We start from the raw sequence: 57,145 nt of genomic DNA, 5'->3' as shown, positions 1-57,145 counted from the left end.
TGTCCCGCGGCCCCACCGGGCAGCCCCCGCCAGTCGCTTGCACTGCGGTCTCGGGCGTCCCCTCGCTTGCCGCCGGCATGCCGGCAACGTTGATGCGGTGCACGGGGGGGCTTTGCGTAACTGCACGTCACGCGCTGGAAGCGGTACGGGCAGAGGCGTACGGCGTCGCTCGCCAACACCAGGCTCGGAGCCGGGCCTGAGCCGGCGCGACACAGCGAGCTGCCGGCCTTCCCTGCGGGGCCTGTGGGTGATTTCCAGGGTGTGACCGTCATCGAGGCGAGGTGCCCTGTCAGTGCCGTCTCTTACGCTCCGCTGTTGAACATGCAGTTCGAATGGAGAGGGGACGCGGATGGGTGGCAACGCATGGACGCACACGGGTCCGTATCAGCGTGATCTGGCGGCCGCGTTCCGGCAGGAGCAGGAAGACGAGCTGGCGCGGGACAACCACGGCTTCGAGGGCCGGTCCGTCGAGGAACTGTGGCGCGACCCGGAGTGGCACGAGTACATCTTCACCGGCGGCACGGGCTCCGTGCTGGACTTCCCTCTCATGATCGAGGCCGCGGACACCGAAGACGGTCCGTTCATGCGGCCGCTGACCGACGACGAGGTGCGAGCGTGGGCTCCACACGGCCGGCCCACCTACGAGGAGTGGGACGCCGCGCTCGACTCCGAGCAGCTGGACTTCCCACGCCGCGCCCGGGGCAACTGCAGAGTGCTCTACCGCGACGGCAGGCCCGCGCAGATCGCCTACTGGGGGGTCACCGCCGACTAGGGGGGCCGGTACCGCCCCTGTCCCGGGGTTCGGGCCCACATCGCTTCGCCGGGCTCACCAGGAGTGATGCATCAAAATCCTGTCCACGCCACACCTACAGCCCCGGCATGGGGCCGCTCCGGACGGCACGTGCCTGCACAGACGCGAAGACCCCGGCCTCAGCGTTTCCGCTGGTGACGGGGTCTTTGGGCACCTAATCCAAGGTGCCCCCGGCAGGATTCGAACCTGCGCACACGGCTCCGGAGGGAGCTTGACTACCAGGCATTGTCGCAGGCCACAGCTCTATAGATGGCTGTCTGACGAGTATGGGTCCACGCCTCGTCCACAGCTCGTAGCATGCGCATGAGTTGCTGGCACGGTGGCACAACTGCTTGGTCTCCTGCTCGGAAACGGCGAGGCTGTGCCGGCAGTCAGGACGCGGTCCGGGGCGAACCTGCGGCCAGGAGGCAGTGGATGCCGGAACGCGGTCAGGAAGCCGCGAGCGAGTGGCGTCGCAAGGGATGCGCGAGTGTCAGTGGGGTGTTCTACAGTCGGCTTCGTGGATGACTTCTTTGACGTCTTTGCAGCTCAGGCGCAGCGCAACGGTCTGGAACAAACGGTCCTCAAGTTTCAAAAGCGGTTCGACCAGGACGAAATCGACAATTACGTCCGGGAGTACCAGAAGCGTGCCGAGTCCGTCAGAGTCGGCTATCCTCCCAAGATTCTCGCCGCGCCGGGGATGAAGCCCTGGTACCCAGGTCCTTTGGCCGACGACCCCTACTGGGTGCCGTATGCCGACTTCCTGAACCAGCAGGAGGGATGGCCCAAGGATCGCTTGGGAGTACTTAACGAGGCTTCGTCGAAGATCATCGCCTTCACTAACGATCCGTCCCACGCGACGTTCCTGACGAAGGGTTTGGTCGTCGGGCACGTGCAGTCCGGCAAGACCACCAACTACACAGCGGTGATCGCCAAGGCCGCCGACATCGGGTACCGACTGATCATCGTCCTCTCCGGCATCCACAACGGTCTGCGCCGCCAAACCCAGGAGCGCTTGGCCGAGCAGTTGCTGGCTCGCAAGGACGACGGGTGGTTCACCCTGACGTCCGTGGACTCCGACTTCGAGGAACAGACCACCAAAGCGGCCGCATATCTGCACCAGAGTGGCACCGGGGTGACCCTGTGTGTGGTGAAGAAGAACCACCTGCGGCTGCAGCGGCTGATCGATTGGCTGAGGCCGGCGGGCCAAGCCGGAAGCTTCGTCGATCTGCCGGTGCTCATCATCGACGACGAGGCCGACCAAGCGAGCGTGGACACAGCAACCATCAACCCGCTAATCCGCCAGTTGATCAACCTGTTCGACAAGCGCACCTACCTGGGCTACACCGCCACGCCGTTCGCCAATGTGCTCATCGACCCGTCAGCCGAGGACCTGTATCCCGAGACGTTCATCCTCAGCCTGCCCCAGCCCGACGGTTACTTCGGGGCTGAAAAGATTTTCGGGCGGGAAGCGGTGGAGGGCGAGGCGACCGGCAGCGATCTCGACGGCCACGACATGGTCCGGATCGTCCCTGACAAGACGGTCAACCTGCTGCGTCCCAGTCGCAGGGCCGACACGCCCGACTTTGCACCGACTCTGACGAAGGAGCTGACTGCGGCGGTCCGGTATTTCTGGATGGCGACCGCGGCACGCCGATGCCGCGGCGACTACGAGCATTCCACCATGCTCGTGCACCCCAGCATGCAGACGGTCGTGCACGAGGCTTACCGTGCACCGCTGTTGCAGATGCAGCGATCCATGGTCGACGCTCTGGAGACGTGCGACGAAGAGGTACTGAAGCAGTTGCGGTGGCAGTGGGAGGAAGAGAGCCGCAAAGTCCCTGCCGCACAGTTCGGCAACCGTTTCATTCCCTTCGACGACCTGCTTGAGCACCTTGCGCACATCGTGGCACAGACCGATGTGGTGCTCGACAACCATCGCAGCCGGGACCGGTTGGACTACTCCGGGGACACGGTGGTGGCCATCGCCGTGGGCGGCAACACTCTTTCGCGAGGTCTGACACTCGAGGGGCTGGTGGTCAGCTTCTTCGTCCGATCGGCCCGTACCTACGACACTCTGCTGCAGATGGGCCGCTGGTTCGGGTTCCGCCCGGGCTATGAGGATCTGCCTCGTATCTGGATGACGAAACAGCTCAAGGAATACTTCAGACACTTGGCGACGGTCGAGCACGAAATCCGCCTGGACATCAGGCGTTATGAGGAGGAGAACATTCCGCCCAGCGAAGTGGGGGTGCGTATCCGTACGCACCCAGTGCTCAACGTGACCGCGAAGATGGGACGTGCCAGGACGGCGTACACCTCCTACGGCGGCCGACGCGTGCAGACCCGCTACTTCCGTGAAAACGACCAGGATTGGCTGGCCGACAATCTGGAAGCAGCCCGCAAACTGGTCGCCGATGCCCTGCGTGACGGTGCGAGTCTGCAGGATCGAGGCACCGGCGAGGTGCTGCTGCGCGATGTCGACGTGCGTCACGTTCTGCGCTTCGTCGACAACTACCAGGTGCACGAGGACTCGCCTGATCTGGAGCCCAGGCTGATCCGCGCGTACATCGAGAAGGAGAATCGGCGTTCGCCGCAGAGCCTGCTCAGCTGGACCGTCGCTGTCATGGGCGGACCCATCCCGGACGCCCGGCACCTGGTGGAGTTCGATGACCAGGTGCGGGTCGGCACGATCAACCGGTCCAAGTTGAACGACAGCGGTGGTGAGAAGGCCGACATCAAGACACTGATGACCAAGGAACACCGGGTTGTCGACATGGACGTGCCTGCGGCCGAGGCGCGTCGTAAATCCGAGGAGGGCTTGGTGGCGTTGCGCAACGAACACCCGGACTTCCAGGACCAAGGGCTGCTGCTGCTCTACCCGATCGCCAAGGACTCCCCGCCCGACGACGCCAACCGGGACACGCGTCGTCCGTTGGAAGCGGTCGAGCATGTCATCGGCGCCGCCTTCGTCTTTCCCGGCAACTCCAAGGACAAGGTGGCCAACCGGTACGTGCAGGTGGGCATCGATCACCAGGCGATCGACCCTGCGGAGTACGACGACGTGGCCAACGCCCTCAACGACGAGGCGGACGACGCATGAGCACAGCGGGCACGGACTGGCGGCGCGAGCTGCGCGTGACGTGGTCCATTCTGGCGGCGCAGCGGACGGTCGGCGAGCACATGACCATGGCACCGATCGGTCTTGCCCTAAAGGCAGGCGAGGTGCAGATAGGACTCGACGCGCGCGGAGATCGCCATCTGCTGCTGCCTGTTCGCAACGACAACGTCCGCGAGGACCTGCGGTCGGCACATGTGCGCCTCAAGAAGGGCGCCATTGTCCTTGAGGGTCGAACACAGCACTATGCGGATCTGGTGTGCCACCGTGCCGATCTCGGTGATCTGTTCGACGACGTGGTCAGCGAGATCGTGGAGCGCTTGGCCGAGGACGGCGGAGATCCATCGGAAACCTGTCGACGGGTCCTGGAAGCCTGGCGTGAGATGTTCGCGGGCCGCGGTGGACGGCTTACGGTCTCCGAGCAGCGCGGTCTCTTCGGAGAGCTGACCGTGCTGGAGCATCTCCTTCATGGGAACGCGTTTCTGCGGCCTACTCACATATGGACGGGTCCGGACCGCCGGCCTCACGATTTCTGTCTGGCGGACAGAAGTTGGGAGGTCAAGACGCTGGGCGCGAGCAGATCTATGGTGGAGATACATGGCCTGGACCAGCTGGCACCCCCGCCCGGTGGGTGCCTGACGCTGATCCTGGTCCGTTTGGTTGAGGACACATCGGGCACGTCCCTGCCTGAACTCGCCGAGAGGGTGGTGAACGCCGCCGAAGACTCGCGCGGCGTGATCGAACAGTTGGCCAAGGCCGGATACAGCGCGGCAGACGCGGAGCTGTACGCCACCGCACGCTACGGACGCCCGCAGTTGCTCGGGCTCACGGTCGACGCCGACTTCCCCGCCCTGACACACGCCAGTCTGCGCGGCACGCTGCCCACCAGCATCGAAGCCGTCCGCTACAGCCTGGATGTGGCCGATCAGCTGCCCGATGCCCTCGGCCACAAGGAAGTCGTGGCACAGCTGCAAGGACGGTCGGCCTCGTGAGCGATGCAAAGTGGTGGGCTCAACCGTCCGCGCCGGAGGGCGCCTCGCCCGGTGAGGGCATCCGCAAACAGCTCGGTCGACCCGACCTCGATCCGCTGCAGGTCTTGGTGCGAGAAGCCGCACAGAACACCTGGGACGCACGCCTGGGCACCCTTGAGGTCGGCTTCGACGTTGCGCTTGCCAATCCGGGCCCGTCCGGTCTGCAGCCGTGGAAGAACTTGCTTCTGCCTACGTTCGGCGACGACACGTCGCTGCGTCTGGCCACCGTGCTGAACGATCCCGCCACGGTGCTGCTGACCATCAGCGACCGCGGTACGGGCGGCCTGGGCGGCCCCCTGCGCGGCGATCGGGTCTACCACGGCAGTGCCGATTTCGTTGGCCTGGTCCGTGACATCGGCCGCACCAGTCGCCGCGAACACAGTGGGGGCACCTACGGATTCGGCAAAGGTGTGCTCTTCACCACCAGCGCGGCTGGCACCATCCTGGTGCGCACCCGATGCCGATGGCAGGACCGCGTCCAGACTCGTCTGATTGCCGTCGCCCTGGGAGACAGCTTCGACCACCAGGAGCGGTGCTACACCGGACGCCACTGGTGGGGCTGTATTGCGCCCGATGGCATCCCTGACCCACTGCTAGACGATGAGGCCGACGCCGTTGCCCATGCCCTGGGGATGCCGGCGCGCGCAGCCGACGAGTTGGGCACCGATATCGTCATAGTGGGTGCCCGACTGGGCTCCAGCGCGGCCCCGGAAGCAGACGGCCCTGAACAGCCCCGCACGATGCAAGAGGCTGCCCGGTTCATAGGCTCCACCATGCTGTGGGAACTGTGGCCCATCATGATCGACACTCCCCAAAGCCCGATCCGGATGCGTTGTCGGGTCAGCGTCGACGGACAAGATCTGCCTCTGCCCGATGCCGATCGCGTAGCCAGACTGCAGCCGTTCGTCCGCGCCTTCCACAGCACGCTCACCGACGGAGCGCCCGTGCGCAGCAGAACACCTGCTGTCGATCTCGGTCGCTTCACCGTCGAGGCCTTCATGACTCCGGTGCGTCCGCACTGGACGGACATCGCCGCCCCCACCGACGGACCGATGCACCACTGCGCCCTGATGCGGCAAGCCGGCTTGGTGGTGCAATACCGCCCCGGACCACAGCTGCCCGATTCCGACGTGTCCTACGGCGCGGTCTTCCGTACCCACGTCGACGTGGACGATGCCTTCGCAGCCGCGGAACCGCCCACCCACGACGCCTGGGTACCCAAGAACATGGAGGACGCGACCGCCAGGAAGCTGGTGCGCTCGGCGCTGCGCACAATCGACAACCGGATGCGGGAGTACGCCTGGGCCGAACCCGAGCGGGCCGCAGCCGCCGGCACCCAGCCTCCGCTGGGCGCTTTGTCCAACCGCTTCGCCTCTCTGATGCCCACCGGCACTGGATCCGGCGCCGGGCAGCGACCGCCCAGACCGAGCGGCCGGCCAGCAGGTCGAGGCGCGGACGAGCTGGTGCGCACCCTCATCCCGCCCAGGCTCGTCGAGATCGACCAAGAGTTCTTCGTCGTCACTGACATCACCGCCGCATCCACCTCGCGCCCGATCCGTATCACAGCGACCGCGTCCGTGGCCTTGGACAACGGCTCCGAGACGGACCCGCCCGCTGGTGCGGCCAGCCCGCACGTGGTGCGCTTTGAAACCCTCGACTCAGCCGAGGCACGCCCCGGTGCCGACCTCACCCTTACGGCCGAAGACCCGCGCGACTGGCGCGTAGTGGTGAACCCCGTCGATGGAGCCGCTACCCGTATTCGCATCAGCGCGCAGTACGCCCAGGTGGAGGCGTCCTGATGATCCGCGACATCATGCCCTTCGTCCGGCCGGCCGCCGAGGTGCTGGTGACCAGCCCCTGGCAACTCGACGATGACGGGGGCACCCGAGAGCTGCCGGAGCTGCTGCCGGACTGGGATCCCCAAGCCGACCTCGCGCTGCACCGTCGAGTGACGGTCCATTACCCCGAGGTTTTGGCCGCTTGCCGACTGCCGGCTGGCACGCCGCTCCTGGTGGTCGTCGACTGGCATTCCTCAGCTGCGCATCTCGCGGGAACTGCCTTCCGCCACATAGTGATCGAGCCGGATGAACTGACCGTCACGGCCAAGCTGGCCGGTGCGAACCTCGGGGGAACCCTCGTCCTCAAAACCCGTCTGGTGCTTGCCGACGACGTTGCCGACCCCGATCGAGCGAGACGCTTCAGTCCCCGCCACGCCGGGGAAATTCTGTGGGAGGAGACGGCCGAGGTTCACCTGGAGGGCGTCGCGTCACGCTTCCCGACCTCAGTGATCGACTTCAAGCTGCGCGGCTTCGACGAGGACGCTCGATGGGCCATCGACATCCCGGACGACCCGTCCGTACCGGTTGCAGGTGGCGTGCGGCTGTACCTGAACCAGTCCGACACGGAACTGGTCACTGCTGCCACTCGGGCAGCAACCCCCACGCCCTTGCAGCGTCGCCTCATCGAGGAGATGTACGACGACGTCGCACGCCAACTGGTTGAGGCCTGCCTGCGCCCAGCCTGGCGTGACGCGCTGCTCGATGCCAGCGAAGAGCCCGGAAGCCTGGCCGAAAGCCTGATCATTCTGGTCTCCAACCTCTTCGAAGGCGAGTCTCTGGAGGCCGTTGCCGCGCGCCGGGACGCCGACCCCTCCGTTTTCGCCACCGCACTTCAAGGCGCGCTGCGACGCACCCGACGGGAAACGTCATGACCCTGCTGTATCCGCGAATCACTTCCGCCGAGGCCACCGCGCTCCTGGAGGAGTACGACGCCCTGTCCCTGCAGGACCTCGAAAAGCGGGCCGGTGTGTCGCCCGGTGCCTTCTACGGCACTACCGGCGGCCACCCCGTCGACGTCGGCCACCTCGAACATCTGGCGCATGTCCTGCGGGACTGCGCACGGCGCGCCGGCTACCCCCATCTTCCCGACGACCGGAACAAGGTCCTTTTTGACCGTGCAGCCGCCAAGGCCCTGCACGCCACCATGGACATCACCCCTGCCGAGGCTGGTCAACCCGACATGTGGACCCACCTCGCCACCTGCCTCGTCCCCGACGTCGTGGCCTGGCGATTCGGGACTCGTGCTCCCAAACGCTGGATCGGCACCGGTCTGGTCCGCCACACCCTCGCCCGCCTGTGGTGGCAGGCCCATGCCCTCGCCGTCACCCGTAACGGCACCACGGACTACGGCTTGCTCGACAACCTCACCGAATCCGACCTCAACCAGATATTCGAGCGCCGGGCCATTGGCGGGACTCCACCGTTGGCCCGTGCGCTGGCCCGCGAACTAACCACACCCGGCCTTCACGGGGCCGGCGTATCCCGGCGTGAGATCGTCAGGGACACCGCTAAGCGCCTGCGCCGCCTGCTGCCGTACACCTCCTTCACCTCCCTGGACGAAGCGGCCATCCAACGCCGCGTGGGCAGCCTCGTCTCCGAGTCCATTAAAGCCCTCAAGGATCAAACACCACGAAAACCTTGAACACTGTCTTCCGCTCCGTGTTCTCAGCCCGGCCCGAGCCCGCTTGGTCGCCACGCCACCTTGTCGTGGCTGCACTGTGCTCCGGATCGGAGAACTACACGCCGCCTCACATGGGCTCCTGTTTCGTGGGGTTGTGCAGGACTTGGTGGCGCCTTGCTTTCAGGTTCACGCGTTGCGGCCAGGAGTCAGGCCCCGCCGTTCCGCCGCCTGCTCCCGCCATCGAAAGGGCTGGTGGGCCGAAGCTGTAGCGTCGTTACCAAGTTGAGGTTGTGATGCTGTGGTGCTCCCGGATCACGTCTCGGTCCAGTACGGCATCCGCCGGAAGGTGTAGTCGGCCTCCCTGTAGCGCCTTGTACGCTGGATGCCCGAAGAGGCTCGGGGCGATACACACCTCGAGACGAGTCGTCCTGATGGCTCGCCCCGCTCTCCGCGCGGACGCGGTCCTGGTCCAAGCCGTCATTGCAGGGGCCCTGTCCTTCGCGCACCTCCACGACCTCGCCGCCGCCGCGGGACAGATCGGATGGAAGGCGTGGGCCTACCCCGTTGCGCTCGCCGATCACTACCGCGCGAAGCTCATGAGTGCCATGCGGTGCGGCGAAGAGTTCGACACGGAGACTGGTCTTCCGGCTTCGATGGAAGAGAAGAAGTCGCCGTTGTCCTGGTACGACTTCGCCCTCAGGTATCTCGCAATGAAGTGGCCGCACGAGGCTCCCAATGCGCGAGACGGCATCAGCGAATCTCTGACCAGCGTGACCATGGAACTGCTCGCGGAGCGCGCAGGGCGACCGTCCGACGAGGAGATCCGCAAGGCCTTACGTAACTGGGCCTTCGTGCTGCCAGGTCCCGACATGCGGGAAGTCCCGGACAATGTCCGGAACGTCCTGCACTGGGTAGCGAAGGCTTCTCGACCGCTCGCGGACCTCGCTGAACCGGCAACGGCTCGCGCGGTGCTCGACGGGCTGAAGCTCAAGCTTGACGGCACCGCGGCAGCTGCCGAGACCGTGCGGCGGAAGCGGCGGACCCTCGTCAACGCTGCGACGCGGTCGACCTGGGGGAGCTGCGGGAGAATCCGATCACGGCGGTTCGCTGGCATAAGCCCAAGGTTTCGAACCAGGTCGATCCGCGCGTTGTGGCCAACCCTGAGCAGGCACGCAATCTCCTGGCGGCAGTGTCCTACGTGGGTGGATACCGGCGTGCTCGCGGCCGGCGTCTCGTCGGGTTGTTTGCGGCGATGTACTTCGGCGGCCTCCGGCCCGCTGAGGCGGTCGGCCTGGTCGAGACTGACCTTGTCCTCCCTGAGCAAGGCTGGGGATCGGCACTGCTCCACCGAACCCGTCCTTCGGTGGGCAAGCAGTGGACGGACTCGGGAGAGACCCACGACGACCGCGGGCTCAAGAACCGACCGGCTGAGGACGTTCGGCGTGTACCCATCCCGCCCCAGCTCGTCGCAGTGCTGCGCGAGCACCTGGCCACGTTCGGCACAGCGGATGACGGGCGGCTCTTCTTCAGCGAGAAGGGTTCGGTCGTCCCGTCCTCGACCTACTACCGCGTGTGGCAGGAGGCTCGTCTCCTGGCGCTTCCGCCGGCTGTCGCGGCCTCGCCGCTGGCGAGCAGGCCGTACGACCTTCGGCACTCGGCGCTGTCGACGTGGCTCAATGCGGGAGTGGATCCCACCGAGGTTGCCGAACGCGCCGGCAACAGCGTTGAGGTCCTACTGACTCGTTACGCGAAGTGCCTGGACGGACGGCAGGGCGTTGCCAACCGGCGTATCGAGGACCTGCTCCGCGAGTACGAGTGAGACAACCTGCATGACACGGAGGCCTCAGGCATGTCGCCTGCGGCCTCCCTCGTTTTGGCCTTACCTGCGCCGATGCCTCGTTCGGAAAGGGCGAGCTGAGTCGAGCTGCGTGTCCTGCGGTCTTGTGGCCTCGTCTCGCTTGCTGCTGGCATATCTGCAACGTCAACGCAGGAGCACAGGGGGCCTGATGGAACTGCACGTCACGCGCTGGAGGCGGTACGGGCATGATCGTCTGTACGCCAACCTGCCTGATGGCACTGCGGTGGGTTGGGCGGACGTCATGACGGGGAACGTCACGGTTTTGCGGGCCGAGTGTCGTGACGACGTGATCACCGTGCTCACGAAGCGCTTACAGAACCTCACCAAGCCGGTCCTGCCAGACAGGGCGCCGCAGGTTCAGGTACGTCCGATGCTGCCGCCTCTGACGCCGGCCGACGATCTGGCCGTCAACCCTCCCGGGCGGGCGTTGCGCGATCTGCTCGCCGAATCCGGCCCGGGGCTGATGGAGCGAGTCGTCTCACGGCTTCTGCGGCGGCCATCGGAATGGGACTCCTGGCGAAAGGGATTGGCGGGGGAGCGGCGAGTGGGAGCCGAGTTGAACCGCTTGCGGCGCCACGGCTGGCGCGTCCTGCACTCTGTTCCGTTGGCTAACAAAGTGGATATCGATCACTTATTGATCGGGCCTGGTGGAGTGTTCAGTATCAATACGAAGCATCACGACAAGAGGGCCGTATGGGTCGGGGACGATTCCGTGAAAGTCGATCACGGGAAACCGGCGCCCTACGCGCGTAAGAGCCGGGCGGAGGCCAAGCGGGTCGCCCGAGTGCTTGAACGCTATTGCGACTTCCCGGTACCGGTGGAGCCGGTGCTCGTTTTCGCGGGTGTCACCGAGCTGAAGGTGGTTGCGACGCAGCTCGATGTCCGGGTGTACCAGGAGCGCCATGTGTCGGCACTCGCTCCGCTCTCAGGCGTTCTCACGACTGACCAGGTGGAGCAGGTGTACAGCGTTGCTCGCCACCGTCAGGCGTGGGCTCAAGCTTGAGTTGGTGGCCGCAGTGTGGTGCCGACAGTCCTCCGGGGCGGCCGTCGGTAGCCCCTGCGGCCTGACGTTTCCATGTCCCACCTGCGGCGATACTCCAAAATTCCGTCCCCGCATCGTCCACAGACCTCGACATACACCCACTCCGGGCGGCACACGCCTGCACATACGCGAAGGCTCCGGCCTCAGCGTTTCCGCTGGTGACGGGCTCTTTGGGTGCCTCAGCTGGGTGCCCCCGGCAACATTCGAACCTGCGCACACGGGTTCCGGAGTGATTGTGCCGATCACACCTGACAACCGTTTGACCTGCGGCATGGCAGATTAGGTGGTGGTAGCGACGCAGGCTGTGTCGCAGGTATAACGCATGCGCCCGGGGAGCGCGGCCGAGGTCTCTTGAGCTATGCACCCACGATGCTCCCACGTCCACCCTTCAACTCTGAGCGCGCATCGACTGACGTACCTGGAACCCATCACCGCCGATCTCATGACGCCGGCACCCGCTGGACGGGAAGATGAGCCATGGAGACAGTCGTCAGGGTCATCGTGGGGTTGAAGGTCGCCGGCCTGGTGCTTTTCGCCGTCGTGTTGGTCACCAGCATTGCCTACACCATCGCCGTCGGTCCTGAGGATCCCGAGTCGACCCACGGCTCTACGGCCGTTTGCAAGGACGGCACGGTCCTTGAACCGCCATGGAATGTCTGTGGCGAATCACATGGCTACCTTGATCACTGGACGACCGCGCCCCTGCTGCCCTCTGCAAACCCCGTCATTCCTACCGAGTCACCAGCGGCCACTCGGCTCGATACAGATGAGGACGACTGGCTCACGGCCTATTCCAACGGTTGCTCTGCTGGGACACCGGTTGTCTCTCCCTGGAATCCTTGCGGCTAGCGCTAAGCACCCGTACCCGCCGATAGGTGCATGCGTTAAGTGGACTAGCAACACGGCTCCGGTGGCGGGCGGTGAGGTTCAACAGGCGTAGTCGGGCGTAGCTGTACAACGTCGCTGGGGCGCTCGGCGAGGGTTCGACCAAGCCGGGGTGTATGGGCATTGTCTCCCCTCATCGGTACGATCTGCCCTCTATATGAGCCTTGGGGGGCGCATGAAGCGAGCTGGCCTTCTATCTGCGGGGGCGTTGGCGGCGCTGCTCGGTGCTGTCGCGTGCAGCGCTTCGTCGCCGCAAGACACCTACTGGGATGGGTACGCACAGGGCGAAACCATCGATACCGCCCCAGACCCGGACCCGGATTGCGGCAAGGGAATCGATCCGAAAGATGTCGCGGCATACTCAAACGCGTGTGCGTCGTGGCCAAAGGACTCCGATGCTGAGTGCGGTGCGATGCTGCCCGATGACGTTGACTCGGTCGTATGGATGGCCGGTTGTAGCGACGGAGCTCAAGGCACGCCAAACCATTCGGCATACGGCCCGCGCCCCAAGTAGGTCACACGGGGGGACGATCCAACCGGTCAGGCGCGGCGGCGCCGGCGTCGGCGACCGCCGTGCGGTGCGAGGTGTTGTAGGCGTCAGTGACGGCGTCGAACCCTATCGAGAGGTTGCCGAGCGCGCCGGCAACAGCGTTGAGGTCCTGCTGACCCACTACGCGAAGTGCCTCGACGGACGCCAGGACGTTGCCAACCGGCGTATCGAGGATCTGCTCCGCGAGTACGAGTGACGGTCACCTGACCGTGTCCGGGGCCCCTGACATCCTGTCCAGGGGCCTCGTTGGTTGTTGAGGAGGCTGCTCTTGCGTCGTGTATGACGCTACGGCTCGCCTAATGGTCGGATCCCACGGTGGATGAACGCTTGTCTGTGAGCGTCGCCTCTCGTGACCACTTCCCCGGTTGTTGCCCGGCCAAAGTTGATCGAGCGGCGGGTGGTGGCTCGAGCGTGCGGGGATGGTGGCCGGCGGAGGCAGTGGGAGTTGCCAGGTCACAACTGGGTGACTGTCTTCACTGATTCCTTACATCGGATGCACCGGCGTAGGTAGTTTCGCCCCTCACGTACTTCAACAGGGGGGACCTGTGAGCTACTACCAGCCTCAACCGCCGCCGTTTCCGCCTCCGCCCGGACCGCCGGCCGCCCGTCCCGCACCCAAGTGGGCCCGTAAGCGTTTCGTACTGCCCGCGCTGGGCCTCGCGTTCATCATCGGTCTGGGCGCTGGCGCCGACGGTCAGAAGTCGAACGCGGCGAAGACGGTGGCTAACGACAAGGCGCGGCCGACGGCCACGGTCACCGCGACAGCCACGGCTACGGAGACCGCGAAGCCGAAGCCCGCGCCGACAGTGACGAAGACGGTCAAGGTCAAGGTGAAGGTGACCGTCACCGCGCACGCCGCTGCCGCGGGGTCGGGAACGGGCGGCAGTTCGACGTCTGGCGGATCGTCGTCCAGCGGCGGGTCCAGCTCGTCGGGTGGCTCCAGCTCTGCGGGTGGCGGTGCGACGGCCCTGTGCAACGACGGTACGTACTCGTACGCCGCTCATCATCAGGGGGCCTGCTCGCACCACGGGGGCGTGGCCGTCTTCTATCGATAGCCGACGCCTCAGGCTGGTGCACCAGCCGATGGCGTGAGTCTGGGACCGGCCGCCCGATTGGATTGGGGGCCGGTTCGCGCTTCTCCAGGGCCTCTGGGCCCGCACGGCGTGTTCGGACGCACGACCACCCCGTTCCGATATCAGCTGGGCTGGGCAGACGGTGCGGCAGGAGCGGCTGTGGCGATCAGGCTTGGCCTTGCAAAGGGTCGAGGGTCAAGGTCGGTCGTCGTTCTTGCGGGCCTCACCTGCGGCGATGCCCCAAGATCCCGTCCACGCCTCGTCCACAGACCCCGGCATACGCCCGCTCCGGGCCGCACACGCCTGCACATATGCGAAGACCCCGGCCTCAGCGTTTCCGCTGGTGGCGGGGTCTTTGGGCACCTCAGATCCGGTTTGCCTCTCTCGATCGGGATCTCCGCGGCAAACACTCACGACAGCCTGGGACTTGAACCGCTGGTGCGGGGCATACCGCCAATCCGCTCCCGTCGTGGCCCCCGACGGCGCCGTCCCGCCGAGCTCCATGCCGACAAGGGATACGACTACGACTACCTGCGTCAATGGCTCCGCAGCCGCAGCATCACGCCTCGGATTGCCCGCAAGGGCGTCGACTCCTCGGCCAGGCTCGGCCGACACCGCTGGACCGTCGAACGGACGGTGAGCTGGCTCGGCGGCGTCCGCAGAATCCACTGCCGCTACGAACGCAAGGCCGATCACTTCCTGGCCTTCGCGGGCATCGCGGCAATGCGTATCTGCTACGGCCGTCTGACCAGGGAGCGCACTGCTCGCTAGCATCGCCCCTCATGATCGCAGTGGTCGTCACCATCGGGCTGGCGTTCGTCGGCTATGTCGTCACCTACCTCAACGGCTTGCGTTTGTCGCAGCGTCAGGAACGTCTTGCTCGCGTAAATCGCCAGCTCAGCGACTTCTATGGGCCCCTGTTCGCCCTCACGGAAGCAAACAGCCGCACGTTCAGCGCGTTCGTGGAACGTCACGCTCGCCCTGGCGGAAAGTCGCCGTTCGCTCATGAGCCCCCGCCCACTCCTGAAGAGCTCACCGAGTGGCGGCTGTGGGTCACTACCGTCTTTCTTCCGAATATCCAGGCCATGCGCGACCTGGTCATCAAACACGCGGACCTGTTGAGTGAACCAGAGATGCCGCCGCTTCTACTCCACCTGTGTGCGCATGTGTCTGGCTATGAGATCACAGCCGCCCGATGGGCGCGGGGACACCACGACCAGCACCTGTCGCTGGTGTCGTTCCCCAGCGAGGAGCTCGCGGCCTACGCGCGCCAGGGCTTCTCCTCGCTGAAGAACGAGCAGGCCCGCCTGTTGGGGCAATGGCAGCGGACCTGACCAATTAAAACGACCTCTAAAGACGGACGGCTCTTCACGAACGAGCGGGGCGGTCTGGTGGGCAGCAGCACGTACTGGCGGGTCTGGCGGGATGCTCGTGAGTACGCGCTCCCGCCGGAGCTCCAAGCGTCCATCCTCGGGGGACGTCCGTACGACCTGAGACACACCTGTATCACGACATGGCTGAACGCCGGCGTGCCTGTGACCGAGGTTGCTCGGAGAGTGGGTAACTCACCTGAGGTCATCCACCGCGTTTACGAAGGGTGCATCTACGGTCAGGAGGAATTGATGAACCAGAAAATCGAAAAGGAACTTGACTGGTCACCCTGATTTCTGACAGGTGGGGCGTCTTGCCCTAGACGCCCCACTATCAAGCTCCAAAGATGGTGATAGGTACCGTCGTGTCATCGACAATGGTCCATCCGGAATTCATTTCGATGCGCGGGTCGAGCTGAATGCTACGCATCGGAGTCTCGGAGAGTTCGCGCTCACTCCTTTCACGTCTGGGGCGAAGGTTCAGGAGTACCGCGTCAAAGGCTTCCCCGATGGCATCCGACACTCGCTTGCTGTCATCGACGGCGGGGAAGGTGAACGCCACCGAGCCGCCGTCGAGAAGCATGTGGAGCAGTAGCTGTCTGGCATTGCGGTTCAGATAGCTGTCTCGCCACAGCGAGGATGGGCGCGTCTCTCGGGTGCGTAGGTGATAGGTTGCTTTCCACAAAAGGCCGGTTTGACCACTGATTGGATCCCCTGCCGTGGGCGCAGTAGCGTAAGGACGAACCGTGTACGAGAGGCGGAACAGAACGTCGTACTGGCGGTCGGCGTGCTGGATGAGCCTCTGGGCTGTTTCGTGTTCTTCACGGACCCACGCCGCGACAACAGGATCAGCAAGATTAGGGTCTGGGTAGAACTCTCGATTGTATGATGCGTAAGCGGAGAACGCCCCCTTTTCTAGATCTCGCAGCGTTTGCTCAAGGCGGTTGAGGTCATCGCTGTGGGGGCGACGCAGATGCCCTAGGCGGTGGCGTATCGCCAGTAGCTCTGAGGTGCGAGCCATAAGGATTTCCTTGTTCATCAGCGACGGTTCCACCAGGGGCCAGTTAGCCTCAAGCAGCGGGAAGAGCTTTCCGACATCCAGGTAGCTCAACGGGTCTTCCCAGTCCGCGGTAGCCATATATTTAAGAGACTCGTCTCTTTGCTGTCTAGTTGTCGCGCTCTGGCCGATATGGTTCACCCATTCGACGCCGTGAAATGATCGGAGTTCTACGTAAAGAAGAGACCGTAGATAAGTCTCCAGCTGCCACCAGCGCGAGTACAAGGCGAGGGTTTCCTCCGGCATTCCGCTCGCATACAGCGCCTGATCGATGGCTGCTTTCGTACTAAAAGAAAATCGCTGCCACGTACTGCGGGCCCGCATCTGTCTTCATCCTCCTTGCTCAGGGCTTGGACTGGGGCGAGGCTAGCCCTCTGTCTGTCCGTCGCGCCCTGGGTTTTGGGGGAGAGGTCGCGTCAGTGCACACCGGTCAGCGCGGGTCCGCGGGTCGTCGGCGGTCGACCGTCTCTATCGCAGGTCTATCGCGATCAGTGCGCAGTAACGACAAAGAGCGGGATCCAGTGAGACTGGTTCCCGCTCTTCATGCTTGGCATCTGCGCTGGTCAACCGCATCATCGTGCTGGTTGAGGCGAAGTGCCCCCGGCAGGATTCGAACCTGCGCACACGGCTCCGGAGGCCGTTGCTCTATCCCCTGAGCTACGGGGGCGTGTCGGGCGCTGAGCTCTCGCTTGCGGCGACGGGTAGAACATTAGCAGGTCCGGCGGGGTGATCAGGAACCCGTTTCCCCGGGTCGGGGTCGGCGGGTCCCCTGTACGGGGTGGAAGTGGGGAAAACCCGGACGCGGTGGCCGGTCCCGACCTACTCTCGACGTGTGCCAGGCGCTTCGGGTCGGGTGCTTGTTGTGGACGACAACAAGGTCATCCGGCAGCTGATCAGGGTCAACCTCGAACTGGAAGGGCTAGAGGTCGTGACCGCGGCCGATGGTGCCGAGTGTCTGGACGTGGTGCACGAGGTGCGGCCCGACGTCGTGACGCTCGATGTCGTCATGCCCCGTCTCGACGGCCTCCGCACCGCCGCCCGCCTCCGGGCCGATCCCCGTACGCATCACCTGCCCCTCGCCATCATCAGTGCGTGTTCGCAGTACGAGGTCGAGACCGGCCTCGACGTCGGCGTGGACGCCTTCCTCGCCAAGCCCTTCGAGCCCGCCGAGCTGGTACGGCTCGTGAAGCAGCTCATGGAGCGGCGGATCGGGCCTGGGGGGCATCAAAGTCATGAGGGCCAGGAGGGCCAGGAGAGCCATGAGGGCTTTGGGGGGTCCAGGCTGCCTCGACTGCCCGGGACGCCTGGGCCTTCCGGGGGACATCGCGGGGGTGCAGGTCCCGGTGGGGGAGGCGCCGGTGGCGGACGTCCCGGGGGCGGAGAGCAGGGAGGGGGTGGTGAAGGAGAGGTCGATCGTGATGGGGGCTCTCCTGCTCATGAAGCCGCTTCCGTTCCCGACGCCCCCTCCGCCCAGCCAACTGCTTCCGCTTCCGTTCCCAGCACCCCCTCCGCTCAGCCATCTGCATCCGCTTCCGGCATCCCCTCCGCCCAGGAAGCCCCCTCCGTTCCCGACGCCCCGTCCGCCCAGGGAACTGCTTCCGCTTCCATTACCGGCATCCCCTCCCCTCAGGCAGCCGTACCCCCTCCCGGCATCCCCTCCCCTCAGGCAGCCGTACCCCCTCCCGGCACCCCCTCCCCCCAGCCAGCCGCACCCCCCTCCGACACCCCCTCCCCTCAAACAGCCGCACCCCCTCCCGGCACCCCCTCCCACCAAGCCCCCGCACCCCCTCCCCCCGCCCCCTCCCCTCGCGCAGCCTCCTACGTTCACCGAGGTGTTCCCGCTCACCCAGTCACCCCGCCCTCCGGGTCCGGCGAGGGTTCCGGGGTGCTCGACGGGCGTGGCTTGCTGGGGGGTGGGCTCTCCGAGGTCGGTGGGGTCGGGTAGGGATAACCGGCTCGCCTGCCCACCCCCCTCCTCCCCTACGCTTGTCCCGTGACCCCCGTCGAGCTCTCCCGCACCGTGCTGCGCGCGGTGCGTCGTGCTGTCGATGACGGGGAGCTGAGTGTGACCGTGCCCGAGCGGGCCGTGGTGACCGAGCCGGGACCCGGGGGGTGCGGGGACTTCGCCACCACCATCGCGCTCCAGCTCGCCCGGCCGGCCGGGCAGCCGGCGCTGCGGGTCGCCGAGATCCTGCGTACCCGCCTCGCCGAGGCCGAGGGCGTCCGGGACGTCGTCGTCACCGGGCCCGGGTTCCTCAACATCAGCCTCGCCGAAGAGGTCGATCCCGTCGCCGGGCTGGTCCGGGAGATCCGCGAGAAGGGCACCCGGTACGGCTACGGGGACGCCCTCGCCGGACAGGTCGTCGCGCTCCGCGTGCCGTACGAGGTGCGGGCCGAGGTCGTCGCCGACGCCGTCGTACGGCTTGTCGCCACCCAGGGCGGACGCGCCACCGTCGAGCACGGCGAGCCCGTCAACCTTCGGCCCGTTCCCGCGCCGGAGGACCCCGCCCCGCTCGGCCCCGACGCCGCCCGGTGGGCCCTCCTTCACCCCGCCCCGCACGACCGGCCCCGGATCACCGCCGATCACCTGATCCAGCGGGAGAGCAATCCGCTGTTCCGCGTGCGGTACGCCCACGCCCGCATCCGTGCCCTCAGCCGTAACGCCGCCCGCCTCGGCTTCTTTGCCGAGCCCGGCCCGGTCGGACTCGGCGACCGTTGCGGTGCCGGGCCGTCCGGCATCCGTGCACCGGGTGCCGCTCGCCCTCCGGGGGTTTCCGCCCAGGCTGCCGTCGACTACTTCGGCACCTCCGCCGACGCCGGTGGCCGCAGCCTCCTCGGGACCCTCGCACACGCCGACGCCGCCCCGCTGACCCACCCCGCGAACACCGGCGCCGGCCCCTTGGCCCCTCCCGCGCCCCCCACCCTCGCCGACCCCGTCCCGCTCGGCCCCCGCGCAAGCAACCCCCTCGTCGCCGAAGGCGTCCCCACCCCTCTGCTCACCCCGCTGGCCGCCCACCCCCGCGTCCTCGCCGTGGCCGCCACCCGTCGTGCCCCGGACCGGCTTGCCCGGCATCTCGTCACCGTCGCCGATGCCGTGCTGCCCCTGCTGCCCTGCGTGCTTCCCGTCGGCGAGGAGAAACCCTCGGCCGCCCACCGCGCCCGGCTGGCCCTCGCCGAAGCTGCCGGGACGGTGCTGGCCGGTGGCCTGTCCCTGCTCGGCATCGACGCACCCGAACACCTCTGAGGCGCGCGTCCGGATGCGCTCCCAAGAGAGACAGAGAGTCTGAGAGTCACGTCATGAGCCGTTCCGCCCATCCCGCCGGGCCCCGCCACGCCGACGTCCTGCCCGAGGGGCACTACTCCGCGCCGCCCGCCGACCTCAACGTCCTGGACCAGAAGGTGTGGGCCCAGACCGTCACGCGCGGCGACGACGGCGTGGTCGCCGTCGGCGGGATTCCGGTCAGCCGGCTCGCCGAGGAGTTCGGCACCCCCGCCTACGTCCTCGACGAGGCCGACTTCCGGTCCCGCGCGCGTGCCTGGCGCACCGCGTTCGGGCCGGACGCCGACGTCTTCTACGCCGGTAAGGCCTTCCTCTCCCGAGCCGTCGTGCGGTGGCTGAACGAGGAGGGCCTCAACCTGGACGTCTGCTCCGGGGGCGAGCTGGCCACCGCGCTGTCCGCCGGGATGCCCGCCGAGCGCATCGCCTTCCACGGCAACAACAAGTCCGTCGCGGAGATCACCCGGGCCGTCGAGGCCGGTGTGGGGCGGATCGTGCTCGACTCCTTCCAGGAGATCGTGCGGGTCGCCCACATCGCCCAGGAGCTGGGCACCCGCCAGCGCGTCCAGATCCGGATCACCGTGGGCGTGGAGGCGCACACCCACGAGTTCATCGCCACCGCCCACGAGGACCAGAAGTTCGGGATCCCGCTGGCCGGCGGGCAGGCCGCCGAGGCCGTGCGACGGGCCCTTCAGCTCGACGGGCTGGAACTGATCGGGATCCACTCCCACATCGGGTCGCAGATCTTCGACATGTCGGGCTTCGAGGTCGCCGCCCACCGGGTCGTCGGGCTGCTGAAGGACATCAGGGACGAGCACGGGGTCGAGCTGCCGGAGATCGACCTGGGGGGCGGGCTCGGGATCGCCTACACCAGTGACGACGATCCCCGCGAGCCGCACGAGATCGCCAAGGCGCTCACCGAGATCGTCACGCGGGAGTGCGAGGCCGCCCGGCTGCGCACGCCCCGGATCTCCGTCGAGCCCGGGCGCGCCATCGTCGGCCCCACCGCCTTCACGCTGTACGAGGTCGGCACGGTCAAGGCGCTCGACGGGCTGCGCACGTACGTCTCCGTCGACGGCGGCATGTCGGACAACATCCGCACCGCGCTGTACGACGCCGAGTACAGCGTCGCCCTCGTGTCCCGCGCGTCCGACGCCGAGCCGATGCTCGCCCGGGTGGTCGGCAAGCACTGCGAGAGCGGGGACATCGTGGTCAAGGACGCCTTCCTGCCCTCGGACCTGGCGCCGGGCGACCTGATCGCCGTACCGGCCACGGGCGCGTACTGCCGGTCCATGGCCAGCAACTACAACCACGTGCTGCGGCCGCCCGTCGTCGCCGTGCGGGACGGCGAGGCGCGGGTGATCGTCCGCCGGGAGACGGAGGAGGACCTCCTGCGTCTCGACGTCGGGTGATCCGGCCGGCCGCCCCGGAGAAGGGGCCGGAAGATCTGCGGTCTCCCGGTCCCGTACAAATGAAATAGATGTCTCACGATCCGGACGAAGGGTAGAAACTCCCGTCCGGTGAGTGAGACTGGTCCAACCGTAGACGGTGAGAGGAAACGAGGTCGGATGATGCGTACGCGTCCGCTGAAGGTGGCGCTGCTGGGCTGTGGAGTGGTCGGCTCAGAGGTGGCGCGCATCATGACGACGCACGCCGACGACCTCGCCGCCAGGATCGGGGCGCCCGTGGAGCTCGCGGGCGTGGCCGTACGGCGGCCCGCCAAGGTGCGTGAGGGCATCGACCCCTCCCTCGTCACCACCGACGCCACCGCCCTCGTCAAACGCGGCGACATCGACGTCGTGGTCGAGGTCATCGGCGGGATCGAGCCCGCCCGGTCCCTCATCACCACCGCCTTCGAGCACGGCGCCTCCGTCGTCTCCGCCAACAAGGCCCTGCTCGCCCAGGACGGGGCCGCCCTGCACGCCGCCGCCGAGACGCACGGCCGCGACCTCTACTACGAGGCCGCCGTCGCCGGCGCCATCCCGCTGATCCGGCCGCTGCGCGAATCGCTCGCCGGTGACAAGGTCAACCGTGTGCTCGGCATCGTCAACGGCACCACCAACTTCATCCTCGACAAGATGGACTCGACCGGCGCCGGTTACCAGGAGGCCCTGGACGAGGCCACCGCGCTGGGGTACGCCGAGGCCGACCCGACCGCGGACGTCGAGGGCTTCGACGCCGCCGCCAAGGCCGCCATCCTGGCCGGGATCGCCTTCCACACGCGCGTACGCCTCGACGACGTCCACCGCGAGGGCATGACCGAGGTCACGGCCGCCGACTTCCGCTCCGCCAAGGAGATGGGCTGCACCATCAAGCTGCTCGCCATCTGCGAGCGCTCCGCGGACGGCACGGCCGTCACCGCGCGCGTGCACCCCGCGATGATCCCGCTCAGCCACCCGCTCGCCTCGGTGCGCGGCGCGTACAACGCCGTCTTCGTGGAGAGCGACGCCGCTGGGCAGCTGATGTTCTACGGCCCGGGCGCCGGCGGTTCGCCCACCGCCTCGGCCGTGCTCGGTGACCTGGTCGCCGTCTGCCGCAACCGGCTGAACGGCGCCACCGGGCCGGGTGAGTCGGCGTACGCCGACCTGACCGTCTCCCCGATGGGCGAGGTCGCCACCCGGTACCACATCAGCCTCGACGTGGCCGACAAACCGGGCGTGCTCGCCCAGGTCGCCACCGTCTTCGCCGAGCACGGCGTGTCGATCGACACCGTTCGGCAGCAGGGCAGGAATCCAAGCAGCGCCGACGCAGTCGCCATCGAACAGGGTGGCGGCGGGCGACGGGAGGGCGGCGAGGCCTCCCTCGTCGTCGTCACCCACCGGGCCTTCGACGCCTCCCTCTCCGGGACCGTCGAGGCACTGCGCAAGCTCGACACCGTGCGGGGTGTCGCCAGCATCATGCGGGTTGAAGGAGAGTAACCAGCAATGACCCACCAGTGGCGCGGAATCATCGAGGAGTACCGGGACAGGCTGCCGGTATCCGACACCACGCCGGTCGTGACGCTCCGTGAGGGCGGCACGCCCCTCGTGCCCGCGCAGGTGCTCTCCGAGCGCACGGGCTGCGAGGTCCACCTGAAGGTGGAGGGGGCCAACCCCACCGGGTCCTTCAAGGACCGCGGTATGACCATGGCCATCAGCAAGGCCAAGGAGGAGGGGGCGAAGGCCGTCATCTGCGCCTCCACGGGCAACACGTCCGCCTCCGCCGCCGCGTACGCCGTGCGGGCCGGGATGGTCTCCGCCGTGCTCGTGCCGCAGGGCAAGATCGCCCTCGGCAAGATGGGCCAGGCCCTCGTGCACGGCGCGAAGATCCTCCAGGTCGACGGCAACTTCGACGACTGCCTCACCCTGGCGCGCGCGCTGAGCGACAACTACCCCGTGGCGCTGGTGAATTCGGTCAACCCGGTGCGCATCGAGGGTCAGAAGACGGCCGCCTTCGAGATCGTGGACATGCTCGGCGACGCGCCCGACATCCACGTCCTGCCGGTCGGCAACGCGGGCAACATCACGGCCTACTGGAAGGGTTACAAGGAGTACGCCGCCGACGGCGTCTCCCGCGGGACCCCCCGTATGTGGGGCTTCCAGGCCTCCGGCAGCGCCCCGATCGTGCGGGGCGAGGTCGTCAAGGACCCGTCGACCATCGCCACCGCCATCCGCATCGGCAACCCGGCGTCCTGGAGTTACGCGCTGGCCGCCCGGGACGAGTCCGGCGGTGCCATCGACGAGGTGACGGACCGTGAGATCCTGCGCGCCTACCGCCTGTTGGCCGCGCAGGAGGGTGTCTTCGTGGAGCCCGCCTCCGCCGCCTCCGTGGCCGGTCTGCTCAAGGCCGCCGAGCAGGGCAAGGTGGACCCGGGCCAGCGCATCGTGTGCACCGTCACCGGCAACGGTCTGAAGGACCCCGACTGGGCCGTCGCCGGCGCTCCGCAGCCGGTCACCGTCCCGGTCGACGCGGCCACCGCGGCCGAGCGCCTCGGCCTGGCCTGAGCGCCGGAAGCCGGGGCGGGGCCGACCGGGAGCCGGGGCCGACAGGAGGCCGGAGCCTGAGTCGGGGCCGGCTCCCGACGGGTGTCGGAGCCCGACGGGAGCCGGATCTCGAGGGCCCGGGCGCCGAGGCGCCTGGCTCCGGCCGCACCGGCCTCCCGCTCGCACCGGCGTCCGGTCCCCACCGCACCGGCGCCCGACCGCACCGGCGTCCGAGCAGAACCGCACCGGCGCCCGAGCCCGGCGCCCGGCCGCCGGTGCGGCAGGCCCGGCGCCGGCCCCGAGCGCTCCGCGCCCGGGACTTCCCCCTGACAGGGGGCACAAGGGGCTTGCGACACGCATCGTGCGCCTCCTGTGCGCCCTATGTCGCCACAGAACCTTCCTTCGATAGGCTGTACTGAACCCCGCCCGTGGCACATGCCCCCCGCACACGGGCGACGCCGCGCCCGCCGTGCGGCCCGAGGGTCTCCCGTACGTATCGAATGTCTTCGACAGTCACGCAGCTCAAGGAGAGTCAACGAGCGATGGCCGGTCCAGCGTTCCGCGCCGCCGCCGTCCGGGTGCGCGTTCCCGCCACCAGCGCCAACCTCGGTCCGGGCTTCGACGCCCTGGGCCTCGCGCTGGGGCTGTACGACGACGTGGTCGTCCGGGTGGCCGACTCCGGGCTGCACATCGACATCGCGGGCGAGGGCAGCGAGACCCTGCCGCGGGACGAGAGCCATCTCCTCGTCCGTTCCCTGCGCACCGCCTTCGACCTGCTGGGCGGGCAGCCCCGGGGCCTGGAGATCGTCTGCGCCAACCGCATCCCGCACGGCCGGGGCCTCGGCTCCTCCTCGGCCGCCATCTGCGCCGGCATCGTCGCCGCCCGCGCGGTGACGATAGGCGGCGAGGCCCGCCTGGACGACACCGCGCTGCTGGAGCTGGCCACCGAGATCGAGGGCCACCCGGACAACGTGGCCGCCTGTCTGCTCGGCGGCTTCACCCTGTCCTGGATGGAGGCCGGCGCCGCCCGGGCCATCAGGATGGAGCCGCACGATTCCATCGTTCCGGTGGTTTTCGTGCCCGGTAAGCCGGTCCTGACCGAGACCGCGCGCGGTCTGCTCCCGCGCTCCGTGCCGCACGTCGACGCCGCCGCCAACGCGGGCCGCGCCGCCCTGCTCGTCGAGGCCCTGACCAGGCGCCCCGAGCTGCTGCTGCCCGCCACCGAGGACCGTCTGCACCAGGAGTACCGCGCCCCGGCCATGCCGGAGAGCGCCGCGCTGGTGGAGCGGCTGCGGGCCGACGGCGTCCCGGCCGTGATCTCGGGCGCCGGGCCCACCGTCCTGGCGCTCGCCGACGGCGACAGCGCGGACAAGGTGTCCCACCTCGCTGGTGAGGGATGGGCCGCCAACCGGCTGGACCTGGACGTCCAGGGAGCGAGCGTGCTGCCGCTTGCGACCTGACACACGGTTGCCGGATTTGGAGAGGGGGAATGTTTGTTGGATCCGGTAGTGTTAACCTCAAGTCTGCACCCGACCCCACCATGGCGAGGTGCCTCGTGTCCCCGTCCGGGACAGACATTCTTCCGGGAGCCTCCCGCGCCACTCCGTGTTCCTTGCGTCGTGCCTGGGCAGTACGTCGTACGCGAGCACTGAGCGGGCCGCCGGGCACGCCTCGGAATCGGTGCTACCACGCCACGTGACACTGGGTGCCACGACTCGCGGAAGCGCCATCACCGCACATTTCTTCCGCCGCTTTGGCGGACCACCGCCCCGGCACGGTTCACAGAAGACAGGACCGTAGCCGGACAGCACAACCGGTCGCCGAGCCAGACAGGCCGACGTCCGCTCCAGGGAAGGACCCTTCGTGAGCGACACCACCGATCTGATGGGCGCACGTGTCGAGGAGACCGCTGCCGCGCCCGCCACGGACGCCTCCGCGCCTGCCACCGGTGCCGGCTCCCGGCGGCGCCGCGGTACCGGCCTCGAGGGCATGGTGCTGGCCGAGTTGCAGCAGGTCGCCTCGGGCCTCGGGATCAGGGGCACCGCGCGGATGCGCAAGAGCCAGCTGATCGAGGTCATCAAGGAGGCGCAGGCCGCCGGGGGTGCCCCCGCCGCCGCCAAGGCCGACACCGCCACCGAGACCAAGCCGAAGCGCCGGGCCACCTCCAAGGCCCGCACCGGCGAGGAGGCCGAGAAGAAGGCGGAGGCCCGGACCGAGGCCCCCGCCGAGAAGGCCGTGGCCCAGCAGCAGATCGAGATCCCCGGCCAGCCGGCGTCCGACGACGCCCCGGCCGAGCGCCGTCGCCGCCGCGCCACCGCCGAGGCGGGCAGCCCGGCCGCGGGCGGCGCCGAGACCGTCGCCGCCGAGGCCAAGGGCGAGTCCAGGACCGAGGCGCCCGCGCAGCAGCAGTCGCAGCAGGGCGAGGCCAGGGGCGACGCCGACGGCGAGGGCCGTGGCCGCCGGGACCGCCGCGAGCGCGGCCGGGACCGTGACCGCCGCAACAAGGGCGACGACCAGCAGGGCCAGGGCGGCGGCCGCCAGGACCGGCAGGACCGCCAGGACCGCCAGGACCGGCAGCAGCAGGGCCAGCAGCAGGGCGGCGGCCGTCAGGACCGCAACACCGGTCCGCAGGACGACGACGACTTCGAGGGCGGCCGGCGCGGCCGGCGCGGCCGCTACCGCGACCGCCGGGGCCGCCGTGGCCGCGACGAGATCGCCGAGCCGCAGGTCACCGAGGACGACGTCCTGATCCCGGTCGCGGGCATCCTGGACATCCTCGACAACTACGCCTTCATCCGGACCTCCGGCTACCTGCCCGGCCCGAACGACGTGTACGTCTCCCTCGCCCAGGTCCGCAAGAACGGCCTGCGCAAGGGTGACCACGTCACCGGTGCCGTCCGCCAGCCGAAGGAGGGCGAGCGCCGCGAGAAGTTCAACGCGCTGGTCCGCCTGGACTCCGTCAACGGCATGGCGCCCGAACACGGCCGTGGCCGCCCGGAGTTCAACAAGCTGACCCCGCTCTACCCGCAGGACCGGCTCCGTCTGGAGACCGACCCGGGCGTGCTCACCACCCGCATCATCGACCTGGTCTCGCCGATCGGCAAGGGCCAGCGCGGTCTGATCGTGGCCCCGCCGAAGACCGGTAAGACCATGATCATGCAGGCGATCGCCAACGCGATCACGCACAACAACCCCGAGTGCCACCTGATGGTCGTCCTCGTCGACGAGCGTCCGGAAGAGGTCACCGACATGCAGCGGTCGGTCAAGGGCGAGGTCATCTCCTCGACCTTCGACCGTCCGGCCGAGGACCACACGACCGTCGCCGAGCTGGCCATCGAGCGGGCCAAGCGCCTGGTCGAGCTGGGCCACGACGTGGTCGTGCTGCTCGACTCGATCACGCGTCTGGGCCGCGCCTACAACCTGGCCGCGCCCGCCTCCGGCCGCATCCTGTCCGGTGGTGTCGACTCGACCGCGCTGTACCCGCCGAAGCGGTTCTTCGGCGCGGCGCGCAACATCGAGGACGGCGGCTCGCTGACCATCCTGGCCACGGCCCTCGTGGACACCGGGTCCCGCATGGACGAGGTGATCTTCGAGGAGTTCAAGGGCACCGGCAACATGGAGCTCAAGCTCGACCGGAAGCTCGCCGACAAGCGCATCTTCCCGGCGGTGGACGTGGACGCGTCCGGCACCCGCAAGGAGGAGATCCTGCTCGGCAACGAGGAGCTGGCCGTCGTCTGGAAGCTCCGCCGCGTCCTGCACGCGCTGGACCAGCAGCAGGCGATCGAGCTGCTCCTCGACAAGATGAAGCAGACGAAGTCGAACGTCGAGTTCCTGATGCAGATCCAGAAGACGACTCCGGCGCCCGGCAACGGCGACTGACGGTCCCGCCGACGGCTCGTCCTTGAGGAAGCCCGCCCCCGTCCACAGCGACGGGGGCGGGCTTTCGGCATGAGGGCCGCATGCGAGATCTCTGCCACAGGGGGCACGGTGGGCGCCGGCTCCGGGGCGTGCGGTCACGGGCGCCGAATCCGCAGGTGAGCGCCGTGCCCCCGCAGCGGGTGATCACGCAGCGTGCCCGTCGCCGTACCCGGTGGGCACTGCGCGTCGTGCAACCCTGTTCCGGGTTTCCCCGTCTGACCAGGCGGAGCGACGATGGAGCGGTGACGACCGCGCCTGACCCTGACCGCAGGGGGTAACCGAACGACGAGACCTAGGAGCGACGTGGCCGCCGAGAGTACGCCTCAGCCCGCCATACCCGAGCCGGGCACGGCCTCGCGCCGCCCGGGCAAGGGCCGCCGCCGCAAGGCGCCCAGCACGGGGCGCAAGGCCCTGCACGCGGCCGCCTGGACGGCGGCCGGTGTGGTGGTGCTGGGCGGGTCCGGCGCGGGCTACCTGTACTTCAAGCTCAACGGCAACCTGCACAGCGTCGACATCAACCAGGCCCTCGGCACCGACCGGCCCTCGAAGGCCGACAACGGCTCCGAGAACATCCTGGTCCTGGGCTCGGACACCCGTTCCGGCACGAACAGGAAGCTCGGCGGCGGCACCGACGACGGCAGCGCCCGCTCCGACACGGCGATGATCGTCCACGTGTACCGGGGCCACCAGCGCGCCAGTGTGGTCTCCATCCCCCGGGACACCCTGGTGGACCGCCCCCGGTGCACCGACACCAAGGGCACCGCCCACCCCGCCGCGTCCGGCGTGATGTTCAACGAGGCGTACTCCACCGGCGGCGCGGCCTGCGCGGTCAAGACCGTCGAGTCCCTCACCGGCATCCGCATGGACCACTACCTGGAGGTCGACTTCCAGGGCTTCCAGAAGCTCATCGACGACCTCGGCGGGGTCCGGGTCACCACCACCAAGGACATCGACGACCGGCAGAGCCACCTGAGGCTCCGGGCCGGCACCCACACCCTGAACGGCGAGCAGGCGCTCGGCCTGGTCCGCACCCGGCACGGCGTGGGCGACGGCTCCGACCTGGGCCGCATCCAGCTCCAGCAGGCGTTCGTCAAGGCCCTGATCGACCAGGTCAAGCACGTCGGCGTCCTCACGAACCCGAAGAAGCTCTACGACCTCGCCGACACCGCCACCAAGGCCGTCACCACGGACTCCGACCTCGGCTCGGTCAACTCCCTGATCGACTTCGCCGGCGGCCTGAAGGGCATCGGCTCGTCCCACATGAAGATGGTGACGCTGCCGGTCCGGTACGACCCGGCCGACCCCAACCGCGTCCTCGTCGCCAAGACCAAGGCCCACCTGGTGTGGAACGCCCTGAAGAACGACAGGCCGATCCCGGAGTCGGCCACGCGGGGCACGGCCACGGGCGAGGCCGACGGCGTCGTGAGCGCCGGCCAGGGAACCGAAAACCGCGAGCCGGAATAGAACACCCGCACCCCCGGTTTTGGGGGATGGCCCCAGTCCTGGCAGACTGGTACGTCGGCTCCGGTTCACGCCTCCGCATCCCGCGGCAGCGACCCGGCGCCCTCCCGGAACCTAGGAGACACCTTGAAGCGCGACATCCACCCCGCGTACGTCGAGACGCAGGTCAGCTGCACCTGCGGCGCGTCGTTCACCACCCGCAGCACCATCGAGTCCGGCACCATCCGGGCCGAGGTCTGCTCCGAGTGCCACCCGTTCTACACGGGCAAGCAGAAGATCCTCGACACCGGTGGCCGTGTGGCCCGCTTCGAGGCCCGCTTCGGCAAGGCTGCCGCCGGCTCCAAGAAGTAGCGAGCCCCATTTCGCCGGTCCACGGTCACGCCCTCACGGGGGTGTGCCCGGGACCGGCGTTTTTGGTCGCCCGCCCTTCCCTTCACCGCAGTACAGGAGCCCAAGATGTTCGAGGCCGTCGAGGAACTCGTCGCCGAGCACGCCGACCTGGAGAAGAAGCTCGCCGATCCGTCGGTCCACGCCGACCAGGCGAACGCGCGCAAGCTGAACAAGCGCTACGCCGAGCTGACCCCGATCGTCGCCACGTACCGCTCCTGGAAGCAGAACGGCGACGACATCGAGACCGCGCGCGAGCTGGCCGCCGACGACCCCGACTTCGCCGCCGAGGTCAAGGATCTGGAGAAGCAGCGCGAGGAGCTGACCGAGAAGCTGCGCCTGCTGCTCGTCCCGCGCGACCCCAGTGACGACAAGGACGTCATCCTGGAGATCAAGGCGGGCGCCGGCGGCGACGAGTCGGCGCTGTTCGCGGGCGACCTGCTGCGCATGTACCTGCGCTACGCCGAGCGCGTCGGCTGGAAGACGGAGATCATCGACGCCACCGAGTCCGAGCTGGGCGGCTACAAGGACGTCCAGGTCGCGGTGAAGGCCCGCGGGCAGATCGAGCCCGGCCAGGGCGTGTGGGCCCGGATGAAGTACGAGGGCGGGGTGCACCGCGTGCAGCGGGTCCCGGCCACCGAGTCCCAGGGCCGTATCCACACCTCCGCCGCCGGTGTCCTCGTGACCCCCGAGGCCGAGGAGGTGGACGTGGAGATCAACCCCAACGACCTGCGCATCGACGTCTACCGGTCCTCCGGGCCGGGCGGCCAGTCCGTCAACACCACCGACTCCGCCGTGCGCATCACGCACATCCCGACCGGAGTCGTCGCCTCCTGCCAGAACGAGAAGAGCCAGTTGCAGAACAAGGAGCAGGCGATGCGTATCCTGCGCTCCAGGCTGCTCGCCATGGCGCAGGAGGAGGCGGAGAGGGAGGCCGCCGACGCCCGCCGCAGCCAGGTCCGCACCGTCGACCGCTCCGAGAAGATCCGCACCTACAACTTCCCGGAGAACCGCATCTCGGACCACCGCGTCGGCTTCAAGGCGTACAACCTGGACCAGGTCCTGGACGGCGACCTCGACGCCGTCATCCAGGCCTGTGTCGACGCCGACTCGGCGGCGAAGCTCGCCGCCGCCTGAGAGCCGTACGCACGCACGAGCACGAGTACGACACGGAGGACTCGCGTGAACCTGCTGCTCGCGGAGGTGGCCCAGGCCACCCAGCGGCTGGCCGACGCCGGCGTGCCCTCGCCGCGCACCGACGCGGAGGAGCTGGCCGCGTTCGTGCACGGCGTGAAGCGCGGCGAACTGCACTCCGTGAAGGACGCCGACTTCGACGCCCGGTACTGGGAGGTCATCGCCCGGCGCGAGCAGCGCGAGCCGCTCCAGCACATCACCGGGCGGGCCTACTTCCGGTACCTGGAGCTCCAGGTCGGGCCGGGGGTGTTCGTGCCCCGGCCGGAGACCGAGTCGGTGGTCGGCTGGGCCATAGACGCCGTGCGTGCCATGGACGTGGTCGAGCCCTGCATCGTCGACCTGTGCACCGGCTCCGGCGCCATCGCGCTCGCCCTCGCCCAGGAGGTCCCGCGTTCACGCGTGCACGCCGTGGAGCTGTCCGAGGACGCCCTGGTGTGGACCCGCAAGAACGTGGCCGGCTCCCGCGTCGACCTGCGCCAGGGCGACGCGCTGACCGCCTTCCCCGACCTCGACGGCCAGGTCGACCTGGTCATCTCCAACCCGCCGTACATCCCGCTCACCGAGTGGGAGTACGTCGCCCCGGAGGCCCGCGACTACGACCCGGAGATGGCGCTGTTCTCCGGCGAGGACGGCCTGGACCTCATCCGGGGCATCGAACGCACCGCGCACCGGCTGCTGCGCCCGGGCGGCGTCGTCGTGATCGAGCACGCCGACACCCAGGGCGGCCAGGTGCCGTGGATCTTCACCGAGGAGCGGGGCTGGGCCGACGCGGCCGATCACCCCGACCTCAACAACCGCCCGCGGTTCGCCACCGCCCGCAAGGCGCTGCCGTGAGCACCCCCCAGTTCTCAACCCCGCAGTACGTGTACGAGGAGGCCAGCTAGACATGGCACGGCGATACGACACCAACGACGCGACCGACCGTGTGACGGGTCTGCGCGAGGCCGCGTCCGCCGTCCGCCGGGGCGAGCTGGTGGTCCTGCCGACCGACACGGTGTACGGCATCGGCGCCGACGCGTTCTCCTCGGAGGCCGTCGCCGACCTGCTCGCCGCCAAGGGCCGGGGCCGCAACATGCCCACCCCCGTCCTCATCGGCTCCCCGAACACCCTCCACGGCCTCGTCACGGACTTCTCCGAGCTGGCCTGGGAACTGGTCGACGCGTTCTGGCCGGGCGCCCTGACGCTGGTCGCCAAGCACCAGCCGTCCCTCCAGTGGGACCTCGGCGACACCCGCGGCACGGTCGCCGTCCGCATGCCGCTGCACCCGGTCGCCATCGAACTGCTCACCGAGGTGGGGCCGATGGCCGTCTCCTCGGCGAACCTCACCGGCCACCCCGCGCCGGAGAACTGCGACGCCGCGCAGGAGATGCTCGGCGACTCCGTCTCCGTCTACCTCGACGGCGGCCCCACCCCGGGCAACGTGCCGTCGTCCATCGTGGACGTCTCCCGCGAGGTGCCGGTGCTGCTGCGGGCGGGCGCGCTCTCCGCGGAGGAGCTGCGCAAGGTCGTACCCGACCTTGAGGTGGCGAATTGACGGCCCCTGAAGCGGGGCGTGGCATAGGCGGCGGGGGCTACAGCGCGGAGGAGACGACCACGTTCGGGTTCCCCCGCGACACCTTCCGCATCCTCCACGTCAGCACCGGCAACGTGTGCCGCTCGCCCATCACCGAGCGGCTGACCCGCCACTTCGTCGCGGAGCGGCTCGGCGTACTCGGTGGCGGGCTGATCGTGGAGAGCGCCGGCACCTGGGGCCACGAGGGCGCGCCCATGGAGTCGCACGCGGAGACCGTGCTGGCCGAGTTCGGGGCGGACGCCTCCGGCTTCGTCGGCCGGGAGCTGCTGGACGAGCACGTGATCAGGGCGGACCTGGTGCTGACCGCCACCCGCGACCACCGGGCCCAGGTCATCTCCATGGGCCATTCGGCGGGCCTGCGCACCTTCACCCTGAAGGAGTTCACCCGCCTGGTCCGGGCGATAGATCCGGCCACCCTGCCGCCCCTGGAGGACGGCGTGGTCATGCGGGCCCGGGCGCTGGTGCGCGCGGCGGCGGCACTGCGCGGCTGGCTGCTGGCCCCGACCGCCGAGGCCGACGAGGTGTACGACCCCTACGGCGCCCCGCTCACCTTCTTCCGTTCGATCGGCGACGAGATACGGGACGCCCTGGACCCGGTGGTGACGGCGCTGACCGGAGTACCGGCGCGGACGTAGGACGCCCGGCCGCGACACCGGGCGTCCCGCACCTGCGCGGCCTACATTGGGGATACGTCACCGCCGACCGCCCCCCGGGAGCCCGCCATGTCGGTCACCCATTCCCTCGAGACCGACGCCCTGCGCCGGCAGGACCCGGCCATGGCCGAGATCCTCCTGGCCGAGCTGGAGAGGCAGTCGACCACGCTCCAGCTGATCGCGGCCGAGAACTTCTGCTCGCCGGCCGTGCTCGCCGCCCTCGGCTCCGCGCTCGCCAACAAGTACGCCGAGGGCTATCCCGGCGCCCGGCACCACGGCGGCTGCGAGCTCGTCGACGTCGCCGAACGCGCGGCCATCGACCGGGCCAAGGCCCTGTTCGGCGCCGAGCACGCCAACGTCCAGTCCCACTCCGGCTCCTCGGCCGTCCTGGCCGCCTACGCGGCCCTGCTGCGCCCCGGCGACACCGTCCTCGCCCTCGGCCTGCCCTACGGCGGCCACCTCACCCACGGCTCGCCCGCGAACTTCTCGGGCCGCTGGTTCGACTTCGTCGGCTACGGCGTCGACGCCGAGACCGGGCTGATCGACCACGACCAGGTGCGCCACCTCGCCCGCAACCACCGGCCCAAGGCGATCGTGTGCGGCTCCATCGCCTACCCCCGGCACCTGGACTACGCCTTCTTCCGCGAGGTCGCCGACGAGGTCGGGGCGTATCTGATCGCCGACGCGGCGCATCCGATCGGCCTGGTCGCCGGGGGAGCGGCGCCGAACCCGGTGCCGTACGCGGACATCGTGTGCGCGACCACCCACAAGGTGCTGCGCGGCCCGCGCGGAGGGATGATCCTGTGCGGCGCCGAGCTGGCCGAGCGCGTGGACCGGGCCGTCTTCCCCTTCACCCAGAGCGGCGCCCAGATGCACACCATCGCCGCCAAGGCCGTCGCGTTCGGCGAGGCGGCGACCCCGGAGTTCGCCGTGTACGCCCACCAGGTGGTCGCCAACGCGCGCGTGCTGGCCGGTCATCTGGCCGCGGAGGGCCTGGCCGTCACCACCGGCGGCACGGACACCCACCTCATCACCGCCGACACCGCCCCGCTCGGGGTGGACGGCCGTACCGCGCGCGGCCGGCTGCTGGCGGCGGGCCTGGTGCTGGACTGCTGCGCGCTGCCGCACGGCGACGGCCGCGGGCTGCGCCTGGGCACGGCCGCGGTGACCACCCAGGGCATGGGCGAGCCGGAGATGGTGCGGATCGCGGCGCTGCTGGCGGCCGTGCTGCGCGGCGAGACGGAGCCGGTCGCGGCGCGGGAGGAGGCCCGCGCGCTCACCGGCCGGTTTCCGCCGTATCCCCGCTGAACCGGGGTGGCCGGCGGGGGTGCACAGCCACTCGTGCAACCATCGTCGCTACCCGGAAGTCCTCATCCATATGCGTCCGTCGCTAGGGTGTGGGGCTGTGATGGCCAGCGAGACCTGTGGGGAAGCCCGTGCGTGAATACCTGCTGACGCTCTGCATCACGGCTGCGGTGACGTACCTCCTGACCGGACCGGTACGGAAGTTCGCGATCGTGGCCGGGGCGATGCCGGAGATCCGTGCCCGGGACGTGCACCGGGAACCCACTCCGCGTCTCGGCGGTATCGCGATGTTCTTCGGGCTGTGCGCGGGGCTGCTGGTCGCCGACCACCTGACCAACCTCAACGAGGTCTTCGCGAAGTCCAACGAGCCGCGGGCGCTGCTCTCCGGTGCGGCCCTGATCTGGCTGATCGGTGTCCTGGACGACAAGTTCGAGATCGACGCGCTGATCAAGCTGGGCGGTCAGATGATCGCCGCGGGTGTGATGGTCATGCAGGGTCTGACGATCCTGTGGCTGCCCGTCCCGGGCGTCGGCAACGTGGCGCTGACCCAGTGGCAGGGCACGCTGCTGACGGTCGCGCTGGTGGTCATCACGATCAACGCGGTGAACTTCGTGGACGGCCTGGACGGCCTCGCGGCCGGCATGGTGTGCATCGCGGCGGGCGCGTTCTTCCTGTACGCCTACCGGATCTGGTACTCGTACGGCATCGAGGCCGCCGCGCCCGGCACGCTGTTCGCGGCCATCCTGATGGGCATGTGCCTGGGCTTCCTGCCGCACAACATGCACCCCGCGCGGATCTTCATGGGCGACTCGGGGTCGATGCTCATCGGCCTGGTGCTGTCGGCCGGCGCGATCTCGATCACCGGCCAGGTGGACCCGGACGCGCTGAACCTGTACGCGGGCTCGGAGAAGGCGGCGGTCCACCAGACGGTCCCGGTGTACATCCCGCTGCTGCTGCCGCTGACGATCATCGCCGTACCGGCCGCCGACCTGGTGCTGGCGATCGTGCGCCGTACCTGGCGCGGCCAGTCGCCGTTCGCCGCCGACCGCGGCCATCTGCACCACCGGCTGCTGGAGATCGGCCACTCGCACAGCCGCGCCGTGCTGATCATGTACTTCTGGTCGGCGCTGATCGGCTTCGGGGCGTTGGCGTATTCGGTGAACTCGGCGTCGATGTGGATCGTGCTGGGCGTGGTGTTCCTGAGCGCGGTCGGTCTGGTCCTGCTGCTGCTCCCGCGCTTCACCCCGCGCGTGCCGGTGTGGGCCCAGCGGTTCGTGCCGCCGCGGTACCGCAGGCGGCGCCGCTCTCCGGAGACCGGCGCGGCGGCCCAGGCCGCCGGCGCCGCGCAGGCGGAGGCTTCGGGCGGCGAGGAGCGGACCCCGGTCACGGCCGGTGTCTCGGGTGTCAACGGGGCGACCGCGCTCGGCGGCAGGTCACGATTCCTCGATCGCCGTTGACGCGCAAGGTAAGAATCTGACTAGAGCATTGCCATCTCGTGGGGGAGCAAAGTCCCCTAATACCAGACAAGTGGGCGTGGTTTTTGCACAGACGCGCGCTGTCACTCTCATGTGTGACAGCCAGCACACCCACCAGGTAAAGACCTCATCAAATAGTTTGTGATACGGTTCACGAGAACCCCGGATAGAACCGAAGGACCCGAGTGCGACGGTCCATTGGTGTGAGGTCTCGATCACTCAGCCCGGGACTACGCTCGTCCATGACGACACCCTGCCCCCTGTGAAAAGCGGAGTTGCCGCCATGCCGTCCAATGACGTCCGGAACCTTGCGCAGATCGCTGTGCCCACAGCGGCTGCCGGCGTGATCGCCGTCGCCGTGAGCGCCGCGGTCGCGGGGGGCAAGGGCGCGCTCGGCGCGGTCGTCGGCACGGTGCTGGCCATCCTGTTCATGGGACTCGGCCTCTACGTGCTGCAGTGGACGGCAAAAACGCTCCCGCAGCTCTTCCAGGCGATGGGGCTGCTGCTCTACGTCGCCCAGCTGCTGCTCCTCCTGATCTTCGTCGCCGTCTTCAAGGACACCTCCCTCTTCAACGCGAAGACGTTCGCCGTGTCGCTCGTCGTCGCGACCGTCGTGTGGATGGCCGCGCAGGCACGCGCACACATGAAGGCCAAGATCTTCTACATCGACCCGGACTCCGCGAAGAGTGAGAAGCCCGAGAAGACAGGGCCGAAGCCGTGAGGGGTAGGGGCGGGATAAAGGCTTGTGAGATCTCCTGCTATCGTCCGGTGCCAACTGCGGCATCGCGGGCGCGGGCATCCGAGCTGACGCCTGCTCGATCGCGAGGCTCGATGCCCCCCAGCCGCCCCCACATCCTTAACACCAGTCCGGTGCCGATCCGCGGCCGTGCGCCGCGCCGACACAACGAGGTTGCCGAACCCATGCGTCACGCCGAAGGAGCCCGCGGTGAGTGCTGACCAGACCCAGCTCGCCTTCGACTGGAGTTGTCGGATCATGTCCGACAACGGGTGTGGCTTCCCGGCTCCGGGCCTGCACTCCTTCCTCTTCAAGCCGCTCGCCACGGTGGGGGGCGTCGAGTTCAACAAGGTGATGCTGCTCGCGCTCGTCACCACGCTGCTGGTCGTCCTGTTCTTCTCGGCCGCCTTCGGCAAGGCCAAGGTCGTCCCGGGCAAGCTCCAGATGATCGGCGAGGCCGGCTACGACTTCGTCCGCCGCGGCATCGTGTACGAGACCCTCGGCAAGCGCGAGGGCGAGAAGTGGGTGCCGTTCATGGTCTCCCTCTTCTTCTTCATCTGGATCATGAACATCTGGTCCGTGATCCCGCTGGCCCAGTTCCCGGTCTCGTCGGTCTTCGCCTTCCCGGTCGTCCTGGCCGCGCTCGTGTGGATCCTCTGGGTCGGCCTGACCTTCAAGCGCCACGGCTTCGTCGGCTTCTTCAAGAACGTCACGGGCTATGACAAGTCCCTGGGCCCGGTCCTTCCGCTGGTCATGGTCATCGAGTTCCTCTCGAACCTGATCGTCCGCCCGTTCACGCACGCGGTGCGACTCTTCGCCAACATGTTCGCCGGTCACCTGATGCTGGTGATGTTCACCGTCGCCTCCTGGTACCTGCTGAACAGCTGGCTGATCCCGGCCGCCGGTGTCTCCTTCGTGATGACCATGGCCATGATCTGCTTCGAGCTCTTCGTGCAGGCCGTCCAGGCGTACGTCTTCGTACTGCTGGCCTGCTCCTACATTCAGGGCGCTCTCGCCGAGCACCACTGAGCCGAACCACCCGCCCCAACCCCAGTCGTCCGGTGGCCAACCCCCACCGGTCCGTAAAAGAGAAGGAAGAAACGGCATGTCCGCTGCCATCGACCTCGCCGCCGGCGTCTCCGGTTCCCTCGGTTCCATCGGCTACGGCCTCGCGGCCATCGGCCCCGGCATCGGCGTCGGCATCATCTTCGGTAACGGCACCCAGGCCCTGGCCCGCCAGCCCGAGGCCGCGGGTCTGATCCGCGCCAACCAGATCCTGGGCTTCGCCTTCTGTGAGGCGCTCGCCCTCATCGGCATCGTTATGCCGTTCGTGTTCGGTAAGTAATCACCCCTTACCTGACACGAATCGACGAAAGGCACTGATGTGATCGCCAACCTGGCACAGCTGGCGGCCGAGGAGACGGAGCAGAACCCGCTCGTCCCGGCTGGTCCTGAGCTGCTCGTCGGCACCATCGCCTTCGCCATCGTGTTCTTCTTCTTCTGGAAGAAGCTGCTTCCGAACATCAACAAGGTTCTGGAGGAGCGTCGCGCGGCGATCGAAGGCGGCATCGAAGAGGCCGACGCCATGAAGGTCGAGGCCCAGAGCGTCCTTGAGCAGTACAAGGCCCAGCTCGCCGAGGCCCGGCACGAGGCCGCGCGCCTGCGCCAGGAGGCGCAGGAGCAGGGTGCCGCGCTCATCGCCGAGATGCGGGCCGAGGGCCAGCGGCAGCGCGAGGAGATCGTCGCCGCCGGCCACGCCCAGATCGACGCCGACCGCAAGGCCGCCGCGTCCGCGCTGCGTCAGGACGTCGGCAAGCTCGCCACCGAACTGGCCGGCAAGCTCGTCGGCGAGTCCCTCGAGGACCACGCCCGCCAGAGCCGTGTGATCGACCGCTTCCTCGACGAGCTTGAGGAGAAGGCCGAGGCCACGCGATGAACGGAGCGAGCCGCGAGGCCCTGGCAGCCGCACGTGAGCGTCTCGACGCGCTGACGGACTCCACGTCCGTCGACGCCGCGAAGCTCGCGGACGAGCTGGCGGCCGTCACTGCGCTGCTCGACCGCGAGGCCGGCCTGCGCCGGGTCCTCACCGACCCGGCGCAGCCCGGGGAGGCGAAGGCGCAGCTGGTCCAGCGCCTGATCGGCGGCCAGGTCAGCGGCACCGCCGCCGACCTGGTGTCCGGACTGGCCCGGTCCCGCTGGTCGCAGCCGCGCGACCTGGTGGACGCGCTGGAGGAGCTGGCGAACATCGCCGACCTCACGGCCGCGGAGAAGACGGGCACCCTCGACGACGTCGAGGACGAGCTGTTCCGGTTCGGCCGGATCGTCTCCTCCAGCACCGAGCTGCGCGCCGCGCTCACCGACCGTGCCGCCGGCACCTCGGCCAAGACCGAGCTGCTGCACCGGCTGCTGGGCGGGCGGGCCAAGCCGGCCACCGAGCGGCTGGTGACGCGCCTCGCGACCGCGCCGCGTGGACGTAGCCTGGAGACGGGACTGGAGTCCCTGTCCAAGCTGGCCGCCGAGCGCCGGAACCGCATGGTCGCCGTCGTCACCTCCGCGGTGCCGCTGAGCGACGGGCAGCGTGAGCGCCTCGGCGCCGCTCTGACCAAGCTCTACGGGCGCCGGATGCACCTCAACCTCGACGTCGACCCCGAGGTCGTCGGCGGGATCCGGGTGCAGGTCGGTGACGAGGTCATCAACGGCTCCATCGCGGACCGGCTGGACGAGGCCGCCCGCCGCATGGCGAGCTAGCAGCAACTCGATATTCCGAGAACAGCAGTACGTACTTACGGCCCTGGTTGGGCCGTGCAGAGGATTCCTGGGGGTCGCCCCCAGACCCCCAAAGTGAAACTTCGGGCCCAACAAGGAGAGCAGGGAACCCAGATGGCGGAGCTCACGATCCGGCCGGAGGAGATCCGGGACGCGCTGGAGAACTTCGTCCAGTCGTACAAGCCGGACGCGGCCTCGCGCGAGGAGGTCGGTACGGTCACCCTTGCCGGCGACGGCATCGCGAAGGTCGAGGGCCTGCCCTCGGCCATGGCCAACGAACTGCTGAAGTTCGAGGACGGCACCCTCGGCCTCGCGCTGAACCTGGAAGAGCGCGAGATCGGTGCCATCGTCCTCGGTGAGTTCAGCGGCATCGAGGAGGGTCAGCCGGTCACGCGCACCGGCGAGGTCCTCTCCGTGGCGGTCGGCGAGGGCTACCTCGGCCGTGTCGTCGACCCGCTCGGCAACCCGATCGACGGCCTCGGCGAGATCGACACCGACGGCCGCCGCGCCCTCGAGCTGCAGGCCCCCACGGTCATGCAGCGCAAGTCGGTGCACGAGCCGATGGAGACGGGCTACAAGGCCGTCGACGCGATGACCCCGATCGGCCGTGGTCAGCGTCAGCTGATCATCGGCGACCGCCAGACCGGCAAGACCGCCCTGGCCGTCGACACGATCATCAACCAGCGCGACAACTGGCGCTCGGGCGACCCGAAGAAGCAGGTCCGCTGCATCTACGTCGCCATCGGCCAGAAGGGCTCCACCATCGCCGGCGTGCGCCGCGCGCTGGAGGAGAACGGCGCGCTGGAGTACACGACCATCGTCGCCGCCCCGGCGTCCGACCCGGCCGGCTTCAAGTACCTGGCGCCGTACACCGGTTCGGCCATCGGCCAGCACTGGATGTACCAGGGCAAGCACGTCCTGATCATCTTCGACGACCTGTCGAAGCAGGCCGACGCCTACCGCGCCGTGTCGCTGCTGCTGCGCCGCCCGCCGGGCCGTGAGGCCTACCCGGGTGACGTCTTCTACCTGCACTCCCGTCTGCTGGAGCGCTGCGCCAAGCTCTCCGACGACATGGGTGCCGGTTCGATGACCGGTCTGCCGATCGTCGAGACCAAGGCCAACGACGTCTCGGCGTTCATCCCGACCAACGTCATCTCCATCACCGACGGCCAGTGCTTCCTGGAGTCGGACCTGTTCAACGCCGGTCAGCGTCCCGCGCTGAACGTCGGTATCTCCGTCTCCCGAGTCGGTGGTTCCGCGCAGCACAAGGCGATGCGCCAGGTCTCCGGCCGCCTCCGTGTGGACCTCGCCCAGTTCCGTGAGCTGGAGGCGTTCGCCGCCTTCGGTTCCGACCTGGACGCGGCCTCGAAGGCCCAGCTGGAGCGCGGTCAGCGCATGGTCGAGCTGCTGAAGCAGGACCAGTACCAGCCGATGGCCACCGAGGACCAGGTCGTCTCCGTCTGGGCCGGCACCAACGGCCGCATGGACGACGTGCCGGTCGCCGACATCCGCCGCTTCGAGAAGGAGCTGCTGGACTTCCTGCACCGGAAGCACCAGGGCCTGCTCACCTCCATCCGCGAGGGCGCCAAGATGTCGGACGACACGATCCAGGCGATCGACGACGCCGTGGCGGAGTTCAAGAAGCAGTTCGAGACGAGCGACGGCAAGCTGCTCGGCGAGGACGTTCCTGCCGCTGCCGCCAAGTGACGTAAGGAAGGGACCTGACTCATGGGAGCCCAGCTCCGGGTCTACAAGCGTCGCATCCGATCCGTCAGCGCGACCAAGAAGATCACCAAGGCGATGGAGATGATCGCCGCCTCGCGCGTCGTCAAGGCGCAGCGCAAGGTGGCGGCCTCCACGCCGTACGCGCAGGAGCTCACGCGCGCCGTCACGGCGGTCGGTACGGGTTCGAACACCAGGCACCCGCTCACCACGGAGGCGGAGAACCCGAGCCGTGCCGCGGTCCTGCTCCTCACGAGCGACCGCGGTCTGGCCGGCGCCTTCAACTCCAACGCCATCAAGGCGGCGGAGCAGCTGACCGAGCGCCTGGAGCGCGAGGGCAAGCAGGTCGACACGTACATCGTCGGCCGGCGCGGTGTGGCGCACTACAACTTCCGTGAGCGCAAGATCGCGGAGTCGTGGAGCGGCTTCACCGACGAGCCGACGTACGCGGACGCCAAGAAGGTGGCGGCGCCGCTGATCGAGGCCATCGAGAAGGAGACGGCCGAGGGTGGCGTGGACGAACTCCACATCGTCTTCACCGAGTTCGTCTCGATGATGACGCAGACGGCGCTCGACGCCCGGCTGCTGCCGCTGCGCCTCGAAGAGGTCGCGGAGGAGGCTCACCCCAAGGGCGAGATCCTCCCGCTGTACGACTTCGAGCCCTCGGCGGAGGACGTCCTCGACGCCCTGCTGCCGCGCTACGTGGAGAGCCGCATCTACAACGCGCTGCTCCAGTCGGCCGCTTCGAAGCACGCCGCCACGCGGCGCGCGATGAAGTCGGCCACCGACAACGCGGGCGAGCTGATCAACACGCTCTCCCGTCTTGCCAACGCGGCCCGCCAGGCCGAAATCACCCAGGAAATCAGCGAGATCGTCGGTGGCGCGAGCGCCCTGGCCGACGCGACCGCGGGGAGTGACCGATAAATGACCACCACTGTTGAGACCGCGACGGCTACGGGCCGCGTCGCCCGGGTCATCGGCCCGGTCGTCGACGTGGAGTTCCCCGTCGACGCGATGCCGGACATCTACAACGCCCTCCACGTCGAGGTCGCCGACCCGGCCAACGCGGGCGAGAAGAAGACGCTGACCCTGGAGGTCGCCCAGCACCTGGGTGACGGCCTGGTCCGCACCATCTCCATGCAGCCGACCGACGGTCTGGTCCGCCAGGCCCCGGTCGTCGACACCGGCGACGGCATCACCGTCCCGGTCGGCGACTTCACCAAGGGCAAGGTGTTCAACACCCTCGGTGAGGTGCTCAACGTCGACGAGCAGTACGAGGGCGAGCGCTGGTCCATCCACCGCAAGGCCCCGAACTTCGACGAGCTCGAGTCGAAGACCGAGATGTTCGAGACCGGCGTCAAGGTCATCGACCTGCTGACCCCGTACGTCAAGGGCGGCAAGATCGGTCTGTTCGGCGGCGCCGGCGTCGGCAAGACGGTGCTCATCCAGGAGATGATCTACCGTGTCGCCAACAACCACGACGGTGTCTCCGTGTTCGCCGGTGTCGGTGAGCGCACCCGTGAGGGCAACGACCTGATCGAGGAGATGTCCGACTCGGGCGTCATCGACAAGACCGCGCTGGTCTTCGGCCAGATGGACGAGCCCCCGGGCACCCGTCTGCGCGTCGCGCTGGCCGGCCTCACCATGGCCGAGTACTTCCGTGACGTCCAGAAGCAGGACGTGCTGTTCTTCATCGACAACATCTTCCGCTTCACGCAGGCCGGTTCCGAGGTCTCCACGCTGCTCGGCCGTATGCCGTCCGCGGTGGGTTACCAGCCGAACCTGGCCGACGAGATGGGTCTCCTCCAGGAGCGCATCACCTCGACCCGCGGTCACTCGATCACCTCGATGCAGGCGATCTACGTCCCCGCCGACGACCTGACCGACCCGGCCCCGGCCACCACCTTCGCCCACCTCGACGCGACGACGGTTCTGTCCCGTCCGATCTCCGAGAAGGGCATCTACCCGGCCGTGGACCCGCTGGACTCCACGTCCCGGATCCTGGACCCGCGCTACATCACGCAGGACCACTACAACGCGGCCATGCGCGTGAAGACGATCCTGCAGAAGTACAAGGACCTCCAGGACATCATCGCGATCCTCGGTATCGACGAGCTCGGCGAGGAGGACAAGCTCGTCGTCCACCGTGCCCGTCGTGTGGAGCGCTTCCTGTCCCAGAACACCCACGTCGCCAAGCAGTTCACCGGCGTGGACGGCTCGGACGTGCCGCTCGACGAGTCGATCGCCGCGTTCAACGCGATCTGCGACGGCGAGTACGACCACTTCCCCGAGCAGGCGTTCTTCATGTGCGGTGGTCTTGAGGACCTCAAGAAGAACGCGAAGGAGCTGGGCGTCTCCTGACGTCAGGCACGTGCCTGAGTCGTGAGGGGGCGGGGTGCGTCCCGCCCCCTCACGCACGCCCACTAGAATTGACCCCAACACCCGGCGCCCCTGCCGGGTGGTGACCCGAGGAGCCACCCTTGGCTGCTGAGCTGCACGTCGAGCTGGTCGCCGCCGACCGCCAGGTCTGGTCCGGCGAGGCCACCCTGGTCGTCGCGCGCACCACGTCCGGCGACATCGGCGTCATGCCCGGTCACCAGCCGCTGCTCGGTGTGCTGGAGTCGGGCCCGGTGACCATCCGTACGAGTGAAGGCGGGACGGTCGTCGCCGCGGTGCACGGCGGTTTCATCTCGTTCGCGGACAACAAGCTGTCCCTGCTGGCCGAGATCGCCGAGCTGTCGGACGAGATCGATGTCCAGCGCACGGAGCGGGAACTGGAGCGTGCGAAGGCGGAGGGCGACGCCGTCGCCGAGCGCCGCGCGGACGTCCGACTGCGCGCTGCGACGGCGCGCTGATCCAGCCGCGCTGTACGTTGACGTCACTCAGCCGCGGCCGGCCCGGAGCAATCCGGTGCCGGTCGCGGCTGAGGCAGATGTGGGTGTTTTTTCCGTTTCATTACTCAGTCGTAGAAGCAGTTCTACCTAGGAGACGAGGAGGTCGGTGCCGATGGTCCTCGCTCTGACTGTGTGCGGGATCGTGGTCGCACTCGTGGTGGTGGGACTGTTCCTGTTCGGGCTGCGCCGCAGGCTCATCCAGCGTTCCGGCGGGACCTTCGACTGTTCGCTGCGCTGGGACCTGCCCGAGAAACCGGACACGGGCGGCAAGGGCTGGTCCTACGGCGTCGCCCGCTACAACGGCGACCGGATCGAGTGGTACCGGGTCTTCTCCTACGCCCCCCGCCCCCGCCGCGTCCTGGAGCGCGGGCAGATCGAGGTGGCCGGCCGCCGGCTGCCCGAGGGCGAGGAGGAACTGGCGCTGCTGTCCGACGCGGTGGTGCTGGCCTGCGTGCACCGGGGCACGCGGCTGGAACTCGCCATGAGCGAGGACGCGCTGACCGGATTCCTCGCGTGGCTTGAGGCGGCCCCACCTGGACAGAGGGTGAACGTGGCGTAGCCACGTTCACCCTCTGGGTGGGGGTCCCCCGGACGAGGTCCGGGGGAGCGTCGATGCCGCTCAGGCGTTACAGGTTGCTGCTGATCGCGTTCACCAGTTCACCGTTGCTGGTGTCACCGCTGAACTCCCAGAAGAACGCGCCGCCGAGGCCCTGGTTCTTGGCCCACGCCATCTTGGAGGCGATGGTGGCGGGGGTGTCGTACGACCACCAGTTGCTGCCGCAGTGCGCGTAGGCGGTGCCGGCGACGGTGCCGGTGGCCGGGCAGGACGTCTTGAGGACCTTGTAGTCCTCGATGCCCTGCTCGTAGGTGCCGGTCGCCGGGCCGGTGGCCGTGCCGCCCGGGGCGTCCTGGGTGACGCCGGTCCAGCCGCGGCCGTAGAAGCCGATGCCGATGAGCAGCTTCTTCGCGGGCACGCCGATCGCCTTGAACTTGGCCATCGCGTCGGCGGTGGTGAAGCCCGCCTTCGGGATGCCGTCGTACGAGGTGAGCGGGGAGTGCGGGGCGGTCGGGCCCTTGGCGTCCCAGGCGCCGAAGAAGTCGTACGTCATCACGTTGTACCAGTCGACGTACTGGGCGGCGCCCGCGTAGTCCGCGGCCTCGATCTTTCCGCCGGCCGAGCCGTCGGCGGTGGTGGCCGCGGTGACCAGGTTGTTCGAGCCGAACTTGGCGCGCAGCGCGGACATCACGTTCTTGAAGGCGGCGGCCCCGCTGGTGTCACAGGTCAGACCGCAGGCGTTCGGGTACTCCCAGTCGATGTCGATGCCGTCGAAGACGTCGGCCCAGCGCGGGTCCTCGACCAGGTCGTAGCAGGACTGGGCGAAGGCGGCCGGGTTCTTGGCCGCGTCCGCGAACCCGCCGGACCAGGTCCAGCCGCCGAAGGACCACAGCACCTTGATGTTGGGGTACTTGGCCTTCAGTTGGCGCAGCTGGTTGAAGTTGCCGCGCAGCGGCTGGTCCCAGGTGTCGGCGACGCCGCTGACCGACTGGTCGGCGGTGAAGGCCTTGTCGTAGTCGGCGTAGGAGTCGCCGATCGCGCACTTGCCGCCGGTGACGTTGCCGAAGGCGTAGTTGATGTGCGTGATCTTGGCTGCGGAGCCGGACGTCACCAGGTTCTTGACGTTGTAGTTGCGGCCGTAGATGCCCCACTCGGTGAAGTAGCCGAGCTTGACCTTGTCACCGGTGGGCGGGGGAGTGGTGCCGCCGCCGGTGGTGTGCACCTTGACCGCGCCGCTGACCGGGCCGGTCTGGTCGGCGGTGTCACGGGCCTGCACGGTGTAGGAGTAGTCGGTGCCGGCGGTCAGGCCCGTGTCGGTGTACGACGTGGTGGTGACCGTGGCGACCTTGGAGCCGTCGCGCAGGACGTCGTAGTTCTTGACGCCCTTGTCGTCGGTCGCCGCGCTCCAGCCGAGCTTCACCGAGGTGTCGGTGACCGAGGAGGCGGTCGGGGTGCCGGGGGCGGAGGGCGCCGCGTCGCCGGGTACCGTCGTGCCGTCGCAACTGTCGCCGTTCAGCTTGCAGTTGGACGGGGAGCCGGAGCCCGCGCCGTTGAAGCCGAAGGAGACGGAGGCGCCCGGGGCGAGGGTGCCGTTGTAGGACTTGTTCTTCGCGGTCCAGTGGGTGCCGGAGCCCGTGACGTCCGCGTCCCAGGCGGAGGTGACGGACGTGCCGGAGGGGAAGTCCCACTCGACGGTCCAGGAACTGATGCTGCTGGTGCCGGTGTTCTTGATGGTCCACTGGCCACCGAAGCCGGTGCCCCAGTCGCTCGTCTTGGTGAAGCTGGCCGTCGCGTTCGTCGCCGCCTGGGCGGGGCTGGCGAGTCCGACCAGGCCGGCCAGGGGGAGCAACAGGGTCGCGAACCCTGCCGCGGCTCTGGTTCTGAAGCGCATGCTGCGCCTCCCTCGTCATCGGGGGTGTCAGGGGCATGACTGAGCCTTCATGCCCACGGTGCTGCGAGGGTAGAAAGGTCTGGACCACCCGTCAATAGGTCTGGACCATTCCTGGGCGCGCCTCGCTACACCCCCAACTCACGCGCCAGAACCGCCGCTTGCACCCGGCTGCGCAGCTCCAGCTTGGCCAGCAACCGGCTGACGTGCGTCTTCACCGTGCCCTCCGCCATGTCCAGCCGGGCCGCGATCTCCGCGTTCGACAGCCCCTCGCCGATACAGCGCAGCACCTCACGCTCCCGCCGGGTGAGACCCTCCAGCACGGCACGGCCGGCCCCCGTCCCCCGCGCCGGGGCCGCGGCGAACGCCGCGATCAGCCGCCGGGTCACGGCCGGCGCCACGATCCCCTCCCCGCGCGCCACCGTCCGCACCGCCTCCAGCAGTTCCCGCGCCTCGGCGTTCTTCAGCAGGAACCCGGCCGCGCCCGCCCGCAGCGCCCCGAAGACGTACTCGTCGAGGTCGAAGGTGGTCAGCACGAGCACGTCCGCGAGCCGCTCGGCGACGATCCGCCGGGTCGCGGACACCCCGTCGAGCCGGGGCATCTGCACATCCATCAGGACCAGATCGGGACCGAGGCTCCGGGCCAGTTCGACCGCCCGCTCGCCGTCCTCCGCCTCGCCGGCCACCTCGATGTCCGGCGCGCTGCCCAGGATCAGGACGAGCCCGGCACGGACGGCGGACTGGTCCTCTGCGACCAGGACACGGATCACGCGGGGTCTCCCTCGGTGAGCGGAAGCGTGGCGCGTACGGCCCACACGGCGCCCCGCGGCCCGGCCTCGAAGGTGCCGCCGAGCAGCGCGGCCCGCTCCCGCATCCCGGTCAGACCGGAACCGGAGCCGGGTGCGCGCGGGCCGTCGCCGGGCCGGTGGGTACTGGTCACCGAGATGTCCAGCCTCCCGTCCCGCTGCCGGAGCGAGACGTGGACGCGTCCCTTCGCCGCGTGCTTCAGGGCGTTGGTCAGCGATTCCTGCACGATCCGGTAGGCGGCCAGTTCCACCGGCGCCGGCACCTTGCCGTGGCCGGCGTGGAGCGTGACGTCCAGGCCGCCCGACCGGGCCCTGCCGACCAGCGCGCCGAGTCCGTCCAGGGTGGGGGAGGCGGCGGGATTCCGGTCCCCGGTGCCGTCCCGCAGGATGCCGATCAGCCGGCGCATCTCGGCCAGCCCCTCCACGCTGTTCTCCCGGATGACGGCCAGCGCCTCCTGGGAGGTCTTCGGGTCGTCGAGGGAGAGCGCGGCCGTCGAGTGGATGGCGATCGCCGACAGGTGATTGGCGACCATGTCGTGCAACTCCCGTGCCATCCGGGCGCGTTCCGCGGTGACCGCCTGCGTCCGGTCCACCTCGGCCAGCAGCGCGGTCTGTTCGGCGCGCAGCCGGGCGGCCTCGGCCGCGTCGCGGTGGTTGCGCACGAGGGCGCCGGTGGCGGCGGGGGCCAGTGCCACCACCCCGACACCCACACCGATCAGCAGCCCCTGCGGGTCACGCCAGAGGGCCGCCGGCACGATCCCGCCGACGGCCGTCAGCATCCCGGTGATCCAGGGGATGCGACGGGCGGAGGCCGGGGTGCCGTACAGGACGGCCGCGTAGACCAGGTCGGTGTAGAGCACGACCGTGACGATGCTGCCGAGGGTCACCGTGTCCAGGGTCAGGGCGGCCGTGCCGGCCAGCAGCCCGGCGCGCGGGCGGACACGGCGCAGCGGCTCGCAGGCGGCGGTCACCGCCAGCGGCACCAGCGGTGCCCAGGGCGCGTGCCACAGCACCAGGCTGTCGGACGCCAGGCGGGGATGGATCCCGAGCCCCCACAGCAGCACCCCGCCGAGCAGCCCGCCCACGGCGATGCGCAGGTCGTCGCGGTGCGGGCGGGGGAGTGCGAGGGACATGCCCCCCATCCAACACGGCTCGGGGACGGGCCGCCTGGTTCCGGGGAGGGTCCAGGAGTGCGACTTTCGCTTACCGCGCCCTCCTCTGCGCCGACGACGAAACCGGCGACCCGGGCCGGGAGCCTGGAAGGGTGGACGAGGGGAGCGAACCGTGATCGTCGGACTGGTCATCGCCTGCGAGGTGGCGTTCTGGGTGTTGCTGGCGGCCGGACTGGCCTTCCGGTACGTGCTCCGGATGCCGCGGACCGGCCTGGTACTGCTGCTGTGCGAGCCGCTCCTGGAGGTCGTGCTCTTCGCCGTCACCGCGATCGACCTGCGCAACGGCGCCGTACCGGACTGGCGGCACGGGCTCGCCGCGGTCTACATCGGCTTCACGGTCGGCCTCGGCCACTCCACCATCAAGTGGGCGGACGCGCGGGTGGCCCACCGCTTCGCCGGCGGCCCGCCGCCGGTCGGGCCGCCCCGGTACGGCACGGCCCGCGCCGTCCACGAGTGGAAGGTCGCGGCCCGCTGGATCCTGGCCTCGGCCGTCGCCCTCGCCCTGCTCCAGGGCGCGGTCTGGTACGTCGGCGGTTCCGGGGACACCGGTTCGCTGCGGGCCTGGCAGCAGCGCATGCTGTGGGTGATCGGCGTCAACGTGGTCGTCGCCGTGAGCTACACGCTGTTCCCCAGGCGGGAGCGTGAGCGCGGGGCCGGCGGAAACTCCGTCGACAGCGGGCCGGGCGCCGGGACATCATCGCCGCGATGACACGCACCGACACGCCTCCCGCCTGGGACGAGCGCACCCAGCTGACCACCTTCCTCACCTACGTCCGCGACACCGCGCGCGCCAAGTGCGAGGGACTCTCCGACGAGGACGCCGTGAAGGCGATCCTCCCCGGCTCACCGCTGATGACCTTGAGCGGACTGATCAGCCACCTGCGCTGGGTCGAGTACTACTGGTTCCGGGTCGTCTTCCTGGGGGAGCCGGACGAGGGTCCCTGGACCGACGAGGACCCCGACCGCGAGATGCGGATCGCCGTCGACGTCCCGCTGTCCCGGCTGCTCGCCGAGTACGCAGAGGAGGCCGCCCGGCACGACGAACTCGTCGCCGCGCACGACCTGGACACCAGGGCGCGCACGAAGCGGGACGACGGCAGCGTGGTGGACCTGCGCTGGATCCTGCTCCACCTCGTCGAGGAGACCGCCCGCCACAACGGCCACCTCGACATCCTGCGCGAACAGATCGACGGCCGGACAGGCGACTAGGGCCTCTCGTCCGGATCATGCCGGGCTCGATCCGGCTGATCCGAACGGAAGACCCTAGCGCTCTCCGCCCGGCACCCACAGCACGTCGCCGGTCTCCCGGTTGGCGCTGCGGGCCAGGATGAACAGCAGGTCGGAGAGGCGGTTCAGATAGGTCGCGGTGAGCGGGTTCATCGTCTCGCCGTGCACCTCCAGGGCCGCCCAGGTGGAGCGCTCGGCCCGGCGCACGACCGTGCACGCCTGGTGCAGCAGGGCGGCACCCGGTGTGCCGCCCGGCAGGATGAAGGAGCGCAGCTTCTCCAGCCGCTCGTTGAAGCGGTCGCAGTCCGCCTCCAGCCGGTCGATGTAGAACTGCTCCACCCTCAGCGGCGGGAACTCGGGGTTCTCCACCACCGGTGTCGACAGGTCCGCGCCGACGTCGAACAGGTCGTTCTGGACGCGGGTGAGGACCGCGGCGATCTCCTCGTCCAGGCCGCCCAGCGCGACGGCGGTGCCGATCACCGCGTTGGCCTCGTTGGCGTCCGCGTAGGCGGAGATCCTGAGGTCCGTCTTGGGCACCCGGCTCATGTCACCGAGGCTGGTGGTGCCCCGGTCGCCGGTCCTCGTGTAGATGCGCGTCAGGTTGACCATGCGGCCAGCGTAGTTAGGCCCCGGCCGTCCGGAACACCCGTGTGCCCGCCGTCACGGCCAGGACGGCGAAGCCGACGGCCACCAGGGTGCCCTGGAGCATGTGCGCGCTCGTGTACTGGCCGACGTAGGCGTCCCGGACGGCGTCCACCAGGTAGCGGAACGGGACGAAGTGCGACAGCAGGTCCAGCCAGGCGGGTGCGAGGGTCATCGGGAGCATCAGGCCGGACAGCAGCATCGACGGCATCGACACCATGTTGACCAGCGGGCCGAACTCCTGTGGGGTGCGGACCTTCATGCCGAGCGCGTAGGACAGCGACGCGAGCGCGAGCGTGAGCAGGGCGACGAACGCGAAGCCGATCATGATGCCGGCCAGCGGGGCGCGCAGACCCATCACCAGCGCGGCCAGCACCAGCAGCACCGCCTGGAAGACGAACACGGTGGCGTCCCGCAGCGCCCGGCCGAGCAGCAGGGCGAGCCGGCTGACCGGCGTCACCCGCATCCGGTCCACCACCCCCTGTCCCTTCTCCAGGATGACCGCGAACCCGGCGAACCCGGCGCCGAACAGGCCGAGCTGGAGCAGCAGCCCGGGGACCAGCACCTGCCAGGAACTGCCCCGCCCGCCCAGCGGCAGACCGGTGAGCAGCGGGCCGAAGAAGAGCAGGTACAGCAGGGGCGTCAGCACGCCGAAGAGAAGGGCGAAGCGGGAGCGCAGGGACTGGCGGAGATAGCGGCCGTAGACGATGGCCGTGTCGTGGAGGAGCATCTCGGTCCTAAACGGCTGCGGGGGCGGTGTCGGCCGGGGAGGGCCCGCGGCCGGTGACGGCGAGGAAGGTGTCCTGGAGGGTCGCGTCGAGAGAGCCGCCGTAGCGGAGCTTGAGCGCGCTCGGGGTGCCCTCCGCGGCGACCGTGCCCCGGTCGATGATCACCAGGCGGTCGGCGAGGGCGTCGGCCTCGTCCAGGTAGTGGGTGGTCAGGAAGACGGTCGTGCCGTGCGCGTCGCGCAGCCGGCGGACCAGGTCCCACAGGTCGGCGCGGCTTCCCGGGTCCAGGCCGGTCGTCGGTTCGTCCAGGAACAGCACCTTCGGACGGTGGGTGAGCGCCATCGCGATGTCCAGGCGGCGCCGCCGGCCGCCGGAGAGCGCGCCGGTCCTGCGGTCCAGGAGGTCGGTGAGGTCCAGGTCCGCGGCCCGTTCCCCGGCGCGGGCGATCGCCTCCGCCTTCGGCAGGCGGTACAGCCGTCCCTGGGTGACCAGCTCCTCCCGCACGGTGATCTGTGGATCGGCCCCGCCGGACTGGGCGACACAGCCGCTGACCCGGCGCACCCCGCCCGGATCGGTGACGAGGTCGTGGCCGGCGACGGTGGCCGCGCCGCCGGTCGGCTTCAGCAAGGTGGTGAGCATCCGCAGGGTGGTCGTCTTGCCCGCGCCGTTGGGGCCGAGGAAGCCGAGGATCTCGCCCTGTCCGACGGTGAGGTCGATGCCGCGGACGGCGTCGACGGGGCCGGCTTTCGTCTGGAAGGTGCGGGCCAGGCCCGCCGTGCTGATGACTGCTGGCATGCCAGCCAGAAAAACAGAGTCTCTGAAATTTTGCAATGACCCCAAAGTTTTAGCCATCCCAGCGAAGTTAGGATGCGGGCATGGCAGAGGGGCTCAGGGAGCGGAAGAAACGGCAGACCCGGCAGTACATCTCGGATGTCGCCACCGGGCTGTTCCTGGAGCGCGGCTTCGAGGCGGTGACCGTCGCGGAGATCGCCGAGGCGGCGAACGTCTCCGTCAACACCGTCTACAACTACTTCCCCGCCAAGGAAGACCTCTTCTTCGACCGCTCCGCCGGCGTGGCCGACCGCCTCGCCCGCTGGGTCCGGGGCCGGGACGCCGGGGAGTCCGCCGCGCGCGCCGTCCTGCGCGAACTGCGCGGCGAGGTCGAGGCCGTCTCGCCCCGGGTCGGCCTGATGGAGGGCTACGACCGCTTCATGCGCGTCATCCACGAGGCCCCGCCGCTGCGCTCCCGGCTGTGGAGCCTCCAGCAGGAGATCCACGACACCCTGGAGGCGGCCCTGCGCGAGGAGACCGGCGCCGCCGCCGACGACCCCCTGCCGGACCTGATGGCCGGACAGATCTGCTGGATCCACCAGTCCGTCTTCGTCGCCATCGGCCGCGAGATGCTGGCCGGGCGCGAACCGGCCGAAGTGTCACGGGAGGTGCTCGTCCTCCTGGACGACATCGAGGACCTGTTGAGCGAGAAGGTCCTCGGCTACGCCGTCCGGGGCGCGTCCTAGCGGAGCGGCACGATGTCCCGGCGCTTCGGCCGATCCAGCCGCACCGGCACGTTGACGCTCACTCAGAGCGGGAGCGACCGGCGCGAGGAGCTGTTGCCGGCATGACCGTCGCCCAACCGGAGTTCCCCCGGTGAGCGACGCCGTCCGTGCCCTCGTCGGCCGCTGACCGCACGGCTTGTGGAGCCGCGTCCTCCGTCCCGTACCCCTGCCGGTGTGATCTCCGTCAAATGGGACGTGACGCGCGTTACTTACCGGTCACACAGCGGCGCCGGAGCGCTATGGTCCGCCGAGGAGGCAGACCTTTCACCGCGTTCATAGGGAGTCGGAGTGGCACGGAAGCTCGCCGTCATCGGGGCCGGTCTCATGGGTTCCGGCATCGCCCAGGTCGCCGCGCAGGCGGGCTGGGACGTCGTTCTGCGTGACGTCACCGACGAGGCCCTGAAGCGCGGCACCGACGGCATCAAGGCCTCGTACGACAAGTTCGTCGGCAAGGGCAGGCTGTCCGCCGAGGACGCCGAGGCCGCCCTCGCGCGCATCACCCCGACCACCGACCTGGACGCCGCCGCCGAGGCCGACGTCGTGGTGGAGGCCGTCTTCGAGAAGCTGGAGGTCAAGCACGAGATCTTCCGCGCGCTCGACAAGCTCGTGCGCGAGGACACCGTGCTCGCCTCCAACACCTCCGCCATCCCGATCACCAAGATCGCGGCGGCCACGGAGCGTCCCGAGCGGGTCGTCGGCGTGCACTTCTTCTCGCCGGTGCCGATGATGCAGCTCGTCGAGCTCGTCCGCGGCTACAAGACCAGTGACGAAACCCTCGCCACCGCGCGGGAGTTCGCCGAGTCCGTCGGCAAGACCTGCATCGTCGTCAACCGGGACGTCGCCGGATTCGTCACCACCCGGCTCATCTCCGCCCTCGTGGTCGAGGCGACCAAGCTGTACGAGTCCGGCGTCGCCACCGCCGAGGACATCGACCTCGCCTGCAAGCTGGGCTTCGGTCACGCCATGGGCCCCCTCGCCACGGCCGACCTGACCGGCGTCGACATCCTGCTGCACGCCACCAGCAACATCTACACCGAGTCGCAGGACGAGAAGTTCGCCCCGCCGGAGCTGATGCGCCGGATGGTGGACGCCGGTGACATCGGCCGCAAGAGCGGGCAGGGCTTCTACACGTACTGAGTCAACCCGATCACGCACGACCACCCCGGGAGTGTTACTCCCCGGGGTGAATTCGGTATCGGTTCGCTTACAAGCAGCAACCGCACCGCCACCCGAACAGTCAGACGTTGCACAGCACCGTCACCGAGTACGCCAACCGCACTCAACGGGGAGCGCATATGCACATCAGGGGCGACCACGCCGAGCTGGTCGTCGGGGGCCGCCTCGACGTCCGCAGCGCGGCGGACGCCCGTACGGCCCTGCACTCGGCCGTCGACACCGGAGTCGGCGACCTGGTGCTCGACCTGTCCGAACTGGACTCCTGGGACGCCACCGGACTCGGGGTGATCATGGGTGCCCACCGGCGGGCCGGCCGTTGCGGGCGCCGGCTGGTGCTACGGGGCGTGCCCGCACAGATGCAGCGTCTGCTGGTGGCGACCCGGCTGCACCGCATCCTCGCCATCGAGGGCGGCATCGGGGTGGAGTCACTGCCCCGGGTGTGAGGCACGCAATCCACACAAGACCGTGACGTCTCGGACCGCATGGCACCCCGCCCTGTCGGAGACACTGAGGAAAGGTTTAGGGTGCGGTCGCCCGCCACCTCGCAACCCTCGACCGAGCGGGCCCGGACCAGAAGCGACAGCGCGGTGTGCGACAAGGCCGGGAGGGGCCGCGAACACGGGCACACGACGCTTTTGGGGGGCTTGAACCCATGGACCCGATCGAGCCGATCGACCCGGTCAACCCGGGCTCCGACGAACACGGCCAGGCGCACGGCCGCCGCCCGCCCCGGGACTCCCTCGGTTCCGACTTCGCCGCCGGCCCGGCCGTGCCCGCCCGCATGGCCCAGCTCGTCACCGGCGACCTGCAACTCACCGTCAATCCGGTCGACGGCAGCGAGATAGAGCCCTGCCCGCCGGCCGAACTCCCCGGCAGGCCGCGCAAGCGCACCGCCGCCGAACGCGCCGGGACGGAACGCGCCGCCCTGCCGCCCGTGCCGCCCGGCCCCGCCCAGCCGGCGCTCTCCCTGCTGGAACGCCAGGACGAACGCGAACGCCTGGTCCGCCTCCTGGCCCGGGGCCGCTCGGTCCGGCTCACCGGCCCGGCCGGCTCCGGCCGCACCGCCCTGCTCGAACTGGTCGCCGAGGACTGCCTGGACCTCGCCCCCGACGGCGTGGTCCGCCTCAACGGCTTCCACCGCACGGCCGGCGACCTCCTGCACGACCTGTTCCACGCCGTCCACGACGCCCCCCGCCACCGCCCCGACCGGGACGAACTCCTCGCCCGCGTCCAGGAGATCGGCGCCGTCGTCGTCCTGGACGACCTGGAGTTCGGCGGTGCCGCGCTGGACGAACTGCTCGACGCCACCCCCGAGTGCGCGTTCCTGTTCGCCGCCACCCCCGACGTGCCCGCGCCCTCCGCCGGGTCCGACGTCGAGGAGGTCTTCCTCGGCGGTCTCGAACGCGCCGCCGGCGTGGAGATCCTGGAGCGGACCGTCGGCCGGGTGCTCACCGAGGAGGAGGCCAACTGGGCCGGCGACCTCTGGTTCGAGTCCGAGGGGCTGCCCCTGCGGTTCGTCCAGGCCGGCGCCCTGCTCCGGCAGCGCGACCGACTGCGGGCCAGCACCGGCGCGGTCGACGAGTACGGCGTCTTCGAGGACGTGCGCCTGCCGGCCGACCCGCCCGTGGACCTGGAGGACGAGGTCCCGCTGCCCTCCCTCGGCGAGGCCGCGGCCCCCGCCCCGCTGCTCGCCGCCCGGCTCAGCGCCTCCGCCCGCGCCACCCTGCGCTTCGCCGTCGCCCTCGGCGGTGAGGTGCCCCACCAGGCGCACCTGCCCGCGCTGGTCGGCGACACCCACGCGGACGCCGCCCTCGGTGAGCTGGCGAGCTGCGGCCTGGTCTCCCCGGTCGGCTCCCGGTACCGCCTGGCGGCCGGCGTGCAGACCCAGCTGGAGGCCGCCGGGTACGCCGACGACGCCCCCGGGCACGCCGACACCGCCGCCCGGCACTACGCCTGGTGGGCCGGCCACCCCTCCGTCACCCCGGAGCGGGTGTGCGCGGAGGCCGACGCGGTCCTCGCCGCGCTCGCCGCCGTCGTCCCGCGGACGGTCCCGCCCGTCGAGGGCGAGGAGAGCAGCGCCGTACGGCTGGCCCGCACGGCCGCGCCCGCCTTCGCCGCCGGGCTCCACTGGAGTGCCTGGGAGCGGGCCCTGCGGTCCGGAGCGGAGGCCTCCCGGCTGTCCGGCGAGGTGACCGAACAGGCCTACTTCCACCACGAGCTGGGCATACTCGCGCTCTGCACCGGCCAGCTCGACCGGGCCCGCGCCGAGCTGGAGGCGTCGAGCGGGCTGCGCGGCGCCCTCGCCGACAAGCGCGGCACGGTCGCCGGCCGCCGCGCCCTGGCCCTGCTCGCCGACCGCGCGGGCGAGGCGCCCGGGCTCCCGCCGGTGGCGGCGGGGGAGGAGCCGGCGGAGGCGCGGCAGGAGGAGCGGACGCCGGTGCCGTACGAGACCGCGGTCACCCAGCGCGTCCCCGTGCCCCGGCCGCGGGGCGGCATCCGGGGGCTGGCCCGGCGCAACCTGGTGGCGGCCGGCTCCGGCGCGCTGCTCGCCGCCGTGCTCGGCACGGTCGTCGCGCTCGGCGTGACCTCCCCCGACGACGCGGGCCGCAACCCGGCCGGCAAGGTCGACGCCAACCCGTCCGCGGGTCAGGACATCGGCGACGGCGGCCTGGGCTCGGGGCCGGCGGACGGCGGCGGCACCGGGTCGGCCAGCAGCCGGCCCACGTCACCGGGTCCCGACGGCACGTACGGCACGGCGGACGACCCGGCACCGCCCGTGGCCCCGTCCCGCCCGTCGGAGAGCGTCGAGCCCTCCGGCCCCCACTCCTCTTCCGGCTCACCGTCCAAGTCGCCGAAGCCGGGTGGGTCGGGCGGCGGGACGACCGGGGGCACGACCGGTGGCTCGGCCGGTGGCTCGACGGGCGGTACGACCGGCGGTACGACCGGCGGCTCCACGGGCGGTTCCACGGGTGGCTCGACGACCGGGGGCTCGACGAGCGGCGGCACGGGCGGTACGACGACCGGTGGGGGGACGACCACGGGCGGGAGCGGAACCGGTGGCTCGACCGGCACGACGGGCGGCACCACCGGAAGCACCGGCGGTGACACGGGCGGCACGACGAGCGGGGGCTCGACGGACGGCACCACCGGCGGCACCACGGGCGGCACCACCGGCGGCACGACGACCGGCGGCTCGACGGACGGCACCACCGGGGGAACGTCGAGCAGCGCGTCGGCATCGCAAACGGCTCCGGGGACGACCGGCACGCTGATGTGAGCCGGCCCACGGCGGGCACCCGCCTCCGCGCCGCTACCGTGGCTCCCCGGGGTGCCCGGGGGAACGGTGCGCGCGGCAGGGCGGGGGAGCCGTCGGTCAGAACAGGCGGAGCTTGTCGTCCTCGATGCCGCGCAGGGCGTCGTAGTCGAGGATGTGGCAGTTGATGCCGCGGTCGGTGGCGAGGACGCGGGCCTGCGGCTTGATCTCCTGGGCGGCGAAGACGCCGCGGACCGGGGCCAGATGCGGGTCGCGGTTCAACAGCTCGAGGTAGCGCGTCAGTTGCTCCACGCCGTCGATCTCGCCCCGCCGCTTGATCTCGACCGCCACGGTCTGCCCGTCCGCGTCCCGGCACAGGATGTCCACGGGCCCGATCGCCGTCATGTACTCGCGGCGGATGAGGGTGTACCCGTCGCCCAGCGTCTCGATGCGGTCGGCGAGCAGTTCCTGGAGGTGCGCCTCCACGCCGTCCTTGATCAGTCCCGGGTCCACACCCAGTTCGTGCGAGGAGTCGTGGAGGATCTCCTCCATCGTGATGATCAGTTTCTCGCCCGCCTTGTTGAC

At 69.4% G+C, this 57,145-nt stretch carries 50 protein-coding genes, 1 tRNA gene and 6 pseudogenes (1 of these 57 only partly in view); 46 read left to right on the top strand and 11 right to left on the bottom strand.

What is annotated here, in order from left to right:
* The first annotated feature begins 349 nt into the window (after positions 1-349).
* The 10 genes and pseudogenes from AB0946_RS04985 (at position 350) to AB0946_RS04940 (ending at position 12,147) form a co-directional block, all read left to right on the top strand.
* Positions 350-772 (top strand): hypothetical protein, encoded by a 423-nt coding sequence (locus AB0946_RS04985; RefSeq protein ID WP_366759220.1) that lies wholly within the window; start codon positions 350-352, stop codon positions 770-772.
* Between the two features lie 538 nt (positions 773-1,310).
* The gene (locus AB0946_RS04980) at positions 1,311-3,893 is read left to right on the top strand and encodes a Z1 domain-containing protein (protein ID WP_366759219.1); all 2,583 of its coding nucleotides are present in this window, start codon (positions 1,311-1,313) and stop codon (positions 3,891-3,893) included.
* Entirely contained in the window at positions 3,890-4,900 is a 1,011-nt protein-coding gene (locus AB0946_RS04975; RefSeq protein WP_366759218.1) for a PD-(D/E)XK motif protein, read from the top strand. The genes AB0946_RS04980 and AB0946_RS04975 overlap by 4 nt, the downstream gene beginning before the upstream one ends.
* Positions 4,897-6,738, top strand: coding sequence for a hypothetical protein (locus AB0946_RS04970; RefSeq protein WP_366759217.1), 1,842 nt, complete (start codon positions 4,897-4,899; stop codon positions 6,736-6,738). Before AB0946_RS04975 ends, AB0946_RS04970 begins: the two co-directional genes overlap by 4 nt.
* A complete protein-coding gene (locus AB0946_RS04965; RefSeq protein WP_366759216.1) occupies positions 6,738-7,649 on the top strand; it encodes a hypothetical protein in 912 nt (303 codons plus the stop codon). The genes AB0946_RS04970 and AB0946_RS04965 overlap by 1 nt, the downstream gene beginning before the upstream one ends.
* A complete protein-coding gene (locus AB0946_RS04960) occupies positions 7,646-8,419 on the top strand; it encodes a DUF6339 family protein (RefSeq protein ID WP_366759215.1) in 774 nt (257 codons plus the stop codon). Before AB0946_RS04965 ends, AB0946_RS04960 begins: the two co-directional genes overlap by 4 nt.
* A gap of 272 nt (positions 8,420-8,691) precedes the next feature.
* Positions 8,692-8,910: pseudogene (locus AB0946_RS04955) on the top strand (hypothetical protein); the annotation flags it as partial.
* 54 nt (positions 8,911-8,964) lie between these two features.
* A pseudogene (locus AB0946_RS04950) lies at positions 8,965-10,217 on the top strand (site-specific integrase); the annotation flags it as partial.
* 187 nt (positions 10,218-10,404) lie between these two features.
* Entirely contained in the window at positions 10,405-11,259 is an 855-nt protein-coding gene (locus AB0946_RS04945) for a nuclease-related domain-containing protein (protein WP_366759214.1), read from the top strand.
* Between the two features lie 516 nt (positions 11,260-11,775).
* Entirely contained in the window at positions 11,776-12,147 is a 372-nt protein-coding gene (locus AB0946_RS04940; RefSeq protein WP_366759213.1) for a hypothetical protein, read from the top strand.
* Positions 12,148-12,698: 551 nt separating this feature from the next.
* Here AB0946_RS04940 and AB0946_RS04935 read toward each other — a convergent pair.
* The gene (locus tag AB0946_RS04935) at positions 12,699-12,854 is read right to left on the bottom strand and encodes a hypothetical protein (RefSeq protein WP_366759832.1); all 156 of its coding nucleotides are present in this window, start codon (positions 12,852-12,854) and stop codon (positions 12,699-12,701) included.
* Here AB0946_RS04935 and AB0946_RS04930 point away from each other — a divergent pair.
* Positions 12,780-12,929, top strand: a pseudogene (locus AB0946_RS04930) (site-specific integrase); the annotation flags it as partial. The gene AB0946_RS04935 and the pseudogene AB0946_RS04930 sit on opposite strands and share 75 nt — an antisense overlap.
* Before the next feature lie 498 nt (positions 12,930-13,427).
* Here the strand turns inward: AB0946_RS04930 and AB0946_RS04925 are convergent.
* Positions 13,428-13,709 (bottom strand): hypothetical protein, encoded by a 282-nt coding sequence (locus tag AB0946_RS04925; protein WP_366759831.1) that lies wholly within the window; start codon positions 13,707-13,709, stop codon positions 13,428-13,430.
* On the opposite strand from AB0946_RS04925, the gene AB0946_RS04920 reads away from it, so the two are divergent.
* The 4 genes and pseudogenes from AB0946_RS04920 to AB0946_RS04905 all read left to right on the top strand — a co-directional run.
* Positions 13,702-13,788, top strand: a complete 87-nt coding sequence (locus tag AB0946_RS04920) for a DUF3761 domain-containing protein (RefSeq protein WP_225075656.1) — start codon at positions 13,702-13,704, stop codon at positions 13,786-13,788. The two genes, AB0946_RS04925 and AB0946_RS04920, sit on opposite strands and share 8 nt — an antisense overlap.
* Positions 13,789-14,175: 387 nt before the next feature.
* A pseudogene (locus AB0946_RS04915) lies at positions 14,176-14,577 on the top strand (IS5 family transposase); the annotation flags it as partial.
* A gap of 11 nt (positions 14,578-14,588) precedes the next feature.
* Positions 14,589-15,140 (top strand): hypothetical protein, encoded by a 552-nt coding sequence (locus AB0946_RS04910; protein ID WP_366759212.1) that lies wholly within the window; start codon positions 14,589-14,591, stop codon positions 15,138-15,140.
* 12 nt (positions 15,141-15,152) lie between these two features.
* Positions 15,153-15,470 (top strand): annotated as a pseudogene (locus AB0946_RS04905) (site-specific integrase); the annotation flags it as partial.
* A gap of 40 nt (positions 15,471-15,510) precedes the next feature.
* On the opposite strand, the gene AB0946_RS04900 reads toward AB0946_RS04905, so the two are convergent.
* Together AB0946_RS04900 and AB0946_RS04895 are read right to left on the bottom strand one after the other, a co-directional pair.
* Positions 15,511-16,557 carry a hypothetical protein gene (locus AB0946_RS04900; protein WP_366759211.1) on the bottom strand — a complete coding sequence of 349 codons (1,047 nt, stop codon included), beginning with the start codon at positions 16,555-16,557 and terminating at the stop codon, positions 15,511-15,513.
* 271 nt (positions 16,558-16,828) lie between these two features.
* A tRNA-Arg gene (locus AB0946_RS04895) sits at positions 16,829-16,900 on the bottom strand.
* Between the two features lie 165 nt (positions 16,901-17,065).
* Between AB0946_RS04895 and AB0946_RS04890 the strand changes: the two are divergent.
* The 25 genes and pseudogenes from AB0946_RS04890 to AB0946_RS04770 form a co-directional block, all read left to right on the top strand.
* A pseudogene (locus AB0946_RS04890) lies at positions 17,066-17,437 on the top strand (response regulator); the annotation flags it as partial.
* A gap of 789 nt (positions 17,438-18,226) precedes the next feature.
* Positions 18,227-19,477, top strand: a complete 1,251-nt coding sequence (gene nrtL / locus AB0946_RS04885) for an ArgS-related anticodon-binding protein NrtL (RefSeq protein WP_366759210.1) — start codon at positions 18,227-18,229, stop codon at positions 19,475-19,477.
* A 53-nt stretch (positions 19,478-19,530) separates the two neighbouring features.
* A complete protein-coding gene (gene lysA, locus AB0946_RS04880; RefSeq protein WP_366759209.1) occupies positions 19,531-20,922 on the top strand; it encodes a diaminopimelate decarboxylase in 1,392 nt (463 codons plus the stop codon).
* A gap of 156 nt (positions 20,923-21,078) precedes the next feature.
* The gene (locus AB0946_RS04875; RefSeq protein WP_366759208.1) at positions 21,079-22,428 is read left to right on the top strand and encodes a homoserine dehydrogenase; all 1,350 of its coding nucleotides are present in this window, start codon (positions 21,079-21,081) and stop codon (positions 22,426-22,428) included.
* 6 nt (positions 22,429-22,434) lie between these two features.
* Positions 22,435-23,493, top strand: a complete 1,059-nt coding sequence (gene thrC / locus AB0946_RS04870; RefSeq protein ID WP_366759207.1) for a threonine synthase — start codon at positions 22,435-22,437, stop codon at positions 23,491-23,493.
* 521 nt (positions 23,494-24,014) lie between these two features.
* Positions 24,015-24,932: a homoserine kinase gene (thrB, locus tag AB0946_RS04865; RefSeq protein WP_366759206.1), complete on the top strand. Its 918-nt coding sequence runs from the start codon at positions 24,015-24,017 to the stop codon at positions 24,930-24,932.
* Positions 24,933-25,335: 403 nt separating this feature from the next.
* Entirely contained in the window at positions 25,336-27,351 is a 2,016-nt protein-coding gene (rho, locus tag AB0946_RS04860; protein WP_366759205.1) for a transcription termination factor Rho, read from the top strand.
* Between the two features lie 342 nt (positions 27,352-27,693).
* Positions 27,694-28,854: an LCP family protein gene (locus AB0946_RS04855; protein WP_366759204.1), complete on the top strand. Its 1,161-nt coding sequence runs from the start codon at positions 27,694-27,696 to the stop codon at positions 28,852-28,854.
* Between the two features lie 123 nt (positions 28,855-28,977).
* Entirely contained in the window at positions 28,978-29,202 is a 225-nt protein-coding gene (gene rpmE / locus AB0946_RS04850) for a 50S ribosomal protein L31 (RefSeq protein WP_014675000.1), read from the top strand.
* Positions 29,203-29,307: 105 nt separating this feature from the next.
* The gene (prfA, locus tag AB0946_RS04845; protein WP_366759203.1) at positions 29,308-30,375 is read left to right on the top strand and encodes a peptide chain release factor 1; all 1,068 of its coding nucleotides are present in this window, start codon (positions 29,308-29,310) and stop codon (positions 30,373-30,375) included.
* Between the two features lie 45 nt (positions 30,376-30,420).
* Positions 30,421-31,266 (top strand): peptide chain release factor N(5)-glutamine methyltransferase, encoded by an 846-nt coding sequence (prmC, locus tag AB0946_RS04840; protein WP_030992246.1) that lies wholly within the window; start codon positions 30,421-30,423, stop codon positions 31,264-31,266.
* A 52-nt stretch (positions 31,267-31,318) separates the two neighbouring features.
* Entirely contained in the window at positions 31,319-31,966 is a 648-nt protein-coding gene (locus AB0946_RS04835) for an L-threonylcarbamoyladenylate synthase (protein ID WP_132788657.1), read from the top strand.
* Positions 31,963-32,640 (top strand): protein-tyrosine-phosphatase, encoded by a 678-nt coding sequence (locus AB0946_RS04830; protein WP_366751878.1) that lies wholly within the window; start codon positions 31,963-31,965, stop codon positions 32,638-32,640. Before AB0946_RS04835 ends, AB0946_RS04830 begins: the two co-directional genes overlap by 4 nt.
* Positions 32,641-32,727: 87 nt before the next feature.
* On the top strand, positions 32,728-33,966 hold the full coding sequence (gene glyA, locus AB0946_RS04825) for a serine hydroxymethyltransferase (RefSeq protein WP_366759202.1): 1,239 nt from the start codon (positions 32,728-32,730) through the stop codon (positions 33,964-33,966).
* A gap of 128 nt (positions 33,967-34,094) precedes the next feature.
* Positions 34,095-35,420, top strand: a complete 1,326-nt coding sequence (locus AB0946_RS04820) for an MraY family glycosyltransferase (RefSeq protein WP_366759201.1) — start codon at positions 34,095-34,097, stop codon at positions 35,418-35,420.
* Between the two features lie 301 nt (positions 35,421-35,721).
* A complete protein-coding gene (locus AB0946_RS04815) occupies positions 35,722-36,159 on the top strand; it encodes a hypothetical protein (RefSeq protein WP_030656103.1) in 438 nt (145 codons plus the stop codon).
* Positions 36,160-36,432: 273 nt separating this feature from the next.
* On the top strand, positions 36,433-37,203 hold the full coding sequence (atpB, locus tag AB0946_RS04810) for a F0F1 ATP synthase subunit A (RefSeq protein ID WP_366759804.1): 771 nt from the start codon (positions 36,433-36,435) through the stop codon (positions 37,201-37,203).
* Between the two features lie 76 nt (positions 37,204-37,279).
* Entirely contained in the window at positions 37,280-37,519 is a 240-nt protein-coding gene (gene atpE / locus AB0946_RS04805; RefSeq protein WP_030656107.1) for an ATP synthase F0 subunit C, read from the top strand.
* A gap of 39 nt (positions 37,520-37,558) precedes the next feature.
* Positions 37,559-38,110, top strand: coding sequence for a F0F1 ATP synthase subunit B (locus AB0946_RS04800; RefSeq protein ID WP_171152796.1), 552 nt, complete (start codon positions 37,559-37,561; stop codon positions 38,108-38,110).
* Positions 38,107-38,922: a F0F1 ATP synthase subunit delta gene (locus AB0946_RS04795; RefSeq protein WP_366759200.1), complete on the top strand. Its 816-nt coding sequence runs from the start codon at positions 38,107-38,109 to the stop codon at positions 38,920-38,922. Before AB0946_RS04800 ends, AB0946_RS04795 begins: the two co-directional genes overlap by 4 nt.
* Positions 38,923-39,054: 132 nt before the next feature.
* Positions 39,055-40,647: a F0F1 ATP synthase subunit alpha gene (gene atpA / locus AB0946_RS04790; RefSeq protein WP_171152792.1), complete on the top strand. Its 1,593-nt coding sequence runs from the start codon at positions 39,055-39,057 to the stop codon at positions 40,645-40,647.
* Between the two features lie 21 nt (positions 40,648-40,668).
* Entirely contained in the window at positions 40,669-41,586 is a 918-nt protein-coding gene (locus tag AB0946_RS04785; protein WP_366759199.1) for a F0F1 ATP synthase subunit gamma, read from the top strand.
* Positions 41,587-43,023: a F0F1 ATP synthase subunit beta gene (gene atpD, locus AB0946_RS04780; protein ID WP_030656116.1), complete on the top strand. Its 1,437-nt coding sequence runs from the start codon at positions 41,587-41,589 to the stop codon at positions 43,021-43,023.
* Positions 43,024-43,142: 119 nt separating this feature from the next.
* Positions 43,143-43,517, top strand: a complete 375-nt coding sequence (locus AB0946_RS04775) for a F0F1 ATP synthase subunit epsilon (protein WP_014675015.1) — start codon at positions 43,143-43,145, stop codon at positions 43,515-43,517.
* A 151-nt stretch (positions 43,518-43,668) separates the two neighbouring features.
* On the top strand, positions 43,669-44,115 hold the full coding sequence (locus AB0946_RS04770; RefSeq protein WP_366759198.1) for a DUF2550 domain-containing protein: 447 nt from the start codon (positions 43,669-43,671) through the stop codon (positions 44,113-44,115).
* Between the two features lie 67 nt (positions 44,116-44,182).
* On the opposite strand, the gene AB0946_RS04765 is transcribed toward AB0946_RS04770, so the two are convergent.
* The 3 genes from AB0946_RS04765 to AB0946_RS04755 form a co-directional block, all read right to left on the bottom strand.
* Positions 44,183-46,003, bottom strand: coding sequence for a glycoside hydrolase family 18 chitinase (locus AB0946_RS04765; protein WP_366759197.1), 1,821 nt, complete (start codon positions 46,001-46,003; stop codon positions 44,183-44,185).
* 125 nt (positions 46,004-46,128) lie between these two features.
* Positions 46,129-46,770, bottom strand: coding sequence for a response regulator transcription factor (locus AB0946_RS04760; protein ID WP_366759196.1), 642 nt, complete (start codon positions 46,768-46,770; stop codon positions 46,129-46,131).
* Complete coding sequence (locus AB0946_RS04755; RefSeq protein ID WP_366759195.1) at positions 46,767-47,939, bottom strand: histidine kinase; 1,173 nt, start codon at positions 47,937-47,939, stop codon at positions 46,767-46,769. The genes AB0946_RS04760 and AB0946_RS04755 overlap by 4 nt, the downstream gene beginning before the upstream one ends.
* Positions 47,940-48,090: 151 nt before the next feature.
* On the opposite strand from AB0946_RS04755, the gene AB0946_RS04750 reads away from it, so the two are divergent.
* Positions 48,091-48,687, top strand: a complete 597-nt coding sequence (locus AB0946_RS04750; RefSeq protein WP_366759194.1) for a hypothetical protein — start codon at positions 48,091-48,093, stop codon at positions 48,685-48,687.
* Complete coding sequence (locus AB0946_RS04745) at positions 48,684-49,187, top strand: DinB family protein (RefSeq protein ID WP_366759193.1); 504 nt, start codon at positions 48,684-48,686, stop codon at positions 49,185-49,187. The genes AB0946_RS04750 and AB0946_RS04745 overlap by 4 nt, the downstream gene beginning before the upstream one ends.
* A gap of 54 nt (positions 49,188-49,241) precedes the next feature.
* Here AB0946_RS04745 and AB0946_RS04740 read toward each other — a convergent pair whose 3' ends face one another.
* Genes AB0946_RS04740 through AB0946_RS04730 form a run of 3 tightly spaced genes read right to left on the bottom strand, consistent with a single transcriptional unit; the run spans position 49,242 to position 51,370 of the window.
* Positions 49,242-49,814, bottom strand: a complete 573-nt coding sequence (locus tag AB0946_RS04740) for a cob(I)yrinic acid a,c-diamide adenosyltransferase (RefSeq protein ID WP_366759192.1) — start codon at positions 49,812-49,814, stop codon at positions 49,242-49,244.
* Between the two features lie 13 nt (positions 49,815-49,827).
* Positions 49,828-50,577: an ABC transporter permease gene (locus tag AB0946_RS04735; protein ID WP_366759191.1), complete on the bottom strand. Its 750-nt coding sequence runs from the start codon at positions 50,575-50,577 to the stop codon at positions 49,828-49,830.
* Between the two features lie 7 nt (positions 50,578-50,584).
* On the bottom strand, positions 50,585-51,370 hold the full coding sequence (locus AB0946_RS04730) for an ATP-binding cassette domain-containing protein (protein WP_366759190.1): 786 nt from the start codon (positions 51,368-51,370) through the stop codon (positions 50,585-50,587).
* Positions 51,371-51,450: 80 nt separating this feature from the next.
* On the opposite strand from AB0946_RS04730, the gene AB0946_RS04725 reads away from it, so the two are divergent.
* From AB0946_RS04725 to AB0946_RS04710, 4 genes are all read left to right on the top strand, one after another.
* Positions 51,451-52,092, top strand: a complete 642-nt coding sequence (locus AB0946_RS04725; protein WP_366759189.1) for a TetR/AcrR family transcriptional regulator — start codon at positions 51,451-51,453, stop codon at positions 52,090-52,092.
* 327 nt (positions 52,093-52,419) lie between these two features.
* A complete protein-coding gene (locus AB0946_RS04720) occupies positions 52,420-53,268 on the top strand; it encodes a 3-hydroxyacyl-CoA dehydrogenase family protein (protein ID WP_366759188.1) in 849 nt (282 codons plus the stop codon).
* A gap of 158 nt (positions 53,269-53,426) precedes the next feature.
* A complete protein-coding gene (locus AB0946_RS04715; protein WP_030610139.1) occupies positions 53,427-53,750 on the top strand; it encodes an STAS domain-containing protein in 324 nt (107 codons plus the stop codon).
* A gap of 209 nt (positions 53,751-53,959) precedes the next feature.
* Positions 53,960-56,584 carry an ATP-binding protein gene (locus AB0946_RS04710; RefSeq protein WP_366759187.1) on the top strand — a complete coding sequence of 875 codons (2,625 nt, stop codon included), beginning with the start codon at positions 53,960-53,962 and terminating at the stop codon, positions 56,582-56,584.
* Between the two features lie 96 nt (positions 56,585-56,680).
* Here AB0946_RS04710 and nucS read toward each other — a convergent pair whose 3' ends face one another.
* Positions 56,681-57,145, bottom strand: partial view of an endonuclease NucS gene (gene nucS, locus AB0946_RS04705; protein ID WP_366759186.1) — the 3' portion only. Its footprint extends 207 nt past the window's final position; only the last 465 of its 672 coding nucleotides appear in the window; the start codon falls outside the window, past its right edge — the gene reads right to left on this strand; its stop codon occupies positions 56,681-56,683.

It is taken from the genome of Streptomyces sp. NPDC046870 (assembly GCF_040704595.1).
In the GTDB taxonomy this organism is placed as follows: domain Bacteria; phylum Actinomycetota; class Actinomycetes; order Streptomycetales; family Streptomycetaceae; genus Streptomyces; species Streptomyces argyrophylli.
Note: the sequence above shows the minus strand (reverse complement) of the source record. Positions and strands in the feature narration are given on the sequence as shown.

What these genes read in the sequence shown, in the direction of transcription:
- AB0946_RS04745 (WP_366759193.1), top strand. Translation starts at nt 48,684, where the DNA reads ATGACACGCACCGACACGCCTCCCGCCTGGGACGAGCGCACCCAGCTG.
- glyA (WP_366759202.1), top strand. Translation starts at nt 32,728, where the DNA reads ATGTCGGTCACCCATTCCCTCGAGACCGACGCCCTGCGCCGGCAGGAC.
- AB0946_RS04985 (WP_366759220.1), top strand. Translation starts at nt 350, where the DNA reads ATGGGTGGCAACGCATGGACGCACACGGGTCCGTATCAGCGTGATCTG.
- AB0946_RS04965 (WP_366759216.1), top strand. Translation starts at nt 6,738, where the DNA reads ATGATCCGCGACATCATGCCCTTCGTCCGGCCGGCCGCCGAGGTGCTG.
- AB0946_RS04710 (WP_366759187.1), top strand. Translation starts at nt 53,960, where the DNA reads ATGGACCCGATCGAGCCGATCGACCCGGTCAACCCGGGCTCCGACGAA.
- AB0946_RS04960 (WP_366759215.1), top strand. Translation starts at nt 7,646, where the DNA reads ATGACCCTGCTGTATCCGCGAATCACTTCCGCCGAGGCCACCGCGCTC.
- AB0946_RS04715 (WP_030610139.1), top strand. Translation starts at nt 53,427, where the DNA reads ATGCACATCAGGGGCGACCACGCCGAGCTGGTCGTCGGGGGCCGCCTC.
- AB0946_RS04835 (WP_132788657.1), top strand. Translation starts at nt 31,319, where the DNA reads ATGGCACGGCGATACGACACCAACGACGCGACCGACCGTGTGACGGGT.
- atpB (WP_366759804.1), top strand. Translation starts at nt 36,433, where the DNA reads ATGTCCGACAACGGGTGTGGCTTCCCGGCTCCGGGCCTGCACTCCTTC.
- AB0946_RS04910 (WP_366759212.1), top strand. Translation starts at nt 14,589, where the DNA reads ATGATCGCAGTGGTCGTCACCATCGGGCTGGCGTTCGTCGGCTATGTC.
- lysA (WP_366759209.1), top strand. Translation starts at nt 19,531, where the DNA reads ATGAGCCGTTCCGCCCATCCCGCCGGGCCCCGCCACGCCGACGTCCTG.
- AB0946_RS04735 (WP_366759191.1), bottom strand. Translation starts at nt 50,577, where the DNA reads ATGCTCCTCCACGACACGGCCATCGTCTACGGCCGCTATCTCCGCCAG.
- AB0946_RS04900 (WP_366759211.1), bottom strand. Translation starts at nt 16,557, where the DNA reads ATGCGGGCCCGCAGTACGTGGCAGCGATTTTCTTTTAGTACGAAAGCA.
- AB0946_RS04940 (WP_366759213.1), top strand. Translation starts at nt 11,776, where the DNA reads ATGGAGACAGTCGTCAGGGTCATCGTGGGGTTGAAGGTCGCCGGCCTG.
- AB0946_RS04785 (WP_366759199.1), top strand. Translation starts at nt 40,669, where the DNA reads ATGGGAGCCCAGCTCCGGGTCTACAAGCGTCGCATCCGATCCGTCAGC.
- AB0946_RS04795 (WP_366759200.1), top strand. Translation starts at nt 38,107, where the DNA reads ATGAACGGAGCGAGCCGCGAGGCCCTGGCAGCCGCACGTGAGCGTCTC.
- AB0946_RS04755 (WP_366759195.1), bottom strand. Translation starts at nt 47,939, where the DNA reads ATGTCCCTCGCACTCCCCCGCCCGCACCGCGACGACCTGCGCATCGCC.
- prfA (WP_366759203.1), top strand. Translation starts at nt 29,308, where the DNA reads ATGTTCGAGGCCGTCGAGGAACTCGTCGCCGAGCACGCCGACCTGGAG.
- atpD (WP_030656116.1), top strand. Translation starts at nt 41,587, where the DNA reads ATGACCACCACTGTTGAGACCGCGACGGCTACGGGCCGCGTCGCCCGG.
- AB0946_RS04945 (WP_366759214.1), top strand. Translation starts at nt 10,405, where the DNA reads ATGGAACTGCACGTCACGCGCTGGAGGCGGTACGGGCATGATCGTCTG.
- AB0946_RS04815 (WP_030656103.1), top strand. Translation starts at nt 35,722, where the DNA reads ATGCCGTCCAATGACGTCCGGAACCTTGCGCAGATCGCTGTGCCCACA.
- AB0946_RS04975 (WP_366759218.1), top strand. Translation starts at nt 3,890, where the DNA reads ATGAGCACAGCGGGCACGGACTGGCGGCGCGAGCTGCGCGTGACGTGG.
- AB0946_RS04725 (WP_366759189.1), top strand. Translation starts at nt 51,451, where the DNA reads ATGGCAGAGGGGCTCAGGGAGCGGAAGAAACGGCAGACCCGGCAGTAC.
- AB0946_RS04740 (WP_366759192.1), bottom strand. Translation starts at nt 49,814, where the DNA reads ATGGTCAACCTGACGCGCATCTACACGAGGACCGGCGACCGGGGCACC.
- AB0946_RS04875 (WP_366759208.1), top strand. Translation starts at nt 21,079, where the DNA reads ATGATGCGTACGCGTCCGCTGAAGGTGGCGCTGCTGGGCTGTGGAGTG.
- AB0946_RS04770 (WP_366759198.1), top strand. Translation starts at nt 43,669, where the DNA reads ATGGTCCTCGCTCTGACTGTGTGCGGGATCGTGGTCGCACTCGTGGTG.
- thrB (WP_366759206.1), top strand. Translation starts at nt 24,015, where the DNA reads ATGGCCGGTCCAGCGTTCCGCGCCGCCGCCGTCCGGGTGCGCGTTCCC.
- atpA (WP_171152792.1), top strand. Translation starts at nt 39,055, where the DNA reads ATGGCGGAGCTCACGATCCGGCCGGAGGAGATCCGGGACGCGCTGGAG.
- AB0946_RS04765 (WP_366759197.1), bottom strand. Translation starts at nt 46,003, where the DNA reads ATGCGCTTCAGAACCAGAGCCGCGGCAGGGTTCGCGACCCTGTTGCTC.
- AB0946_RS04730 (WP_366759190.1), bottom strand. Translation starts at nt 51,370, where the DNA reads ATGCCAGCAGTCATCAGCACGGCGGGCCTGGCCCGCACCTTCCAGACG.
- thrC (WP_366759207.1), top strand. Translation starts at nt 22,435, where the DNA reads ATGACCCACCAGTGGCGCGGAATCATCGAGGAGTACCGGGACAGGCTG.
- atpE (WP_030656107.1), top strand. Translation starts at nt 37,280, where the DNA reads ATGTCCGCTGCCATCGACCTCGCCGCCGGCGTCTCCGGTTCCCTCGGT.